At 47.2% G+C, this 57,671-nt stretch carries 46 protein-coding genes, 1 pseudogene and 1 riboswitch (2 of these 48 running past the window's edge); of the genes and pseudogenes, 27 read left to right on the top strand and 20 right to left on the bottom strand.

Features of this window, described 5'->3' with window-relative positions:
• The 11 genes from H9J30_RS11005 to H9J30_RS10955 all read left to right on the top strand — a co-directional run.
• On the top strand, positions 1-1,157 hold the 3' portion of the coding sequence (locus H9J30_RS11005; RefSeq protein WP_240131069.1) for a hypothetical protein. Its footprint begins 1 nt before the window's first position; 1,157 of the gene's 1,158 nt are visible here — the last part of the coding sequence; its start codon straddles the left edge of the window (only 2 of its three bases are visible, at positions 1-2); it ends in the stop codon at positions 1,155-1,157.
• 177 nt (positions 1,158-1,334) lie between these two features.
• Positions 1,335-1,937: a SprT family zinc-dependent metalloprotease gene (locus H9J30_RS11000; RefSeq protein ID WP_240131068.1), complete on the top strand. Its 603-nt coding sequence runs from the start codon at positions 1,335-1,337 to the stop codon at positions 1,935-1,937.
• A 137-nt stretch (positions 1,938-2,074) separates the two neighbouring features.
• Positions 2,075-2,851: an endonuclease EndA gene (gene endA / locus H9J30_RS10995; protein WP_240131067.1), complete on the top strand. Its 777-nt coding sequence runs from the start codon at positions 2,075-2,077 to the stop codon at positions 2,849-2,851.
• An 8-nt stretch (positions 2,852-2,859) separates the two neighbouring features.
• Complete coding sequence (gene rsmE / locus H9J30_RS10990; protein ID WP_240131066.1) at positions 2,860-3,591, top strand: 16S rRNA (uracil(1498)-N(3))-methyltransferase; 732 nt, start codon at positions 2,860-2,862, stop codon at positions 3,589-3,591.
• Between the two features lie 93 nt (positions 3,592-3,684).
• Positions 3,685-4,632 (top strand): glutathione synthase, encoded by a 948-nt coding sequence (gshB, locus tag H9J30_RS10985; RefSeq protein WP_240131065.1) that lies wholly within the window; start codon positions 3,685-3,687, stop codon positions 4,630-4,632.
• Between the two features lie 72 nt (positions 4,633-4,704).
• A complete protein-coding gene (locus H9J30_RS10980) occupies positions 4,705-6,087 on the top strand; it encodes an alkaline phosphatase (protein WP_240131064.1) in 1,383 nt (460 codons plus the stop codon).
• A 324-nt stretch (positions 6,088-6,411) separates the two neighbouring features.
• Complete coding sequence (locus H9J30_RS10975) at positions 6,412-7,440, top strand: methyltransferase (protein WP_240131108.1); 1,029 nt, start codon at positions 6,412-6,414, stop codon at positions 7,438-7,440.
• A gap of 823 nt (positions 7,441-8,263) precedes the next feature.
• Positions 8,264-9,901, top strand: a complete 1,638-nt coding sequence (locus H9J30_RS10970) for a lactate permease LctP family transporter (protein WP_240131063.1) — start codon at positions 8,264-8,266, stop codon at positions 9,899-9,901.
• 669 nt (positions 9,902-10,570) lie between these two features.
• Positions 10,571-12,262, top strand: a complete 1,692-nt coding sequence (locus H9J30_RS10965) for a flagellar assembly protein A (protein WP_240131062.1) — start codon at positions 10,571-10,573, stop codon at positions 12,260-12,262.
• Positions 12,263-12,746: 484 nt separating this feature from the next.
• Positions 12,747-13,124, top strand: a complete 378-nt coding sequence (locus H9J30_RS10960; protein ID WP_240131061.1) for a DUF4144 domain-containing protein — start codon at positions 12,747-12,749, stop codon at positions 13,122-13,124.
• A gap of 204 nt (positions 13,125-13,328) precedes the next feature.
• Entirely contained in the window at positions 13,329-14,453 is a 1,125-nt protein-coding gene (locus H9J30_RS10955; protein WP_240131060.1) for a site-2 protease family protein, read from the top strand.
• Between the two features lie 87 nt (positions 14,454-14,540).
• Here the strand turns inward: H9J30_RS10955 and H9J30_RS10950 are convergent, their stop codons facing one another.
• The 6 genes from H9J30_RS10950 to aguA form a co-directional block, all read right to left on the bottom strand.
• The gene (locus tag H9J30_RS10950) at positions 14,541-15,998 is read right to left on the bottom strand and encodes an efflux transporter outer membrane subunit (RefSeq protein WP_240131059.1); all 1,458 of its coding nucleotides are present in this window, start codon (positions 15,996-15,998) and stop codon (positions 14,541-14,543) included.
• A gap of 4 nt (positions 15,999-16,002) precedes the next feature.
• Positions 16,003-17,973, bottom strand: a complete 1,971-nt coding sequence (locus tag H9J30_RS10945) for a MacB family efflux pump subunit (protein ID WP_240131058.1) — start codon at positions 17,971-17,973, stop codon at positions 16,003-16,005.
• Positions 17,974-17,975: 2 nt separating this feature from the next.
• The gene (locus H9J30_RS10940; RefSeq protein ID WP_240131057.1) at positions 17,976-19,193 is read right to left on the bottom strand and encodes an efflux RND transporter periplasmic adaptor subunit; all 1,218 of its coding nucleotides are present in this window, start codon (positions 19,191-19,193) and stop codon (positions 17,976-17,978) included.
• Between the two features lie 381 nt (positions 19,194-19,574).
• Entirely contained in the window at positions 19,575-20,030 is a 456-nt protein-coding gene (locus H9J30_RS10935) for a hypothetical protein (RefSeq protein WP_240131056.1), read from the bottom strand.
• A 126-nt stretch (positions 20,031-20,156) separates the two neighbouring features.
• Positions 20,157-21,863, bottom strand: a complete 1,707-nt coding sequence (locus H9J30_RS10930) for an amidase (RefSeq protein ID WP_240131107.1) — start codon at positions 21,861-21,863, stop codon at positions 20,157-20,159.
• 77 nt (positions 21,864-21,940) lie between these two features.
• Positions 21,941-23,053: an agmatine deiminase gene (gene aguA / locus H9J30_RS10925; protein ID WP_240131055.1), complete on the bottom strand. Its 1,113-nt coding sequence runs from the start codon at positions 23,051-23,053 to the stop codon at positions 21,941-21,943.
• A 362-nt stretch (positions 23,054-23,415) separates the two neighbouring features.
• Between aguA and H9J30_RS10920 the strand changes: the two are divergent.
• Positions 23,416-23,700, top strand: a pseudogene (locus H9J30_RS10920) (CoA-transferase); the annotation flags it as partial.
• Positions 23,701-23,858: 158 nt separating this feature from the next.
• Here the strand turns inward: H9J30_RS10920 and metE are convergent.
• Positions 23,859-26,141, bottom strand: coding sequence for a 5-methyltetrahydropteroyltriglutamate--homocysteine S-methyltransferase (gene metE, locus H9J30_RS10915; protein ID WP_240131054.1), 2,283 nt, complete (start codon positions 26,139-26,141; stop codon positions 23,859-23,861).
• 200 nt (positions 26,142-26,341) lie between these two features.
• Between metE and H9J30_RS10910 the strand changes: the two genes are divergently transcribed.
• Complete coding sequence (locus tag H9J30_RS10910; protein WP_088210175.1) at positions 26,342-27,247, top strand: LysR family transcriptional regulator; 906 nt, start codon at positions 26,342-26,344, stop codon at positions 27,245-27,247.
• Positions 27,248-27,305: 58 nt separating this feature from the next.
• Here the strand turns inward: H9J30_RS10910 and H9J30_RS10905 are convergent, their stop codons facing one another.
• From H9J30_RS10905 to H9J30_RS21625, 4 genes are all read right to left on the bottom strand, one after another.
• The gene (locus tag H9J30_RS10905) at positions 27,306-28,034 is read right to left on the bottom strand and encodes an HDOD domain-containing protein (RefSeq protein WP_037428928.1); all 729 of its coding nucleotides are present in this window, start codon (positions 28,032-28,034) and stop codon (positions 27,306-27,308) included.
• A 260-nt stretch (positions 28,035-28,294) separates the two neighbouring features.
• Positions 28,295-30,256 (bottom strand): TonB-dependent receptor, encoded by a 1,962-nt coding sequence (locus H9J30_RS10900; RefSeq protein WP_240131053.1) that lies wholly within the window; start codon positions 30,254-30,256, stop codon positions 28,295-28,297.
• A gap of 109 nt (positions 30,257-30,365) precedes the next feature.
• A riboswitch (cobalamin riboswitch) is annotated at positions 30,366-30,594 on the bottom strand.
• A gap of 134 nt (positions 30,595-30,728) precedes the next feature.
• Positions 30,729-32,171 carry an RCC1 domain-containing protein gene (locus H9J30_RS10895; protein ID WP_240131052.1) on the bottom strand — a complete coding sequence of 481 codons (1,443 nt, stop codon included), beginning with the start codon at positions 32,169-32,171 and terminating at the stop codon, positions 30,729-30,731.
• Between the two features lie 88 nt (positions 32,172-32,259).
• Positions 32,260-32,382, bottom strand: a complete 123-nt coding sequence (locus tag H9J30_RS21625) for a hypothetical protein (RefSeq protein WP_275679594.1) — start codon at positions 32,380-32,382, stop codon at positions 32,260-32,262.
• A gap of 343 nt (positions 32,383-32,725) precedes the next feature.
• On the opposite strand from H9J30_RS21625, the gene rihA reads away from it, so the two are divergent.
• The 3 genes from rihA (at position 32,726) to azu (ending at position 35,261) form a co-directional block, all read left to right on the top strand.
• Positions 32,726-33,682 (top strand): pyrimidine-specific ribonucleoside hydrolase RihA, encoded by a 957-nt coding sequence (gene rihA / locus H9J30_RS10890; RefSeq protein WP_240131051.1) that lies wholly within the window; start codon positions 32,726-32,728, stop codon positions 33,680-33,682.
• A 20-nt stretch (positions 33,683-33,702) separates the two neighbouring features.
• Positions 33,703-34,614: a ribokinase gene (rbsK, locus tag H9J30_RS10885; protein ID WP_240131050.1), complete on the top strand. Its 912-nt coding sequence runs from the start codon at positions 33,703-33,705 to the stop codon at positions 34,612-34,614.
• 170 nt (positions 34,615-34,784) lie between these two features.
• Positions 34,785-35,261, top strand: a complete 477-nt coding sequence (azu, locus tag H9J30_RS10880) for an azurin (RefSeq protein ID WP_240131049.1) — start codon at positions 34,785-34,787, stop codon at positions 35,259-35,261.
• Between the two features lie 100 nt (positions 35,262-35,361).
• Here azu and H9J30_RS10875 read toward each other — a convergent pair whose 3' ends face one another.
• From H9J30_RS10875 to H9J30_RS10865, 3 genes are all read right to left on the bottom strand, one after another.
• Positions 35,362-35,667, bottom strand: coding sequence for a DUF3622 domain-containing protein (locus H9J30_RS10875; protein ID WP_011624044.1), 306 nt, complete (start codon positions 35,665-35,667; stop codon positions 35,362-35,364).
• Between the two features lie 474 nt (positions 35,668-36,141).
• Positions 36,142-36,708, bottom strand: a complete 567-nt coding sequence (locus H9J30_RS10870; protein WP_011071102.1) for a phosphoribosyltransferase — start codon at positions 36,706-36,708, stop codon at positions 36,142-36,144.
• A 310-nt stretch (positions 36,709-37,018) separates the two neighbouring features.
• Positions 37,019-38,785 (bottom strand): alkaline phosphatase D family protein, encoded by a 1,767-nt coding sequence (locus H9J30_RS10865; protein ID WP_240131048.1) that lies wholly within the window; start codon positions 38,783-38,785, stop codon positions 37,019-37,021.
• A 269-nt stretch (positions 38,786-39,054) separates the two neighbouring features.
• Between H9J30_RS10865 and H9J30_RS10860 the strand changes: the two genes are divergently transcribed.
• Positions 39,055-39,480: a CBS domain-containing protein gene (locus H9J30_RS10860; protein WP_037414382.1), complete on the top strand. Its 426-nt coding sequence runs from the start codon at positions 39,055-39,057 to the stop codon at positions 39,478-39,480.
• 81 nt (positions 39,481-39,561) lie between these two features.
• Positions 39,562-40,167 (top strand): DUF4274 domain-containing protein, encoded by a 606-nt coding sequence (locus tag H9J30_RS10855; protein ID WP_240131047.1) that lies wholly within the window; start codon positions 39,562-39,564, stop codon positions 40,165-40,167.
• A gap of 17 nt (positions 40,168-40,184) precedes the next feature.
• On the opposite strand, the gene H9J30_RS10850 is transcribed toward H9J30_RS10855, so the two are convergent.
• A complete protein-coding gene (locus H9J30_RS10850) occupies positions 40,185-41,546 on the bottom strand; it encodes an MATE family efflux transporter (protein WP_240131046.1) in 1,362 nt (453 codons plus the stop codon).
• Between the two features lie 582 nt (positions 41,547-42,128).
• Between H9J30_RS10850 and H9J30_RS10845 the strand changes: the two genes are divergently transcribed.
• On the top strand, positions 42,129-43,043 hold the full coding sequence (locus H9J30_RS10845) for an alpha/beta hydrolase (RefSeq protein ID WP_240131045.1): 915 nt from the start codon (positions 42,129-42,131) through the stop codon (positions 43,041-43,043).
• 95 nt (positions 43,044-43,138) lie between these two features.
• On the opposite strand, the gene H9J30_RS10840 is transcribed toward H9J30_RS10845, so the two are convergent.
• Positions 43,139-43,621 carry a cupin domain-containing protein gene (locus H9J30_RS10840; RefSeq protein ID WP_240131044.1) on the bottom strand — a complete coding sequence of 161 codons (483 nt, stop codon included), beginning with the start codon at positions 43,619-43,621 and terminating at the stop codon, positions 43,139-43,141.
• Between the two features lie 149 nt (positions 43,622-43,770).
• Between H9J30_RS10840 and H9J30_RS10835 the strand changes: the two genes are divergently transcribed.
• The 3 genes from H9J30_RS10835 (at position 43,771) to pdgB (ending at position 47,562) form a co-directional block, all read left to right on the top strand.
• On the top strand, positions 43,771-45,933 hold the full coding sequence (locus H9J30_RS10835) for a TonB-dependent receptor plug domain-containing protein (RefSeq protein WP_240131043.1): 2,163 nt from the start codon (positions 43,771-43,773) through the stop codon (positions 45,931-45,933).
• Positions 45,933-46,394, top strand: a complete 462-nt coding sequence (locus H9J30_RS10830) for a TlpA family protein disulfide reductase (RefSeq protein ID WP_240131042.1) — start codon at positions 45,933-45,935, stop codon at positions 46,392-46,394. Before H9J30_RS10835 ends, H9J30_RS10830 begins: the two co-directional genes overlap by 1 nt.
• Positions 46,395-46,653: 259 nt before the next feature.
• Positions 46,654-47,562 carry a diguanylate cyclase PdgB gene (pdgB, locus tag H9J30_RS10825; protein WP_240131106.1) on the top strand — a complete coding sequence of 303 codons (909 nt, stop codon included), beginning with the start codon at positions 46,654-46,656 and terminating at the stop codon, positions 47,560-47,562.
• Between the two features lie 82 nt (positions 47,563-47,644).
• Here pdgB and H9J30_RS10820 read toward each other — a convergent pair whose 3' ends face one another.
• From H9J30_RS10820 to H9J30_RS10810, 3 genes are all read right to left on the bottom strand, one after another.
• Positions 47,645-49,831, bottom strand: a complete 2,187-nt coding sequence (locus H9J30_RS10820) for an OsmC domain/YcaO domain-containing protein (protein WP_240131041.1) — start codon at positions 49,829-49,831, stop codon at positions 47,645-47,647.
• Positions 49,832-50,046: 215 nt separating this feature from the next.
• Positions 50,047-50,241: a hypothetical protein gene (locus H9J30_RS10815; protein ID WP_240131040.1), complete on the bottom strand. Its 195-nt coding sequence runs from the start codon at positions 50,239-50,241 to the stop codon at positions 50,047-50,049.
• Positions 50,242-50,653: 412 nt separating this feature from the next.
• On the bottom strand, positions 50,654-51,043 hold the full coding sequence (locus H9J30_RS10810; RefSeq protein WP_240131039.1) for a ribosome recycling factor family protein: 390 nt from the start codon (positions 51,041-51,043) through the stop codon (positions 50,654-50,656).
• A 271-nt stretch (positions 51,044-51,314) separates the two neighbouring features.
• Here H9J30_RS10810 and H9J30_RS10805 point away from each other — a divergent pair, with 271 nt between their 5' ends.
• From H9J30_RS10805 to H9J30_RS10785, 5 genes are all read left to right on the top strand, one after another.
• Positions 51,315-51,560 (top strand): DUF3297 family protein, encoded by a 246-nt coding sequence (locus tag H9J30_RS10805; RefSeq protein ID WP_069453553.1) that lies wholly within the window; start codon positions 51,315-51,317, stop codon positions 51,558-51,560.
• Positions 51,561-51,919: 359 nt separating this feature from the next.
• Complete coding sequence (locus H9J30_RS10800; RefSeq protein ID WP_240131038.1) at positions 51,920-52,840, top strand: nuclease-related domain-containing protein; 921 nt, start codon at positions 51,920-51,922, stop codon at positions 52,838-52,840.
• A 78-nt stretch (positions 52,841-52,918) separates the two neighbouring features.
• Complete coding sequence (locus H9J30_RS10795; RefSeq protein WP_133179754.1) at positions 52,919-53,632, top strand: hypothetical protein; 714 nt, start codon at positions 52,919-52,921, stop codon at positions 53,630-53,632.
• Entirely contained in the window at positions 53,626-55,902 is a 2,277-nt protein-coding gene (locus H9J30_RS10790; RefSeq protein ID WP_240131037.1) for a DEAD/DEAH box helicase, read from the top strand. Before H9J30_RS10795 ends, H9J30_RS10790 begins: the two co-directional genes overlap by 7 nt.
• Positions 55,903-55,988: 86 nt before the next feature.
• Positions 55,989-56,192: a hypothetical protein gene (locus H9J30_RS10785; protein ID WP_240131036.1), complete on the top strand. Its 204-nt coding sequence runs from the start codon at positions 55,989-55,991 to the stop codon at positions 56,190-56,192.
• Positions 56,193-56,241: 49 nt separating this feature from the next.
• Here the strand turns inward: H9J30_RS10785 and gcvP are convergent, their stop codons facing one another.
• On the bottom strand, positions 56,242-57,671 hold the 3' portion of the coding sequence (gene gcvP / locus H9J30_RS10780) for an aminomethyl-transferring glycine dehydrogenase (protein WP_240131035.1). It continues 1,459 nt past the right edge of the window; the window shows 1,430 of its 2,889 coding nt (coding positions 1,460-2,889); its start codon lies beyond the right edge, outside the window; the stop codon is at positions 56,242-56,244.

Raw genomic sequence — 57,671 nt, 5'->3', positions numbered from 1 at the left:
TGTTAAAGCCCTGCCTCGCTTTTATTCTCGCTAGCACAGTGGCGCAAACCGCTGGTGCCGTACAACTTCTCGGCGATGTGGAAGTGTCTCGCATTCCTACCGCTGAAAAAGTCATGGCTGAAGTGGTAAACCGCTATCAAGCCTTGGACGAAGGCTTAGCGAATCAATTATCTGCACAAAATAATGAGCGCGATGCGACCCAACTTGCCGCTCGCCAAGGGCACAGACTGTGGCAACAGGCGGTGCGTGATGTGCAGTCTGGGCACTTTGACGACAGATCCCTCTATTGGGCACGACTTTCAATGTTAAATAGCCTGAAAAACAACAGTGCTAGTTTTAAAATGGCTGATTGGCAACAGCAGATTTTAGCCAGCGCCGTCGAAAAGGCATCTCGCGGTTTTAGCGATATCCAATACGATGACGATGTACAGATAAAAATCTTCCTGACGGGATTCGACCCCTTCTTTCTCGACAAAGATATCAGCCAGAGCAATCCTTCAGGCTTAGTCGCCCTCGCCCTCGATGGTTTTCGATTTGATATCAATGGCAAAAAGGCCCAAATCGAAACCGCCATGATCCCAGTGCGTTTCGCGGATTTTGACCAAGGTATTATCGAATCCTTACTCAGCCCCATTTATCGCGACCCTAAAACCCAGTTTGTCTTTACCGTCAGCATGGGGCGCAGCGACTTTGATATTGAACGCTTCCCAGGCCGTAACCGCAGTGCAGCAGCGCCCGATAACCAAAATCTATACACAGGCGCAAGCAAAACCGCGCCTGTCGCCCCCAAACTCAATGGTAAAGATTTTATCGGCCCAGAGTTTGTTGAATTTTCACTGCCCGTAGCCGTCATGCAGGTCAAAGACGGCCAATGGAAAGTCAATGATAACCACACAGTGACCACCCTAGGTCGCGGTGAGTTTAATGCCAGCTCCCTAAGCGAGCTGCAAAATGAAACCTCGGTCGAAGGCTCTGGTGGTGGGTATCTCTCAAACGAGATTTCTTATCGTGCTATCGTGTTACAGCAAAAATTCAATAGCCGAGCACAGGTTGGCCATATACACACTCCAAGGGTAAAAGGCCATGACAGCGATACCGAGCACGCCATCGTCGAGCAAGTACGTGTTATGGTGATGCAGGCCGCAGCGAGCCTGTAACAGGCACATTACTGGCATTGTCGGCAAGCGTTGGTTATGATGCGGACGCTTGCCCAAACGCTTGTCGAGCCACCTTGAATGAGTGCTTTAGGCTCGTGAAATCCTAATAGATGCCTTGCGATAGCTAGAGATATGTTTACTTGATGCTTTGCAAAACAAGAGTTAACGCCTAAGTCTATGTTTAACCCAAGATCCCTACTCAATAGCCTGCGCCGTAAAGCCATCTCACCCGCGAGAATCACCACATCGACTGCGGCCAATACAGCCAAAACCAACACGCCACAACGCCAGCCAAAGCCACTGACACCAGTGCAGCAGCAAATCCTTGAGCGCATAGAAGAGTGTTATCAACAGGCTGAAGGCTATTTCAAACGTGCTTTCCCGCGGCCAATCACTCAATTTACCCTAAGGGGACGAAGTGCAGGCACAGCGCATTTGCAGCAAAATCGCCTGCGCTTTAATCCCGTATTACTCAGGGAAAACAGCGAAGCCTTCTTAGCCGAAGTGGTGCCCCACGAAATCAGCCATTTACTCTGCTTCCAACTCTTTGGCAAAACCAAACCCCATGGCCGTGAATGGCAATCCATTATGCTCAAGCTATTTAAAGTCAGCCCTAACACGACCCACAGTTTCGACACTCAGTCAGTTAAAGGGAAAGACTTTGAGTACCGCTGCGCCTGCGGCCCGGTTCGGCTGAGCATCCGTCGCCACAATAAAGTACTGCGTGGTGAAACTCGCTATTTGTGTAAACGCTGCCATACCCATCTCACCCAAGCCTAATCGGGTAATTGATGAGAGATTAAGTTAAATCTCCACTTAAAGTACGAGCGATTTGCATAAGGCGCGGTATTTCCCTTACCATTCAGACATAAAAGACGAGCCATAGGCTCGCGTAGTACTGATTATTTTTGGGATAAATGTTGAACAACACCTCAATCGCCTTAAGGTCTCGGCAAGTATTGCTGTGCCTATTTAGTTGGCTGGCGTTTTTTGCCTCAGCCAATGCATCCCCTTCGCATCCAAACAGCTTTAGCCAAGCTAAGGTATTGTCTCAATCCTTATACCAAGGTACTCGCCAAGGCACGTTGCCCGCAGTGAGTTTTTACTGTGGCTGCAATATCGAAATTAAAGGCAAATCATGGAAGCCGGATTTAACGAGCTGTGGTTACCAAGTCCGCAAGCAAGAAACCCGTGCTAACCGTATCGAATGGGAACATATCGTCCCAGCGTGGGAATTTGGCCATCAACTGCAATGCTGGCAACAGGGCGGTCGTAAAAACTGCGCCGATAGCAGCAAGGAATTTAATAAGATGGAAGCGGATATGCACAACCTGGTGCCCGCTATTGGAGAGGTAAACGGCGATCGCAGCAACTTTCGTTTTAGTCAGTGGAACGGTAAAACTGGCCAATATGGTCAATGCGAAATGGTCATTGATTTTAAGAATCGCCAAGCCCAACCGCCCGCCAATGCCCGCGGAAAGATTGCTCGCACTTACTTATATATGCAGCAAACCTATGGCCTTAAAATCGCCTCGCAGCAATTAAAATTGTTCAAAGCATGGGATAAAAGCTATCCAGTTGATACTATTGAATGCAAACGCGATAACGCCATAGCGCAGATCCAAGGTAATCATAATCCTTTTGTACAACATGCCTGTAATGCGCCGCCACTACGCCAACAATTAGCCGAATAAGGTCGACAATGAGAGTTCCAAGAATTTATCAACCTCAGCCATTAGCCGTAAACCAACAGCTGAATTTAGACGAAGATGGTGCAGCCCATATTGGCAAAGTGCTGCGCATGGGCAGTGGCGAACACATTAGCCTGTTTAATGGCGATGGTAATGATTATCTTGCCGAAATTGTCGATGCGGGTAAAAAGTCTGTCACGGTAAAAGTGCTGTCCTGCGAGGCTAATACCTCGGAGTCGCCCCTCAACCTGCATTTAGGCCAAGTGATTTCCCGCGGCGATCGGATGGAATTCACCATTCAAAAATCCGTTGAGCTAGGGGTGAATACTATTACGCCATTGTTTTCCGACCGCTGCGGCGTCAAACTCAGTGGTGAGCGTCTAGACAAAAAAATCCAGCAATGGCAAAAGATAGTCATCAGTGCCTGCGAGCAATCCGGTCGCAGCCAAGTGCCCGTGGTTCGCCCAGCGATGGACTTGCACGATTGGTGCAGTGAGCCAACCTCGGCGCTAAAGCTCAACTTGCACCCAAGGGCGGCGCACGGTATCAATGGCTTAGACTTATCCCATACCCGTGTACGACTGTTGATTGGCCCCGAGGGTGGATTATCGGCAGAAGAAATCGCTATGACGGAAACCCATCAGTTTACCGATGTGTTACTTGGCCCCCGAGTGCTACGGACCGAAACCGCCTCACTCACCGCGATTACCGCGCTGCAACTCAGATTCGGTGACATAGGTTAATCGCTATCTGATTAATCGTTAGCAGGCTAACTGGTTACAGGCTAATCCCTAAATGCTTCTTGCCAGCAATGGCAACCAATAAGGAACAGATTAATGATAAAACTCGGCATAGTGATGGACCCCATCAATGAGATCAACATTAAGAAAGACTCCAGTTTTGCCATGCTAATGGCCGCGCAGGAAAGGGGTTATCAACTGTTTTATATGGAAATGGCCGACCTCGCCATCGTAAACGGTGTAGCCATGGGCAATATGCGGCCATTAAAAGTCATGAATGATGTCAATCACTGGTTTGAACTGGGCGAAGCCAAAGATACGCCGCTAAGCGAACTTAATATCGTGTTAATGCGTAAAGACCCACCCTTCGATACCGAATATATCTACGCCACTTACATGCTAGAGCGTGCCGAAGAACAAGGCGTGTTAATCGTTAACAAGCCTCAAAGCCTGCGTGATGCCAACGAAAAATTGTTCACCGCTTGGTTTAGTGAATTTACTCCTGAGACCATAGTGACTCGTGATGCCAATCGTATCCGCGCGTTTCACCAAGCTAAGGGCGATATTATCCTCAAGCCGTTAGACGGCATGGGTGGCACCTCGATTTTTCGCGTCAAGCAGGACGACCCAAACCTTGGGGTGATCATCGAAACCTTGACCCAATACGGCAACCAATATGCGATGGCGCAGGCATTTATTCCTGAAATCACCAAGGGCGATAAGCGCATTCTGGTGGTGGATGGCGAGCCCGTGCCCTACGCCTTAGCCCGTATTCCCAAAAAAGGCGAAACCCGCGGAAACTTAGCGGCTGGCGGCAGCGGTGTTGCCCAACCATTATCGGATTCCGATTGGAAAATCGCCCGCGCCATTGGCCCAGAGCTGAAAAAACGCGGCCTGATTTTTGTGGGTCTTGATGTGATTGGTGACAAGCTGACCGAGATTAACGTCACTAGCCCAACCTGTATCCGTGAAATCCAAGCGGCATTCGATGTGGACATTACAGGCATGCTGTTCGATGCGATCGAAGCTCGTCTTGACCAGTAATCTTGTACGCCTAAGCGATTAATTATTAATAAAAGGCGCCTTAAGAGCGCCTGCGACTTCTAGGGATCTGATATGAGTATCACCAAAGCGCCACTGTTACTGCTTGGTATGAGTTTATGGCTATCCTCACCCACATTTGCAGCAGAAGCCGGCGCCAATGAGACCGGCCCAGTCAAAGCGCCATCGCGCCCCAAAAATATTGTCATTATGATTGGTGACGGCATGGGGCCTTCCTACACCAGCGCCTACCGCTATTACAAAGACAATCGAGATACCGAAGAAGTCGAACAAACTGTCTTCGACCGTTTACTGGTTGGGATGGCGAGCACATATCCCGCCAGTATCAGTGGTTATGTGACCGATTCGGCCGCCGCAGCGACAGCCCTTGCTACTGGAGTCAAATCCTATAACGGTGCCATCTCGGTCGATACTCAAAAACAACCACTACCCACCATTTTAGAAAAGGCCAAAACTTTGGGCATGAGCACGGGTGTGGCGGTCACGTCGCAAATCAACCATGCAACCCCTGCGGCGTTTTTATCCCACAACGAGAGCCGTAAAAACTACGATGCACTGGCATTAAGTTATCTTGAAACCAACGCCGACGTGTTTTTAGGTGGTGGACAAAAATACTTCTCCCCAGAGTTGCTAGCTCAATTTACCGCCAAGGGATATCAACATATTACGCGCTTTGAAGAACTTGCCAGCATTAACCAACCTAAAGTGATAGGCCTGTTTGCCGAGGTGCAGCTTCCATGGGCTATCGATGAGAAAGATGCCAAAAAACTCAGTACCTTGACTCAAAAAGCCCTCAATTTACTGTCACAAAATGAACAAGGCTTTGTGCTGCTGGTCGAGGGTAGCCTTATCGACTGGGCGGGACATAATAATGATATTGCCGCCGCAATGGGCGAAATGGATGAGTTTGCCAACGCAATAGAGGTCGTAGAGCAATTTGTGCGACAGAATTCCGATACCTTAATGGTGATCACCGCTGACCATAATACTGGTGGCCTGTCGATTGGTGCCGATGGCAACTACAACTGGAATCCTGAGATCCTGCGTAATATCTCAGCAAGCGCCGATACCCTTGCGCAAGCAGCCATAGCTAGTGACACTTGGCAAGCCGACTTATCTCGCGGTTTAGGCTTTGAATTGACCGAAGAAGAAACCACTAAGTTAACTGCTGCCAGAACCCAAGGCGCAGAACCCTTGGCGATAGAGATTCGCCATGTAATTGATAAACGTACCGATACGGGCTGGACAACGGGCGGGCACACGGGTATGGACGTGCAAGTGTTTGCCGCTGGCCCTGCTTCAGAGCTATTTAACGGTCATCAAGACAACACAGATATTGCCAATAAAATTTTTAGCCTGTTACCTAAGCCTAAAAAGCCAAAAGCCCCTGCACAGGTATCTACTACAGCACCAGCGCCAGTGCAGCCACAGGGCTAATTTGCTGCTATTGGCTAGGGCGTGTTGACGTTTCGAGATTAGATTTTGTTCGCTCTGGCAAGTACGAGCTCGCGAAACGAGGAATAATGTGTCGTTATTCGACTCAAATGTCGAGCGGCTCTTATGACAGAAAGTAATAGCAAGAGCTTGTCAGCTACTAGATGAAAGGCAACCGTGTTTACACAGTTGCCTTTTTTATTGGCTTTCATTCCGTCATGTGCAAATGCACACTGTTTTGCAGCATCCCTTAAGTCGGCTTGCAGGCTGGCTCGCAGCCGAATAAGGGGTATAATGCCCGCACTTATTTTTTACGGTAGCCATGCAGTGTTAACGAATCCATCGCAAGTCATCATCCGCAACCAGGAAACCCTGAGCCAACATAAAGTCTTAGTGCTAAACCATGAGGCAGACTCTCTGCCCAAAGCACTACTCGATGTCGCCCAGTCCGTCGATGCCCTCGCCTTGGATTACCACCATTACCTGCAGTTAGCGCCGCAGGCCAATGCAAAATTGCGTTGTTATTTTGGCCATCAACTGCCGCATCAAGATAAGTACGATACTGTTATCGTGTACTTCCCTAAGGCTAAGCTCTTAGCACCCTATTTGTTTAATCTGGCCGCCCAGCATTTAGTGCCTAATGGTCAATTACTGGTGGTGGGTGAAAACAAAGGCGGGGTTAAATCCTTAGTCAAACTGCTGCCCAAATACTTTGCAACTGGCGTCAAACTCGATAACGCCCGCCATTGCCTACTCTTTGGCAGCAGCCTGATCGATACCGCGCCAGAGACTAAACTCGGCGATTGGACTAGCCAGTATCAACTCGCCACCCCACAAGGCAACATCACCATCTGCAATTTGGTCGGTGTTTTCAGTGAAAAGCATTTAGACCAAGGCACTGAGCTTTTGTTGTCACATCTGCCAACGCTTTCTGGCCGAGTACTGGATTTTGGCTGCGGTGCCGGTGTGATTGCCGCTGCACTACTAAAAGCACAGCCGACACTGTCGCTAGAATGTATTGATATTAATGCCATGGCGCTGGCATCCTGCGAACTTACGCTAGCAGCAAATGGCATGAGGGCCAAGGTCTATCCGTCCGATGGACTGGCGCAAACCAGTGGCAAATTTGATGGCATTATCTCTAATCCCCCGTTCCACGATGGGCTTGCTAGCACCACTCATATCGCCCAGCGCTTTGTGGCTGATAGCGCTAAGCAATTACAGTCAAAAGGCATTTGGCAAATCGTGGCTAATCGCCATCTGCCCTACTCGGATACAATCGCCGCCGAGTTTGGCCAATTAACCGTGCCTGCTGAAAATAACAAATACAAACTCTATTATTTCCAACAGTCTTGATATAGCAGCTAAGCCTAACTTAATTCTGTTATTGAGCGGGAAAATGTCATTCTCCGCTCGATAATAGGAAGATTACTCCGCATAACGAGAATATCGGTGTTCTAATCTAGCGTTACCACTTTAGCCTAAATAACCATGACAAATAACGGGTAATATTTTGAAGGCATCAACTGTTATTAGCCCAAATCATTTAACTATTTTTAAAAGCCTCTTAATAACTTAACAAAACACCCGACCCTTAAAAACAACTAAGCACTAATATAAACGCCCTCACAAATTTTAACCCAAGTAAAAACCACTTAACCAATCAGAGTGACCTAATTTTATCTATACTCAGAAACATTTACACCCAACACAAAATCAAATAACCAAAAAACATACACACACCAATTCAAACCCTATTAAAAACCCATTCAACATAAAACCAACCCACTTAATATGAGTTAATATTTACAAATAACAAACCAAAAGATGAAATCACTTTAAAATAACCATTTAATTATAAAATTAGTGAACCCATTTCACTTTTAACACGTTAAAAAATAACCAAGCACATTTAAAAAATTAGAAATTAATTAACCAGAAAAACAAAAACTGACAACCCCAACATCAAAAACGACTAATTTAGCCACACCGTAAACACATACTTTAAACCTTACTTCCTTACTATTTGCGTCTTAAAACCTCTCACCACCATCAGATTCCGTGACCAACATCACCTATTGAAAAATTAAATATTACTCCAACATCACTAAACATTAGTATCTGTAATGTTGCATACGCAATACTGTTTATTACTATAAAATAACCATATGGACCCCCTATGACTTGGACCCAAACATATACGCCACTCGGTAGCTTGTGGCTGACCGCAATCGTGGCTTTGCTGCCTATTGTGTTTTTCTTTCTTGCTTTAACGGTGTTAAAACTTAAAGGTCATATTGCCGGAGCATTAACCTTATTAATTGCCTTAGCAGTAGCGATCATTACTTACAAAATGCCTGTAAGTATAGCGTTAGCGTCTGCTGTCTATGGTTTTAGCTATGGTCTATGGCCTATTGCTTGGATTATTATCACCGCAGTATTTTTGTATAAAATCACTGTTAAAACAGGACAATTTGAGATTATTCGTTCTTCGGTAATCTCTGTCACCGAAGATCAACGGTTGCAAATGCTATTGGTCGGTTTCTCATTTGGTGCCTTCCTTGAGGGCGCTGCAGGTTTTGGCGCTCCAGTTGCGATTACGGCTGCGTTACTCGTAGGACTTGGGTTTAATCCATTGTATGCAGCTGGACTTTGCTTAATCGCAAATACGGCGCCAGTAGCCTTTGGAGCCATGGGTATCCCTATTATCGTAGCGGGTCAAGTATCATCACTAGATCCATTCCATATTGGACAACTCGCAGGCCGTCAGTTACCGATATTATCAATTATTGTTCCCTTCTGGCTTATCGCTATGATGGATGGTATCAGGGGAATACGTCAAACTTGGCCAGCAACGTTAGTGGCAGGTGTTTCATTTGCGATTACCCAATTTTTGACCTCAAACTTTATCGGACCAGAATTACCCGATATTACTTCGGCGTTAGTTAGTTTAATTTGTTTAACGTTATTTTTAAAAGTTTGGCAGCCAAAAGAAATTTTCACCTTCTCAGGGATGAAACAAAGAGCTGTCACGCCAAAATCCACTTTCTCAAATGGCCAAATATTTAAAGCTTGGTCTCCATTTATTATTCTCACAGCGATTGTGACATTATGGAGTATCAAAGATGTGCAGCTGGCATTAAGTTTTGCCACTATCAGTATTGAAGTGCCATACTTACATAACTTAGTTATCAAAACTGCCCCTATTGTTGCTAAGGAAACACCTTATGCTGCAATATATAAGCTTAATTTATTGGGTGCGGTAGGAACAGCCATTCTATTATCCGCAATGATTTCAATTGTGATACTTAAGATGTCAATAAGTAACGCACTGACATCATTTAAAGAAACGTTAATTGAATTAAAATTCCCAATATTGTCGATTGGATTAGTATTAGCTTTTGCCTTTGTCGCAAACTATTCAGGTCTATCTTCAACCTTGGCACTGGTACTGGCTGGCACAGGCGTAGCATTCCCCTTCTTCTCACCATTCTTAGGTTGGTTAGGTGTGTTTTTAACAGGTTCAGACACCTCATCAAATGCCTTATTTGGGGCGCTACAAGCCAATACCGCCAATCAAATCGGTGTAACACCCGAGTTATTAGTCGCAGCAAACACTACAGGTGGTGTAACAGGCAAAATGATTTCACCTCAATCAATTGCCGTTGCCTGCGCAGCTACGGGATTGGCAGGCAAAGAATCTGACCTTTTCCGTTTTACCCTAAAGCACAGTTTATTTTTCTGTACTTTTATTGGTGTACTGACAGTTTTACAAGCATACATAGTCCCTTGGACACTGGCATTTTTCACAAAGTAACTTGATATCATTTGTTACAAGCCGAGTGATAAGTCACTCGGCTTTTTTATGCATATCTCTTGCAAAGAAAGGTGAGCATTCCCCCACATTAACTTTTCACCTCAGTGGCTAGTTCAGAAAAATAGAGAAATGCTGCAAAGTGCGGCAATCTTTAATTAAAAAATTAAATTCAATACGTTAAAAAGATAGAGAGTTAAACTCCCTAGCTATTTTTAGACTCAATAATACCAGATAGAAAACTTGCCCCTTTGCAAAAACGAGTAATGAATAAGGTTAGCTACTCTTACAGGTACAGTCTGCAAACAACAACTTAATGATTTTGTGAACTGAATCAATAGCAGTAACTCATTAATTACCCCAAATTAATGACTAATTGGCAGCCCCTATCATAAGCGCTTGCGTTGTAAAGTTTAGTTTTTGTTAACAGCAAAAAACTAACTAAATCAACGTTCATGCTAAAAACATGGCCAAAAACCGATGATAACACTGACTAACAGAGAATTAATCAAATTAAAATCTATTTAAAAATAAACACATAGGCCATCACCAACAAAATAACTACATTTACCTTGTTTCGCTTCAAAAAGGCTTCTTTGAGCAAAGTTTCTACTGTTATACTCGCGTTAGCCGATAAAACAAAAATAAAACAAACGAGTAGGAAGCGCTCATATGTTGGCCCCTGAACTCCTCGAGTTAAGCAGTGACAAAAGCCAGGCGGAATTACGTCTGATCCCTAAAGACCATGGTCCGATCAACCGTGATGATGTGATGCGCCTTTTGTATCTCCCTGAGTTTTGTTCACTGTATCCGCTTGATCAGGCAATTGATAAAGTGGTCGCGCAAACCAACTCCTTATGCAATCAAGATGAGGGTAAATTTGAGCTGTTTGCCGTACTAGCCGAGCGCCGAGATGGTAGCGTTAAGATCGAAATCAGCCCTGATAAAATGCTTGCGACAATGACCTTAACCGCCCCTTGTGGAGGCAAAGCTGTAGACTTACCAGAAATTCTCACTGAACTTAAAAAAAACAATGTTTGCATGGGGTTAAGCAAACTTAAAATCCAAACCTTGCTGCAAAAAATTACCAAACTCAAACCTGGTGATAGCTGTAAAAGTGAAATAGCCCAAGGCAAACACGCCGTAAACGGTCAAAATGCTGTACTAGAGCGTAAGGTGTCGCTGGCCCGTGAACGCTTACTCCAACCGCAGGAGCGGGAGGATGGCACAGTCGATATGCGTAATCTTGGCTCTATGATTATGGTCAAGCCCAACGATATTTTGATGATAAAACATCCCGCGACTGAAGGCTCCCCCGGTTATAACATTAAGGGCGAAGTAATTAAGCAAAAGCCAGGAAAAGATCTGCCACTTCAAGCAGGTACAGGTACTGACTTCCATCCCAAGGATCCCAATAAACTCATTGCAACTGTCGCGGGTCAACCCGTAGAGACCCGTACGGGCATGAATGTCGATGATGTGTTACAGCTTAAGGATGTGGACATCAGTACTGGCCATGTCACCTTTAAAGGCAGTATTTTAATCACCGGAGATGTTCATGAGGGCATGATAGTTAAAAGCTCGGGTGATATTACCGTTATGGGCTTTGTCGATTCAGCAACCCTTGAGGCAGAGGGAGACATCACCGTCAGTAAAGGAGTGATTGGTAGACAAGTCAGAGTGAATGAGTTTTCCACTAACCTTACGGCCCAAGGCCAAATCAGCGCCCAGTTTGTGCAATATTCCCAGTTAAATGCCAAGGGTAATATTCTGATCACCAAGCAACTGCTGCACAGTAATACCAAAACTGCGGGCACTTTAACGGTTAGCGATACCAGCGGACGGCGCGGAGACTTAATTGGTGGCGTGGCCCATGCAGAAAAGGGACTCATTGCTGTTGGTATTGGCGCCACTGCGGGTACAAAAACTGAAGTGTTTGTCGCTATGGAACAGGGCGAACTCAAACAAAATCTAAAGCAACTTGAAGAAAGCGTCCAAACTATGGTTGTCGCAACTCTGGATATTGAAGCGCGGCTGAGAAAGCTTCCCCCTAAATCCGAGTGGCAAAACGATCCCGTGATGATTGAACAAATCAAGATGATGATCGATGAAAAAAATCGTATCTTAAATGAGCGCAGTCGCGAAGAATTAGAATTCGACGGCCTAAAGCAAGAAGTCGAAAGCTACTATGATAAGTACCGAATCGATGTGATTAAGCATGTGTTCCTCAACGTCGAGTTCCATATTGGTCAAGCAAATCATAGAACGACCCGAGAACATGGCACTTGTTCGATAACCAATCTTAATCAAGAGATTAACTTTGATTATAATGCCAAACCTAAGGCCCAAGGAGCCGCGAATTAGCAGTGTGTTGACGCTTCAAGGGGAGTGCGAGCGGTGATGTTGCCACCGTTTACACAAAAAGCCCGAGCAATGTTGTTAGGGCGTGTTGACGTTTCAGGGTTATTTTTGCAGCAATTTGGCTGGCGTTTATGCAAGGCAAAGCCCGTGCTTTGTAGTTATTCTACATAAACGGACGATAACGCAGCCAAAAGGCCTGCAAACCTCGCCAGAAGGGGCACCTAATAAGCTCGCGCCCTTATGCGTCATCGGTTCTGCGCGTCATTTAATCGGAATAACAACACGTCTCCCCTGTTTTCGCGCGCACAAACTTGCCTGAACGAACAACATTTCATCTCAAAACGTCAACATACCCTAGAAAATCTCGAGATACCTTTCTTCTTCTATCACGTCGGTGGCATACTGCCCTAACGATTTCCCCACGCCAATGCGCCAACGTTGGGTGAAATGTCGTAGGTTGAATCAAAACATGGTCACGGGAATACAGATGACTCAAGTAAGAATGGCTGACATTGAATGGCCAGCAGTCGTTAAGCTGACTCAAAATGATGAACTCCTTTACCTTGCCCATCAACGTGATTGGTTAGAACTCGCCTGCCTATATCAGCATCAGTTTATCGATACGGATCTGTTACTCGACAGCCTAGGTTACCAATATTTGATCCGTGCAACTCCAACCACCATTTACGAAGATCCCATTGGCGAGCTGCCTAATCTCCTAAAAAAAGAGCAAAAACTATCTCTCACCGATTTCATTAAGTGGGTGCAAAAACATGCCAATGCCATTGGCCAATGTTGTGTGGCCAAATTAGCTTTCACAACCTTTGCCCAAGGAATGGAAATCGTCCAAAGCTTGGATGACTAAGTTTAGCCTGAGTAAAATCTGATAAGATTCACAGTGTTCAAGGAGATGATCCAAAAAGCTAATATCCTCAACCACATTTAGCAGGCATAATTTGTCACACACGGGTCAGCCCGTTATGCCCAAGCGATTGATACTCATACTTTGCCTTAAAGTGCCAAATCAACGCAGGGCATCATTCGGATACACCAACAAACGGAACCTAAATTGGAACTACTTAAGATTGACTGCTTAGGCAAATCACTGCGTTTGGAAGGCTCCCTCGCAGGTTGGCAACAACTCTTTTGGGACAATAACTTAGTCTCACAAAAAGCCGCTTCGGTGGACAATGGCGGCCTTAAAGTCCATGAATTTGAACTCACTCAACAGCGCAGCCAATTGGCCAGCGATACCGGCGAAACACAGGTGTTAGAACACAAAATCCTTGTTCGGCTCGAAACCGATGTCGTTTGGCAGCCCTTTCGATTTGATTATCGACTATTAGTGGATGAGGAAGTGATTGCTCAGGGCACACGTACCGAGAAAGATATCGAGCGCCAAACCCCTGAAGTCCCAGTGACTAACCCACAAAAATTCAGTTTTGTGGGTTTAGCCTCCCTCGGTTTTAAGCTACTAAAAAGCGCCAAAGTGATTAAAGTGGTGCTCGCGGGCGCGAGTGTGGCGGCCTATTCTTGGCTGTTTTCCTTCCAATTTGCCTTGGCGCTTATCGCCTGTTTGGTCTTCCACGAATATGGCCATATCCGCGCGATGAAGTATTTTGGGATGAAAACCAAAGGGATATATCTCATCCCCTTTATGGGCGGACTCGCGCTGAGCGATGAAAAGATTAACACCCGCTGGCAGGATGTGGTCATCTCGATTATGGGGCCGACCTTTGGCCTTTTAATGTCGGTAGGCTCGCTAATCGCTTACCACCTGACGGACAATGTCTTCTTTGCGGGGCTAGCGGCCTTTAACGCGCTACTTAACCTGTTTAATTTATTGCCGATTTTACCCCTCGATGGCGGCCATATTTTAAAGAGCATTAGCTTCTCGATGAACAGCATCATGGGCTTAATCGCCTGTGTAATTGGCGCCGCCTTTGGTGTCTATATCAGCTACACCCTAGGCTTAGCCTTGCTCGGTTTCTTGCTCCTTATCGGCAGTTTAGAAATAGTGTTCGAGTGGCGTACCCGCCATCAAAGCCACTTGTTACCGCTAGACAGATATGGGCAGATATTCTCAACCATTTGGTACTTAGTGACCGTTGCCGCCCTTGTTGGCATTATCTGGCACTTAGCGGGTACGGGCGATGATATGTTAAGCCTGCCACTGCATATTCTGCGCAGCTAATTACGACGCGCATTAAGATAAAAGCGAGATAATAAAAACCGCGATAGCCTTAGGCATCGCGGTTTTTTTATTTTCTACCGGCGCTAATCAAATCGAGGGCGAGTTCTCCGTCAATGGCGGCGCGATATCACTCCCCCCAAGTGCTTGATAAAGTGTCGCTTGGGTAATCAATTGGTTATAGCGGTTTTCCAGCAATGCAGCCTCGGCGCTGCGGCGATTCTCCTGCGCATCGATCCAATTTTGAATGCCGATAGCGCCGTGGCGATATTGGCTCTCATAAATGGCTTCGGCCTGGGCGGCGGCGCTAAATTGCTGCTCAAGCTTCTCACCTTGGTAGGCGTATTGCTGCTTGGCCGAGATAGCGTTATCCACATCTTCAAAAGCGCTGTAAAGGGTTTTACGGTAATTCACTATCGCCGTTTGGTAGTCGATATCGGCAAGATCATTGTTGATTTGCATTTGATTCCATTGCAAAAAGGGCAGCACTAAGCCAGCACCTAAACTTCCCATGGGATTGCGCAATAGCTCTTTTAGCTCTGAGGTCGACTCCCCTACGCTGCCAGTCAAACTCAAGCTTGGGAAGTAACTGGCGTAGGTTGCATCCTTACTGGCCAGCGCCGAGCGCAATTGATACAAAGCCGCCTTCACATCGGGACGACGGCCGACCAAGTCGGCGGGAATGCCGACGCCAATCTCAGGTACAGCGCTATCCGGCAATTGCTTAATCTCAACCGCAACTTGCCCCGGAGCGCGATTGAGTAAGATCGCAAGCGCATTTTCGGCTTCAACCAACTGTTGCAGCAATTGACTATGGGAGGCCTCTTGCCCCGCTAAACTGCGTTGGGATTCGAGCACATTCAGCTCGGTAACAGCGCCAGAAGCATATTGGCGCTGGGTTAACGCCAGCGTTTGCCGACTGTGTTCAATACTCTTATTGCTTAGTTCAATCCGTTGATGCAGATAGCCAATCCGCCAATAGAGTGAAGCCGTCGTCGCGACTAAACTCTGCGCCGTGCTCTCCCTATCTTCGAGACTTGCCAGCGCTGTCCATTGAGCTTGGTCGATATTGGCCGATACTTTGCCCCACAAATCCACCTCATAGCTTACCGATAGGTTTGCCTTGAACGCCTTGCTCGAACTGCCCCCCTCCAGCGGTTTATTCACCGACGCCGTATTATTGGAGCTGAGCTGCGGATACAAATCGTCCCGCGCTAACCCCGCCTGTAAGCGCGCCTTTTGCAAGGTTAAGGTTGCAATAGTCAGATCATTATTGCTGCTGAGCACTTGGCTAATCAGCTGATTTAATTCGGGTTGATTAAACTTCTGCCACCAAGGGTCGAGACTCACTTGGCCATTCACAGGGTCATTCACTTGGGTATGCTGCCACTGCTCTGGCACTTGCAGTGCGGGCGGCTCAAAGTCGGAGCGCATCAGCGCGCCACAGCCTGACAGCAGTGCGATGCTGATGACAATCACGCTGACCTTGAGCGATAAACCGACACGGCAGTTTAATTTGTTTTGATGCGTTAAAACTTGATCATTCATTGCGTTACTCTCTTGCTAGTGCATCAACTGGGTCTAAACGCGCCGCATTACGGGCAGGGAGGAAACCAAACAACACCCCAATTAAGGTGGAACAGGCGAAGGCGGCAATAATCGAAGTCGTCGAGTAAATCATCTGGAAACTCCCGCCCGCTTGCGCAAATACCACTCCAATAAAATAGGCCAAGGCCACCCCAAGCGCGCCGCCGCACAGACAAACCAACACGGCCTCAATTAAAAACTGCCGCAGAATATCACTCTGGCGCGCTCCGACCGCCATGCGCACACCAATCTCGCGGGTACGCTCAGTCACCGACACCAACATGATATTCATTACCCCAATGCCGCCCACTACGAGGGAAATCACCGCAATGGCCGAGATTAATAGCGTCATAGTCGCGGTGGTTTTCTCGATATTCTGGCGAATGGTATCCGTGTTAATGGTGAAGAAATCCTGCGTGCCGTGGCGCATCTTTAGTAGGCTAATAATGCCCTGCTCCGCCGCATTGCTCGGCACCGACTCATCGAGCCTGACAGTAATGCCATCTAAGTATTTCTTGCCCACCATCCGGCCAGAAACCGTGGTATAAGGCACCCACACATTGAGGGCATCACTGTTACCAAAGGCGCTTTCCTTAGGCTTAGTCACACCGATAATCCGCACCGGTAAATCCCCTAAGAAGATCACTTGGCCGATGACAGAACCCATAGCCCCGGTGCTGTCGGGGAATAGCTGTTTGCGAGTGTTATCATCGATTACCGCATCCTGCGCTAAGGCATCAACGCTGTCATCGTCCCAAAACTGCCCTTGGGCAAGCTCATAGCCTCGAACTCGGAAAAACTCAGGCCCCACACCATTAACTGATGCGGTAACGGCTTTATTACCTAAACGCACCGTCGCGCTCGAGCTAATACTTGGAGTAACACTATCCACATAGGGTAAATTTTTCAGTGCATTGGCATCGCTTGCAGTCAAAGTTCGCACCCTTGCCGAGCGCCTATCACCAAAGCCTGAGCCAGGGCGAATGTCTATGGTATTGGTGCCCATTGAGCTAATACTCTTTAAGATTTCCCGTTGCGAGCCTTCCCCCAGCGCCACAACCGACACCACCGAGGCGATACCGATAATAATCCCGAGCATAGTTAAAAAGGTGCGCAATCTATGGGTCGACATTGCCAGCAGCGCCATTTTCAGGGCTTCAGCATATCTGTCCCATACTGCCACGCGAGCACGCGCCTTAGTCTTGGCGGGGATCACTTCGGTCTTTGGCGCAGCCGTAATATTTGAGGCGGGATTTGGCTCATCGCTGATAATCACCCCGTCCTTAATCTCGATAATTCGATCGGCATGCTGGGCTACATGCATATCGTGGGTGACTATGATGATGGTCTGGCCTTCACGGTGCAGTTCCTGCAACAGTCGCATCATTTCTTCGCCGCTGTGGCTATCTAGAGCGCCCGTTGGTTCATCGGCGAGGATCACATCGCCGCCATTCATCAGCGCCCGCGCCACACTCACCCTTTGCTGCTGGCCGCCACTGAGCTGATTGGGCTTATGGTCGAGGCGCTCACCTAAACCCAAACGCGACAATAAGCTTTCCGCCCGCTCCCGACGCTCTAAGCGATCTTTACCCGCATACACGGCGGGCACTTCGACATTACCCACGGCATTAAGATCGCCAAGCAAATGATACCGCTGGAAAATAAAACCAAAATGCTCACGCCTCAGCTTTGCCAGTTCATCCACATCCATCTGTGAGGTATCTTGACCATCGATAAAGTACGAGCCCTTTGAGGGTTTATCTAAACAGCCCAAGATATTCATCAGGGTCGACTTACCCGACCCCGAGGCGCCGACAATCGCCACCATCTCACCACGGGCGATAGAAAGATTAATATCTTTGAGTACAGTCAGTTGTTGCTCACCCGCCAGAAAACTGCGGTAGCAAGCTGAGACTTCCAGTAATGGCTTAGTCACGCTTAAAACCTCACGCTAGGCGGGCGACGCATGCGCGCGCTACCATCATCTGACGAAGGCATACCTAGCACTACTTGGTCGCCTTCCTTTAAACCAGAAAGAATTTCAGCATTGATTTTATTATTAATCCCAACGGTCACATCCACATATTGCATTTGGTTGTCCACCAGCACTGGCACTTGATACTGCGGCCCACGGGACTTACGTTCCGCTGGCGAGGCTGCTTTATCCCTTGGTTTCACCTTGAGCACTTGCGATGGCACTAACAGCGCATCATCAGACTTGGCGAGTACAATCGAGATCTGCGCCGTCATCCCAATGCGTAGGGTACGGTCGGGGTTTTCGACATCGAACAGGCCATGGTAATAAATGGCGTCTGAATCGCTGGAACTCATATTGCTATCGTCCCCATCCATTGACGTCGGGCCAGGCTCAATCGCCCTTAAGGTGCCGCGATAGGGATGGTTAGGTCTGCCAAGAATGGTGAAATACACTGGCTGTCCGGGGCGCACATTGACGATATCGGCTTCGGAGATCTGTGCCTTAACCGTCATGGTATCGAGCTGCGCCATCTCGACTATGGTTGGCGTGGTTTGATTAGCGTTAACGGTTTGGCCTACTTCAACCGCCGAATAAACGACGGTGCCATCCATAGGCGCAGTGATCTTGGTATAACCTAAATCGATTCTGGCACTGTCGACATTAATCTCAGCCTGTTGTTTTTGCGCTTCTAACTGCTCAAGTTCGGCTTGATAAACCGTGAGCGTGGCTTCAGCGGCTTCAAAGTCTGCGCGGGAGCTGGCTTTATCGGCGAGCATTTGCTGCTGACGGGTATATTCAAGTTTTGCCTGACGTATCTGTGCCTGCTTAGCACGATACTGGGCATTGATGTTTTTAAGCGATGCCAGCGCATTTTGCAGGTTGTTTTGCTGGGCAAGGCTGTCGATTTGCGCGATAAGATCGCCCTTTTTCACCTCTTGGCCAAGCTCCACAGGCAAACTCAGAATTTGCCCTGAGACTTGCGCGCCCACACTCACCAGCTTGGAGGCCTGCAACATGCCGTTGGCGAGCACCGAGTTTTCAATATCGCCGCGCCTAACGGGCTCCGTCACATAACTTGGGGCCACCTCGGGTTTGTGCAGCAGAAAATAAGCGCCGCCCCCGAGGAGAACTAAACCGCTTAAGATCAATATCAGTTTACGCTTTGAGGATTTTTTCATCTGAATCTGAGTGTCCATCAATACCAATGGGCGCAAGCGCGAATCTTGCGGGTGGAAAAATAGTGCTGTCAGTATATAGAGTTAGCTCAGCGCAGTAGACGAAGGAAATGTCGATATCAGGTAAAGATTTGCAAATATCTGTGTAGAAGTTTGAAACATAGAACACGGCCGTAACAATTCCCGCAAACGAGATTAAGTCGTTTGTGATGGGTTATAGATCCAATCTTATTGGCATTCGCCACAGCGCGCCTACGAGCGCAGGGCATCATGCTCTGGAACTAAAGTGCCATTGTCAGGCGCCGCAAAATCGCCTCGTAGATGCTTATTTTTTAAGTAATCATCAGCGGGAGGACATCATTAAAAAAACAGCCATACCCCAAATTACTCGCTATAAATCACGCCAATTTTCCTATTTAAGAATGGCACTTGGATTAATTGTTCATTCGTCCAAGGTGTAAGGTAACCAATTGATATAGCATTAGTTCCCAATTCACCCTCACCATAGGCGTACTCGTGACTAGTGTGAACCTCAATCAGCTCAGGAGTGAGCAATGACCATACAGTGACAACATCAACCTTGAACTCAACAGGCACGATATTACAAACATGAATAAACTCGACCACTTTAGTCGCTATTTCATCGCGCAACGTCTCGCTTGGCTCGATAAGTAATGTAAGGGCCGTGCGTTGACTGGCCGAAGGCCCATTAACATCACCATGAATGACCAGCTGAAAGTCTCCCCCGAGGTAGGGAATCGACAATGAAGTTTGCCAAACTTTAGACTTTCCCTTAGCTCTGAGTACACCAAGAGGCATGAGGTCGATAGTGCGGTACATGGTTAAAGTAGAATCCTAACGCTGGTATAGGTTTGATAAATAACGCATGAGAGATTAACGCGAAAAAAACGGGATGGATATTGTTACCCATCCCGTTTTTTATTTCTCAGTCTTACGGCTTAAAGCTTATTGACTCAGCGGCGGTGTACGCGGCGGAATCATACGCTTATTGCCCGTCGACTCGAACGCGCCAGCAAACTTCAGCAGATTGTTATCATCGTAGGCACGGCCCGCGAAGGTTAATCCTACTGGCATGCCAATATCGGCCATTACACCCATAGGCACAGTCACAGTCGGCACGCCTAAATGGCGAATCGCAAGGTTGCCGTTTGCCACCCAAACCCCGTTGCTCCAAGCGATATCGGCTGAGGCCGGATTCACATGGGCATCGGCGGGGCCGACATCGGCCACAGTCGGGAACAGCACGGCATCCAGCTTAAGTCCGTCCATCCAGTCTTCAAGATCTAGCTTACGGGTCTTTTCTAAACCACGCAGACCATCGGGAATACTGTCGATCTGGTCGAAGGATTTAAGGCCACGCTTAGCCATGTTGACATACTCTTCCATGCCCGCCGCTAAATCACCTTCACGGTTTGGCAAGGTGCCGAGGTCATGGGGGAATATCAAATAACCGTTAACATCTTCAAGCTTGTTGAGTTTAGGGTCGTTGTTCGCCCGCAGGAACTCATCGAACGCCCAACCCGAGAGTTCCCATAATTCATCATGGAGGAATTGGGGCGTCACTATGCCACGGTTAAACACGGTCGGCGCACCTGGGCGGTCGCCTTCGCAGTTAGACACCAGCGGAAAATCGACTTCAATCACTTCCGCACCAGCGGCTTCTAGGGCTTTACGCGCCGCTTCCCACAAATCGATCACCGATTGGCGAGTATGGATACGTTGGCCCGTTGGCCCACCAATGCCCGGATTTTCGCTGGTTCCCGCGAGTTCATCTTTATTGATGTACATGCGCGGTACGCCAAAACGCTTACCCTTAAGGGTGTCGGCGCTGGTGGCGAGTGCCAGATAGGATTCTGGACGAACGCTAGACGCTTTAGGAATTTGAACCCAAGGTTGTAGGCGCCAGAGATCGCCACGGGTGATAGGGTCATCGGCCACAATCACATCGAGCACTTCGAGCATATCCGCCATAGTGCGGGTATAAGGCACGACCACGTCCATGGTTGGGGTTAATGGCCAGTTGCCACGCACCGAAATCACCCCGCGAGACGGCGTATAGGCGCACAAACCGTTGTTGGATGCAGGGCCACGGCCACTCGACCAAGTCTCTTCGGCAAGACCGAACGCCGAGTAGCTTGCCGCTGTTCCTGTGCCCGCTCCGTTGGAAGAACCCGAGGCAAAGGGCGCCGTCAGATAGTTCGCATTGTAGGGGCTTTCGGCGCGGCCATAGTGACCACGCTGCATGCCGCCATTCGCCATCGGTGGCATATTGGTTTTGCCTAAGCAAATAGCACCCGCGGCACGTAGGCGCTCGACGGCAAAGGCATCGTACTGGGCCACTAAATCTTTAAAGGCTGGGCTGCCAGACGCCGCCGTCAGTCCCTTCACTAAATAGCTGTCCTTAGCGGTGTAAGGAATACCATCGAGTGGACTTAAGGTTTCGCCACGGGCACGGCGCGCATCGGAAGCCTCGGCTTCTTTGAGCGCATCGGGATTGTGCACCACTAACGCATTCAGCTTTGTCTCAGTGGCAGGACCATCGTAAGCCGCCACTCGAGCCAAATAGGATTTCACCAACTCAACCGCAGTCGTGCGGCCGGATTCGAGCGCTTCACGCAGCTCGGCAATGGAAACTTCAGTCACTTCAAACATTTTACGCCCTCCCGCAGAAAGCCAATTGTGGTGCAATAACAGTGACATCAAGCGTCATACTGTTCTCCTTGGTGTACTTACTTTCCAGAAGGGATCTGCTGGGTAATACAGTGGATATTGCCGCCACCTAATAAAATCTCCCGTGCAGGCACACCCACAATCTTGTGCTCAGGGAAAATCTCCTGCAGTTTTTGCGCGGCGATATCGTCGGTGGCAGGGTCAAGCAGTGGGAATACGATACGATCGTTGGTGATTAAAAAGTTCACGTAAGAACCCGCTAAGCGCTCGCCCGCAGTGCGCGGTACGCCAGTGCCTTCTGTTACGCCTTTTGATTCTTCTTCGGTGCAATATAGTGGACCCGGTTGTGGCAGCAGGTGAATTTTTAACTTGCGACCTTGGGCGTCAACAGTGTTTTGCAACACGTCCAGCGCGGCTTTCGAGCGTGGATATTGTGGATCGGTTTCATCGTCGGCCCAGTGCAGGATCACTTCACCTGGGCGCGCGAAACAGCACATGTTATCGATATGGCCGTCGGTTTCGTCCATATAAACGCCCTCTTCCAACCAGATAAACTGCTTAACATTCAAATAGTCGCACAGTAAGGCTTCGATCTGCTCTTTCGTCAGGTCTGGGTTACGGTTGGCGTTCAGTAAACATTCGGCCGTGGTCATACAGGTCCCTTCACCATCGACATGGATAGAGCCACCTTCGAGGATCAACGGCGCACTGTAACGGGCAAAACCATGTTGCTTGAGCATTTGTGCGGCAACCTGTTCGTCTTTATCCCATGGGAAATACAGACCACCGTTGTGCCCACCCCAAGCATTGAAACCCCAATCAACACCACGGCATTCGCCCTCGGCATTAACCACTACAGTAGGTCCTGTATCGCGAGCCCAGCAGTCGTTGCTGTCGATTTCGACCAGAGTCACGTGTGAAGGCATCACTTTTTGAGCTTCTGCTAAAAAGGCCTGAGGTACACCCATATAAACGGGAGTTGCCCCACCAATGGCATCGGCCACCTTAGCAAAGGTCGCTTGAGCATAAGCACCTGCAGAGCGCCAGTTATCAGGACGATATGGCCAAATCATCCATACGGCTTGCTGCGCAGCCCATTCGGCGGGCATATAAAAACCATCTTGTGATGGCTTAGTCGTTAACTGCGTGGCATCCACATTCGCGTTTGTCATGAGTTTTGTCTCCAGTAATGCTCAAATCTATAAGGGTGTACGCCCCATTTAGGCGACAGAATAGAAATACACCTAACATAATCAAATAAATACATCGAATAACCGCATTCATCACGCGGCGCGTTAGGTCAAAATTGCCACGTCTTCACTAGGTGAGTTTTCACCTCATAAAAATTCTGGCGCCTATCTTATCATTTAAGACGGCTTTCGCTGAATAGTGCTATGCAGGGCATTGCTGAGAATTTACAGGATAATGCGCTATTTGCTGTCAGTAGCCGCTCCCACCATCCACCCAAGCCAATGCGAAAAAGAGAACAGTAGGGTTAATGCCGACTTAATCAATGCCCGTGACTGTGGTAAGGGGCGACACCATGGATCTTGTCGCCGGCGCCGACAATATTATTGTGACCATGACCCACGCCTCAAAACACGGTGAATCTAAATTATTAACCGAGTGTAGCCTGCCGCTAACGGGTAAGGGCTGCATCAAAAAAGTACTGACAGATCTAGCTTTTATCGAAATCAAAGAAGGCAAATTTCATTTACTCGAACGTGCGCCCGGTGTGAGTGTCGAAGAGATTATCAAACTCACCGCAGGCGAATTGGTGGTACCTGAGCATGTCCCCGAGATGATGTTTAGCGAATAAACGCAATTCAGTGAATAAGCGCTGTTTAACGAATAAGCAGGTTCAAGTGCGCATTCAACTATACCTTTTCAAATCGCCAATAAAAAACAGGGATACCTAAGATATCCCTGTTTTTTTACGCTATGCCACAGAGGCATTCATTGCAGATATTACAGCGCTTAGCCAAGGCGGCGACGCAGTTCGCGGGTCGCATCCACCATATTCTTCAGCGCGGGTTCTACCTCAGCCCACGTACGGGTCTTAAGGCCGCAATCGGGGTTAACCCACAGTTGGCGCACTGGCACTTTTTGCGCCGCTTTTTCAATAAGATGCACCATGGCCTCAACACTTGGGGTATTGGGCGAGTGAATATCATAAACGCCTGGGCCAATTTCATTTGGATATTCAAAATCCTCAAAGGCGTTGAGCAGTTCCATGCGTGAACGCGAGGTCTCGATGGTGATGACGTCCGCATCCATGGCGGCAATTGCGGCAATCGTGTCGTTAAACTCGCTGTAGCACATATGGGTATGAATTTGGGTTTCATCCACCACACCCGCCGCACTCAGTTTAAAGGCATTCACCGCCCAATCTAAGTAAGCCTGCCACTCGCTTTGCTTTAATGGCAATCCTTCACGGAAGGCTGGCTCATCAATTTGAATAATGCCAATACCTGCATTTTGTAAATCCACCACTTCATCACGAATTGCCAGCGCCAATTGGGTGGCAATGGTATCGCGGCTGATATCTTCACGGGCAAATGACCAATGCAAAATCGTCACCGGACCCGTTAGCATGCCTTTGACGGGTTTGTCCGTCAGGCTTTGGGCAAATACCGCCCAATCAACCGTCATGGCTTTCGGGCGACTCACATCGCCATAAATTAATGGCGGCTTCACGCAGCGAGAACCATAACTCTGCACCCACCCATTTTTGGTAAAGCCCACACCTTCGAGTTGCTCGCCGAAATATTCCACCATGTCATTGCGCTCAGCTTCACCGTGCACCAGCACATCGATACCGAGTTTGAGTTGCCGGTCGATGGTATCGCGGGTCACTTGCTGCAACTGCTCGTTATATTGGGCATCGCTTAGCTCCCCTTTACGCCAGCGGCTGCGTAAACCACGGATTGCTGGTGTTTGTGGGAAGGAGCCAATGGTGGTGGTCGGCAACAGAGGTAAACGGTATTTCTGCTGCTGCACTGCTTGGCGCACGTTAAATTCACTCACGCGTTCATAATCGGCTTGAGTGAGTGCAGCCACACGGGCGATCACTGTAGCATCCGCCGCCTGTGCTTTAGCCTCACGGCGTGCCAAACAGGTGTTAACTATCGCTTTGGCCGCCACAGACTCAGGGGCCTGCAACAATTGGCGCACATTAGCCAGTTCCAACAGCTTTTGCTTAGCGAACGCAAGCTGCTGACGCAGCGTCGGCGCGAGCGTTGTCTCTACCTCTAAATCCACAGGGCTGTGAAGCAGTGAACATGAAGTGCCAATCCAAAGACGCGATCCGTCTTGTGAGCATAAGTCTCTGGCAACACTGCCGATACGCTCGACAATTTGATCAACTTCTGCCGCCCACACATTACGACCATTAACTACGCCTGCTGACAGAATTTGATCTGGCCTTAAGGCATTGGCAAACAAGGCTAATTGCTCAGGGGCGGTCACTAAATCTAGGTGCAGACCCGCCACTGGCAGCGCAGAAACCAGCGCCTGATGATGGCTAATACTGCCATAGTAAGTCGTGAGTAAAATCTTCACTTGAGCCGTTTTAAGCACTTGATAAGCATCGCTAAGCGCCGCTTGCCATTCGTGAGTTAATTCGAGTGCCAGAATCGGCTCTTCAAGTTGCACCCAAGTCACGCCCTGCGCAGCAAAACGCGCAAGAATCTCGGCATAAGCTTTTAAAAGATTTGGCAATAAACTGAGTTTATCAAAATCCTGACCCACGTTTTTTGCCAGATACAAGTAACTCACAGGGCCTAATAACACGGGTTTGGCTTGATAACCCAGCGCCTGCGCCTCGGCGACTTCATCAAAAAACTGCTCATAAGCGATAGTGAATACTTGATCTTGCTTAAGCTCTGGCACTAAGTAGTGATAGTTAGTGTTGAAATACTTAGTCATTTCCGAGGCTGGCGCATCGGTCCCGGTTGGTGCACGGCCACGGGCAACGCGGAATAAGGTATCAAGGTCGATAGCACCTTCGCCGCGGTGACGATCTGGAATAGCGTTTAAGGTCGCACTCAGGGTTAATACTTGATCGTAAAAGGCAAAATCCCCTACTGGCACTTGCTCAATCCCCGCGGCCACTTGCCATTGCCAATGGGTGCGACGCAACTCCTTAGCCACCTCATGCAGTTCAGCTTGAGTGCTCTCTCCACGCCAGTATTTTTCAAGGGCAAACTTTAATTCACGACGACGCCCGATACGGGGAAAACCAAGACTGTTTAATTGCATACCATATCTTCCTTTATTTGAGATAAGCCATATTCGGCACTTGCACCCACCGGATTGTGTTTCCTGAAGATTTTTTCGCATTTAAGCTTGGATAAATCACAATGGGCGTCTGGACGTCTAGAAGTTTATTGTGATAGTCTCTACGCCAGCAACCGAATTGATTTCAAGCACAACATGAGCGAAATTCACTTGGAGTGATCATGATCGAACTAAGACATCTGCGAACCTTAATGGCACTGAAGGAAAGTGGCAGCTTGGCGGGCGCAGCCAAAAAACGTTTTGTCACTCAATCGGCTCTCTCCCATCAAATTAAGGAGTTAGAGCAACGAATTAACTCGCCTATTTTTGTGCGTAAAAGCAAACCGCTCTCCTTTACCCAGGAAGGCGCAAGGCTTTTGCACCTCGCTGAAGAGATTCTGCCTAAGGTGTTAGAGACGGAAACCGATCTGAAAAATGGCTTGGAGACAGAAACCAATCAGCTCAGAGTGGGGATTGAATGCCACAGCTGTTTTCGCTGGTTAATGCCAGTGATGGAGCAATTTAGGCAAGATCATCCGCAGGCCGAGTTAGATCTCTCAAGCCGTCATCTATTCGACTCGCTCAATGCCCTAGAAATGGGCGAACTGGATATAGTGCTGACCTCTGATCCTGTGCCGGGACACTCGCTCGCCTATCAACATTTATTTGATTTTGAAGTGAAGTTAGTGGTTGCCAAGGATCATCCCTTAGCGAAAGAAGCCTATGTTACGCCCAAGCAATTGGCGCGCTTGCCGATAATCAGTTATCCGGTGCCACTGGCGCGTTTAGATATTTATCGCCACTTTTTAGAACCCGCAGGTGTTGAGGCAGGCGAGCAAAAGACCTGCGATTTGACCATGATGTTATTACAGCGGATTGCCTGTAAGGATGGTATCGCCGCCTTACCGAATTGGTCTATCAATGAGGGACATGGATTAAGCCTAGCCGCCGTAAAACTCGGTCAAGAAGGCTTAAAGCGCCCGCTATTTGGCGCCTATCGCCGCCACAGCGCGAACTCGGCCTTAGTGCAAAACTGGCTGCAACTGGTGGCAAGCGAAGGCTTAGCTCGCCAACAAAAATCCAATTAAGCGTTGAAACTGATAACAAAAAAGCCTGCAATCGCAGGCTTTTTTTTATGAGCGGTTCTTAGAGCGGATTAAGCAATAAACCACGCATTGACAATACTCGGCGCAGAACTAACCCTGATGAGTTCGGGTTGCGGGTCTGGCGCAGATTATGGGCGATCATAAACTCTTGGCGCAGATCTTGGTCGAGATCTAAGGCTTCAAAGGCCTCGATGGTTAAGGTCTGCTGCTGATTATCAATCAATGACTTAATCACGCTTAACGGGAAAGATTGCTCAGAGCTAGCATTTAAGTAAGCAAAGGCCGTTAAGGCAATAATTTGCCCGAACACGCTAAACAACGCCAAGGTTTGCACTTCATCGGGATCAACCTCAACATCCGGCATATCGACTAGGCTGTCGACCGCATCGGTAGCGATATTTTCCGTAAGTTTCCAATAACCTTGCACCAACTTCTTATAGGGTTGGGGTAATTCATCGAGGCGTTCTTTCAAATAGAAGGTAAAGGCATAGCGATAAATATTCACTTGACCTAAACGGATTAGGGCGTCTTTTAAGGAACGAGACTTGGGGCTGACCACGCCAGAAGCCTGCGCTGAATTACTGCGCATCAACATATGGGCCGCTAACGCGGGATCGCTCGAAATAATATCGATCACATTACGAATATCGCCTTCAGCAAGAATGGCCTTTTTAAGTGGAATTAAGATCCCACGGCGGCCAATTACTTGCTCTTCATTCGCTATGATGGCTCTCACTTGAGTAAAAACCTGTTGCTCAAGATCTGTCATAGGACACTTTACACCTGTTATTAGCTATAAGATGATTCGAATACCGCTCACATCATACCCAAACCACAAAGAATTTCAGCAGTAAGTCGTATAATAATTGTATCAACCGTATAGGTTATCTGCTCTGCAGCATAAGCAACGACTTAGCCTATCTTACACCCGTAGAGAGGATTTTTCTCTGCATCAAACAACAGAAATAACAAAGCCAGACTGAGTCTGGCTTTAAAATACGCTAAATCACTTAATTGTTAGAATTCAGCTTAGAAGCGGTAACCCACAGTCAAGCGAATATCACGGCCTCGGCCAGCGTAATAGCCATCACCCCAGTTACCACCGTAGTAACCTGAGCTGACATACTCTTTATCAAACAGGTTATCGATACGCAGGCTCGCTAACCAAGCGTCACGGCTATAGTTCAGGGCAACATTACCAAGCACATAGCTAGCGAGTTTTTCGCCTTGGTTAGCATTATCGCCCTCGACGAAACGATCGCCCGTGTAAATCGCCTCTGCAAACAGTTGAATATGCTCAGCAACATCCATACTGACATAACCGCGCCCGGAGTGCTTAGCCACCCAAGACAATTGCTTGCCATCATTCAATCCATCGGTAAATTCGGCATCGATATAGTTGTACTCAAGCCCTAATTGCAGTGCTTGAGTCACCTGCCAATCCCAGTCGGTACTCGCGCCATAACGGCGTGAGGCATCGGCATTAACGTTAGCGCCTTGGAAGCTGCCACCAACAGGTTTTTCCGCACTTGGGTCGAAGACAATTTCATCTTCTAAATCGAGGCGATATAGGCTCACTCGTAAAGTTTGGCTGGAAACAGTCCAATCCCAACCCGCCTCATAGGAGCGACCTGTCTGCGGCTTTAAGCCAAACACATCTTTCGGGGTGTAAGCTTGCTCATCGACCTTGGCGAAACGGAAGTTCTCATCGCCACGCAGGTAGAATCTGTGCTCGGCGCTCGGACGATAATTTAAACCGAACTCAAATGCAGTAGCATCTTCATCTAAATCGATACCATTTGGATAGACATTGCCATCGACTAGATCGTCGGTCACCCGCGCATAACGTCCGCCTACCACATAACTTAAGGTATGGCTTAATGGCACAGTGGCTTGCAGGTAAGCACTTTGCATGTCTTGCACGTTGCTTCGCGCCATAGAGTCGTAATCAGCCTTACCACGGCTGATATCTAAGCCTGTCACTAGGTTTAGCTCGCCTTGGCGTGTACTGTAGTTGGCTAAAGCTTTGGGGCTAAACATCAACAGCGAGCGGGTGTTATGGCTACCCGCACCCCAATTGACGGAGCTGACTAAGGTATCGCTGTAATCTAAATCCGCCGCTAACGCCCAGTTTTGGTTAAGCTGATGCTGATAACCGCTGCGCGCCGCTGTGGTCATCTCATGGACATATTCGGTTTTATTGGAAGACTGACTCGGATCGAACTTGAATTGATCGACCGTCAGTGAGCCAGGGTTTTCACGGTCATCATCGTAATAGCTGGTTTCAACAAAAAACGAGTCCGTTGCCGTTTTATATTGAATACGTCCAAGGATCGATCCTGTTTCATTGGCATTATGCTGACGATAGTTATCGCCTTGGTTGTAGCTACCAGTCAAGAAATAGCGCCAATCCTTGTTGATTGCACCAGACACATCGCCGCGACCTTCGTAGGTATTAAAACTGCCGCCGGATAATTGCACGCTGCCGCCCGTATTCTCAGGCGACTTAGTTACAATGTTAATCACCCCGCCTACCGCTTGGTCGCCATAGAGCACGCCCGCGCTGCCCGATAAAATCTCGACCCGCTCAATCAAATTGAGTGGAATCGCATTCAGGCTCGGTGCCGCGATATCGATGTTATTTAGGCGGCGACCATCGAGCAAAATCAGCGTGTTGTTAACCGCAGAGCTGGCGCTAAAGCCGCGCATCGCAAAGCTAGTGCCAATGTTATTGTCGGACAGTTGAATACCACTTTGACCACGTAACACTTCGGTCAAACTGGTTGCGCCACTCATTTCAATCGCCGCGGCATCAATCACATTCACATTAGCGGCAATATTTAACGGGGTCTTATCAGAGCGGCCGATCACGACGATATGCTCATCGACTTTGGCGGTATTGGTTGCATCGGCTGCCACAGCGGGCGCGATAACAGAAAGACTGCAAAGGCTGCCAATCAGCAGCGCGATTTTAGTTGGATGTGTTCCCATTTTACCTTTAACTCCTGCAAGGAAAACGGGGCATTAGCGCCACGATATCGTTGATTCAGTAGAAAATACTGATAGTCACTATCGCATTTTGAGATCTGCCCACCGAAATCTCAAAAACACCTTTAGGGCCGGTCTCCGGACTTAGGCTATATCCATCTCAACTGGAGACGAACGCGAAACTGACCTTTGCACACTCGATTACAGGGTTCATCGTGAACACCTATCGAATGCGGCCGTCTCTCACCTTTTACCGTTGCGGGGGCAGTGCCAGAATTTCACTGGCTTCCCGATTATCTCGCGACGCTATCATCGCAAGCACCACAGAAGGTTGACTCAAAATTAGGTTCAAAGGGCGTAAAACCTATTAACGCCCAACAAGGCTCAGGGCATATCTGACCTGAGCGCGCGCATTATAGACGTCTATACGGATGAAAGTCCATTAATCTCAAGTGAGCGAGAAAACTCACATAAGCTAGAAAACGCCATCCCAGTTTTTTGCCGCAGGTTTTGGTCTGTCTTTGCTCAAAATCGCCTGACGCTGCTCAGGGGTTTCGCATTGGGCAGCGGGGGTCAAATCCAGCGGTTTAATCACTAACGAGTCAGCAGGTTGCACTGGCGACTTGTCGAACATGGGCAAATTCATCGACCAAGAGACCAACTCCCCCTTTTCGCTGATGCCAACATAACCGTCATTTGCGCCATTTAACCAAGTGAGGCGCGGAATACGTGCCATTAACTTTTCCACATTATCACGGTTGGCGCGATAACCAACGGGCACCACTTTGCCATCGGGACGCGTAAACACAAATGAGGCTGGCCCTCGAGTAATAACACTCCCTTCCTGCCAATATTTATCAAGAATCTCTTGGGCATCGTGAAACCCAAACAGATGAGCGTAATCAGTATCGTCGGCCACAATTTGCGGCACCGCCTTATCCCGCAGTAATAAAAACCCTGAGCCGACACTGATAATCTCTTTTACCCCTGTGATATCAGTTTTTTGAATCCAATCGACACCACAGTTAATCCCATCGCCCCAAAAATGCACATCCCCCGTAGGACTTAAAATCGCAAAGGCACAATTGTTTGCCGTCATACTCGCCACATCCTTTAAGGCGCTGCGGATCGAGTAAGCATCACTGCGCCAGCCCCAACTCACCACAGTACCGTCCTTTTTCAAGGCGGCATAGGTGTGTTGAAAATATTCGATCTTCGCCACATCCGTAAGCTGCGGGAGTAACTTTTTCATATTGGTCGACTCTTCAACCTGCCCCCAAATCACAGCACTGCCCTCTTTTTTAAGGGCGACAAAACTGCGTCCTCTGGCAAAGATATCGACGACATCAACTAATTGATCCTGCACATGCAAACTATTGCCGCCGTAGGGGCCATAACCCCAAGTATGTACCTTGCCATTGGCATCTAGCGCGGCAATGGCCTCTTGATTGGCGAACAACTTGGTAATATTGGTCATGCGGTTTTGTAGGGCTTTGTCGAGGCTATATTTCCCCGCATTGCCCCAGTACACCACAGTGCCATCTTGACGTAGCGCGGCAAACCCGTCCTTAACTGGGACGATTTGCTTAACTTGCTTAAGCTGCTCCGTCACCTCGCGGCTATCACCGCCAGCATAACTGTCGCCCCAAGTGATCACTTCACCGGATTTTGTTAACGCCGCAAAGGCCGAACTGTTGCTAACCACTGTCTCTACTGCGGGTAAATCACAGGGAATATGGCGATACTGTGGACTCGGATTTTCCTTAAGTTGGAGCAGTTTGCCGTTATCAAACTGCAATAAGGCTTCCTTATCATTTTCGAATACAGTTAAGGGTTTCGGCTGACTACAAGCCGTTAATTGCAGGGCGATTAAGGCTGCTACCAATGCCAAAGGGCGAGGAATTGAATAAGACTGCATAACTTATTTCCTTGTCGTTGCTGAAAACGTGAGTTGTTGAATATGTTGCGCTATTTTATCCGATAATGACTCGATTATCGGCTGTGGGTTATTCCACCAAGCAAACCAATCTTTGGCGAGAAATGTCGTTCGAACCTTGTTCACTCTGATACTCAGTGTCAATCACTCGGCCAATGGCAACATCGCCACGCACTTCAAGCTGATTGACCAAATGCCACTTTTGCCATCCTTCAGTGATAAAAAGGCGGCAAGACTCAAAATAAAAAAGGGGGTAAGGTAAACAGGAGTATTTCTCCCCCTCCAACCTCGCGCGGGGGCGCTAGAGGTTAACTTACTGCGATTAATCAACACGCCAAAACGTCCTTATCATTCCATAACGCTTAAGTATTAAATGCATTTTGTTTGTGCCTACAGCGGGGCGCAATTGTAGCAGCTTATTGATAGAAATCAGAAAAAGCTCACAGATTACGGTAAAGACATCATCACACTCATCGCCCATCCGCTTGAACATGCTATTCTAAGCCCCCATCACCACTGTTTAAAGGAGTAACAGTATGACTCGCCCTATTATTCTGGATTGCGATCCCGGCCATGACGACGCTATTGCGCTTATTTTAGCTCTCGCCCATCCAGAGCTGGTTCCACTGGCCGTCACCACTAGCGCCGGCAACCAAACGCCAGATAAAACGCTCAATAATGCCCTGCGGATCTTAACCTTATTAAATCGCAGTGATATTCCTGTCGCTGGCGGCGCCGCCAAGCCATTAGCCCGCGAATTAATCATTGCCGACAATGTCCATGGTGAAACCGGACTCGATGGCCCTGCATTGCCTAATCCAAGTTTTAGCCCTCAAGCTATTACCGCAGTTGAATTAATGGCGCAGCAAATTCGCCAAAGTCATCAGCCAGTAACCTTAATTCCCACAGGGCCGCTGACTAACATCGCCCTGTTACTAGCGAGTCATAGCGAGTTACACGATAAAATTGAACGCATTGTGCTGATGGGCGGCGCAGCCGGCGTCGGCAATTGGACACCTGCCGCCGAGTTTAATATTTTTGTCGACCCCGAAGCCGCCGATATCGTGTTTAAATCCGGTATTCCCATTACCATGTGCGGCCTCGATGTAACCCATCAAGCGCAGATCATGGACGAAGATATCGAACGTATTCGCGCAATTCCCAACCCTGTGGCTAAATGCGTCGCCGAATTACTGGATTTCTTTATGATTTACCATAGGGATCCCAAATGGGGATTTGTTGGCGCGCCGCTGCACGATCCATGCACTATTGCTTGGTTACTCAAACCTGAACTGTTTGATGCCCAAGACTGCTGGGTAGGAATCGAAACCCAAAGCGAGTTAACGCTAGGGATGACGGTCGTCGATCGCTATCAGCTTACGGGTAAGCCCGCCAATGCCACAGTGCTGTTTGGACTCGATAGACAAGGCTTTGTTGACTTGTTAGTTCACAGCTTAGCAGCCTACACTCCAACGTATCTCAACCGCAGATGACACATAAGGGTGAACCTTCTATGAGCCATATTCTCGTTATCGGCAGTGCCAACGCCGATCATGTTATGAACTTTGAGTATTTGCCTGTTCCCGGACAAACCTTAAAAAGCCGAAGCTATCGGTTAGAACATGGTGGCAAGGGCGCCAATCAGGCGGTTGCTTGCGCCCGGCTGTGCCTTCCCGATTCTCGCGTAGATTTTATCTGCCATTTAGGCCAAGACAGTATTGGGAATGAAATGCGCAACAGTTGGCTCAAGGATGGCATACAAGCCGAGGGCATCACCCTAGTCGACAATGTGAGCACTGGCACGGCGATGATTTTTGTCGCCGATAATGGCGAAAACTCCATCGGGATCGCCGCTGGGGCCAATGCCCATCTCACCCCCCTTGAATTAGAAAAACATTACGCCCTGTTTGCCAATGCGCAATACCTGCTTATCCAGCTAGAAACACCCACCGAAACAGTTAGCAATGCGCTGCAAATGGCTAAACGTCTTGGTATCACCACAGTGCTCAATCCAGCGCCAGCGGCTACTCAGGAGCTGGACTACCTCAAATGGGTCGACATTATTACCCCCAATGAAACCGAGGCCGAAGCATTAACGGGCATTGAGGTCAAGCATGAAGAAGATGCCAAACTCGCCGCCCAATGGCTTCATCAACAGGGAATTACCACTGTGGTCATTACCTTAGGCAGCAAAGGTGCATTTATTAGCAGCCCAGGTTTTACCGGGCTCATCCCCGCCCTCACAGTACAAGCCATTGATACGGTCGCCGCCGGCGATACCTTCAACGGCGCGCTCGTAGTCGGCTTAAGTGAAGGTATGTCGATTGCCGCCGCTGTCGGCTTTGCCAACGCAGCATCGGCGATTACCGTGACCCGTGAAGGCGCACAACGCGCCATCCCCTACCGCAGCGAAGTATCGCGTTAATCCCATGGGTGCGGCAGATTGCCGCACTCATCCTATTTCATTCTAAAGTTGTATATACATAATTTACATACCAAATTCATTCCCATTTAATGAATTCTGCCTATGCTGGTTAGCGTATGTTCGAGCCAAAACGGTTCGAACCGCCTTGTTCAAAAATAAGGAAGTACCAGATGAAAGCGACAAGCACCATTTTCCGTAATATGACTAGCGCAACCCTACTCGGCCTAGGATTATTCGTCGCCAGCCAAGCGAGTGCGAATGAATGTGAGCTAAAGATTGCTGCGACTGACGCAATGCAATTTGACACAAAAGAGCTGTCTGTTCCTGCAACCTGTAAAGAAGTCACCCTCACGCTAACCCACACAGGCACCCTGCCAAAAGCCGCCATGGGACATAACTGGGTATTAACCAAAGCCGCTGATATGTCAGCCGTTGCAACCGATGGTATGGGCGCGGGAGCCGAGGCAGCCTATGTTAAAGCGGGTGATAGCCGTGTGATTGCACATACTGGTCTAGTCGGTGGTGGTGAATCAACCTCAGTCACCTTCAGCACCGCGGGCATGAGCCCAACTGAAGCTTACCAATTCTTCTGTAGCTTCCCTGGCCACTGGGCGATTATGCAAGGTAGCTTTAAGTTAAAAAGCTAATGCCAACGCGAAGCCTTTAATTCAAATAACAAAAAGCGGATCTAAAGATCCGCTTTTTGTGGAGTGCAAATAGGCTTATAAACCATTTTGCCTTGGCGACTTACTCTTCGTCGAATTCGTCTTCATCATCAAAATCATCGGCATCCGTTGCCGCTTCAGCCGCTAATGCCGCCGCTAATTTGGCCTTAGCTTGTTTTTCTGAGCGACGCTTGTTGCGCTCAGCCAAAGTGCCTAAAAACACTTGCAGTTCAGCTTGGCCCCAAGCCTGTGCTTCTGCTTCGGTCGCAAAACCATCGTGGCTTTTCGACACTACCGTCTTAGTCGACGTCATACGACGGGTGATTTCCGTCTTCCAACCATTTTCAGCTTGAGTTACGCGAAAATCGTATTTTTTACCCTTGCTCATTCTGCTCTATTTCCTAAATGATGCTTGCCACGTTTGTCTTATCAAGCGATACAAACGCCATCATAAAACAAAAGGAGCGCAGTTTACTTGATTTCGGCACAGAAAGATCGCTTACGAGAAAATTTTCATGTGTAGCACTTTCAATGCACCGCGAGAATCCCAAAGTAACACGGCATGCTAGATGATTTTTCGTCCTAATCTTAGTCCTAAGCTCAGTATCAAGCTAGCGTAAAAATAGCGATTAATGCAGGTATGGATATCGTCGAGTGCGATATGACCTTTACAGCTATTAATACCTATCACATTAAATATCTAATCAGTTCAGAGCACCACTATGCCTTCAAGCTTTCGCCTTGTCTAAAGCGCGTTTAACTCCCGCTGAATGAACAGATATTTAATACGCTGTCAAAGCAAAAAAGCGCTAGCGATTGAACCCTAGCGCTTTCTTATAGCAATCGTATTAAGTCTTTATTGTTACTTAAAAAGATGCTGAATATTTTTTAAATCGCCCTTACCTTCGGCAATTTCTTCCGGCGTTAAACCCGTCACTTCGTGTGGGAACACCAACCAGTCTTCAGAGGCATGGATATAGTAATCAGGCTTTAAAGGCACAGCGGTATTCTTTGGCTTGTAATACGGGCAGGCGATGCGAATATCCTTAGGCATATTTAAACGCATCAATTGGCCTAACTTTTCCTTGAGCGCATGGATACTGCGACCTGAGTCAAATACATCATCAACAATCAATAAACTGTCGCTAGCATTCGCATTTTCAACAATGTAATGCAGGCCATGTACTTTGATTTCTTTGCTTTGCTTGTCGGTACCAATCCCGTAGTAAGAAGAGGTTCGAACTGCAATATGGTCGGTTTCAACTTGTTTAAAGTCGAAAAACTCTTGCACCGCGATCCCGATAGGAGCACCACCACGCCAAATACCCACGATAAACTGCGGACGGAATCCACTCTCATAAACCTGTGAAGCTAATAGAAATGAATCTTCGAGCAGTTGCTGTGCGGTAACGAAATACTTCTCTGACATGACACCGATCCCCATCTTAGTTATTGATTTTAGGCGGTAAAGCGTAGCTTTTTACCTAGTAAGGTCTGTTCGGCGTCCAAAACACAAGAACAGCATTCTCTTCACAAGAGCCTAGCAAGTGTAGGTGGCCGCCGAATTTTGGGAGCGAATTTTATACCAAAAAAAACCACTGTGCTGCAGTAATAGTAATAAGTTATAGGCTAACAGCCGTTTATTTTGCATTTTTAGGACGGAACTAACAAAACGCGCAAAAAAAGGCCACCAAGAGGTGGCCAACAAGGAACGAGCTAAGCAAAAAATGGAGCTTGGGTTAGCTCACAGGGTTGATACTAGGTTTACCAACCTTGGTTACGGCACTGAAGCGGCGAGAGCTGGCTTCTTCAAACTCCTTCGCCAGAATCGTGCTGACATAATGCCAGTCACTACGTACAGCGTCTTTGGTGAAGGTTAAGGTCATAAAACCGCGGTCTTTTAGGTTGGTGTATTTAAGATCCGGCACCAGATCGACAATCGCCGCCTCGGTCGCGGGGATCTGCTCCGCAGGCAGATTTAAGTAATATTCCAAACCAGGTGATGATACCGAGCTTGTGGCAAACTCGACCCCAACGGTATTGCCATTAACGTCTTTTAACTCATTCGCCCAGGCGTTATGGGTGTCACCCGCAATCACCACTAGGTTGTGATTCTTCGATTTAGCCGTGCCTAAAATAACTTCTCTTTCATAGGCATAACCATCCCATGCATCTAAGTTATAGGGGATGGATGGTAGTTGCAGCAGCGCAATCACCTCAGGTGTTAACAAGGCTTGATTGGCCTGTAAGTACTGTAATTCCGCTGCCGTTAATGTCGGATCATTTGCTGCCGCACGGGCCGCTAACTTCGCCAGCGCCCCAAGCATGGCAAATTGGGGAATACTCATCTGCTGGGTTGCGATTGCAGCGGGTAGAGACATCTTACCCATCAAAATTTGCTGACCTAACACCTGCCATGTGCCCGTGGCTTGCAATAAGGTGCCCTGTAACCAGAGCAACTGCGTTAATCCCAACAGAGTTCTAGAAGTGGATGTCACATCAGCGCGGAAACGTTCACCATCGAAGGCGCCCGTGGTGGCATCCATATAATCGGCATAGTCGAGCTGTTTATCGCGGGCCAAAACGCGCGTATCCAACATGTGCAAATCGACCAGATTGCCGTAACTGAAGCTGCGGTAAATTTCCTCATGGTTACCCTCACGCCATGGGCGAATCGGCAGCCATTCAAAATAAGCCTGCAACGCCGCTTCTTTACGTGCAGCAAAAGCCCCTTCGCCTTCGTTATGATTCTCAGCGCCATCACGCCAAGTATCGTTTGCCACTTCATGGTCGTCCCATACCGTAATAAAAGGCACTTTCGCGTGCAGTTTTTGCAGGCTAGCATCTGAACGGTATTGGCCATAACGGGTACGGTAATCGCTTAATGACAGCAGCTCATTGGCCGGTAACACTTCACGCCCCAGCTTAACCGCATTTTCACTGGCATAACCACCACGGGCATATTCGTAAATGTAGTCACCCAGATGCACCACAGCATCCAGATCATTCTGCGCTGCAGCCAATTCATATACGTTAAAATAGCCGGCGGGGAAGTTAGCGCAGGACATAACGGCTAATTTGACTGAACTCACCTCACCCTCGGGTAACGTGCGGGTCTTACCCACAACGGAGGTTTTGTCAGCCGTCATAAAGCGGTAGAAATAGTTTTGCCCTGCACGTAAACCGCGGGCATCAACTTTAACGGTGTAATCACGATTAGCATTAGTGACCATCTCCCCAGTCGTCACTAATTGGGAGAACGCCGCATCACTGGCCACTTGCCAGCTCACTTTAACATCGCCAGCAGAATCAGGCGTCACACGGGTCCAAAGGATCACCGCATCCTGCATGGGGTCACCACTGGCGACACCATGTAAAAACTGTGCAGGAACAGAGTTATCATCATCACTGTTGCTACACCCCATTAGGCCGTAGGAGATCACTGCAGCGCCAATACCTTTAGCCGATATTGCTAAAAAATCACGACGAGTCACGGTTCGTTTCATTATTATTATTCCTTTCTAAGATGAGGGTTCACTGGTATGAGGTCTAATGAGGCCCCGATTGTGAGATATCACTGTTACACATTTGTGACATCTTTGTCAGCATTTTATGATTTCTTTTAATTCATAGCCTTATACTGGATAGCGTACTTTATTTGTACAATGCTGGCACAAGGCACAATGAAGCTGCTAACATCGAATAAGAGGCAAATCGCTCACCGTTTAGCCTAGTCACGGCTAAATTCAGGGCATTGTTAAAAAAGGAATTTAGGATGAAAGTCAGCGATATTATGAGCACTGAGGTCATCTGCATCAGCGATGGTGCAAGCCTTAAAGATGCTCACCATTTAATGCAAACCCGTGGCGTACGCCATTTGCCAGTGATTTCTGAAACCGACGGCACCCTAGTCGGTATTCTTACCCACAAAAAGATGATCGCCAGCGTATTATCTATGTTGAATAAATACGGCCAAGGCGCGCTCGATCGCAAGGAACGCTATACCCCCATAGCGACTGTTATGGACAAAGACTGCCAGCAGTTAACTGCGGATGAACCCTTAACCGTGGTGGTAGAATACTTTATCGATAATAAACTCGGTTGCTTACCCGTAGTCGATAACGATAAGAAAGTATTAGGGATTGTGACTTCTTCTGACTTTATCAAGCTGTGTCGTACCCTACTGCAACAGCAAGCTTAACGCCTAAGATTTTCCCAATTTCTCGCTAGCCCAGTTATCAAGGCTGGCGAGAGCCATTATTTAAAAATCCCAAGGACGCCCGTGGCCAAGTTATTAACCCAAGAACAATTTATTCGCGCCTATGAATGCGCAGAATTAGGCTGTATTGCCAATCAGCAACAACTCGCCAAATTGCTCGCCGATCCCGATTATGACGCTTTACATGAATACAGCGCCTACTTTGGCAAAGCGGCGGCGCAAATCACCTGTATCAGTGACTTACAAAGTATGGAGGAATTGCATTTTGTCGCGGGCAACTTGAATTGGGATGACCATGATCCCGATATGGTCAGAGCGATTATCGAACATCCACTCTGCGATGCAGGTACCGCCTTATTACTCTACTGGTACGGACAAGGCTTTTATTACTCCACGCCACAGACACTCGACACACCTTTTGGACAGCTATTTACCGACATTACCGAACGGTTTGTTGAGCGCGGCTATGCCAGTTATAAAATCCATTTTGACCCGATTAAAGAATGTGTTATGCCCTCATTAGAGGATGTATTGACGCGAGGATACCAAATTCCCGGTGCGCTTTTTGCCCCCTACAGCACGATGGAAATCGAAACCGATGCAGGGCACCCAAGGTATCTACAATTTAAAAATGAACTGCTTAAAATGGGTAAATGGGGCAACCAATAAGGGGTGACCTTTTAGGTTTAAGCTGAGGTTGCTGGCGGAATACGGGTAAAACGCTGCCAGCGACTCGAGCGCCAACGTTGCACCATAATCAATCCTCGCACCCACTCGTCGGCCGCAACGGCAAGCCAAGCAGCAAGCACGCCATAACCTAAGTACAAGCCAAAAAACCAAGCTAACAGTACGCCAATTCCCCACATGCTAAAAAGGCCAACGCGCACCGGAAACGCCACATCCCCCGCGCCTTTTAATGCAGAAATAATCACCAAATTAAACACTCGGCCGGTTTCCAGCGCGATAGAGCCTAATAGCAGGAGTGCGGTAAGTTGAATCACTTCAGGATTTTCACTTAACCAACCCACAATGGTAAAACGCTGCCAAAAAAAGATTAGCACTATGGCAAGGGAGACGATAAAGCCTACGAGGCAATACTTTTGCACCCGCAGCGTGATCTCATCAAACCATTGTTTGCCCACGTAGTAACCAGTTTGGATCTGTGCCGCCTGCCCCAATGCCACCGCAAAACAGTAAATAAAGCGGCTGATATTCAAGCCATAGGTATAGGCCGTTAAAGAGAGCGTGCCCATCTGGCTGATAAAATAAATGATGGTCATCTGCGCAACATTGTAAGACAGCATTTCGCCCGCATTGAGCAGGCCAATGCGCATCACACTCCAATAGGTGCTGCGCGGCAGTGAGTTAAGCCGCTGCATCGGTAGCGGAATACGCTTACTGCGGATCACGGCCAGCATAATCAAGGCCCCAATCATCTGGCTGGTCACAGTCGAAATCGCCACCCCAGTTACCCCATAAACCGGCAAACCAAAGGGAGAATAGAGGGCAATATAGTTACCAAGCACATTCATCAATCCCGTGCTTAATGTGACTAGCATAGCCGAGCGAGTAAAACCGTAGCTGCGTAAGATGGCGGCAAAGGCGATGTTCATCACCAGCCCGATACTCAAACTGCCACAGATCAGCAGATAATCGTAACCATAGCCCGCAACCTTAGGCTCTAAGTCAAATAAACCGATAATGCCGTGGGCACCAAAAAACATCGCAGCGCCCATCATCACCGCTAAACCTAAACTTAAGGCCACGCTGGCGACACCAATATCGGTTGCCTGCTGCGTTCGCCCTGCACCGTTATTTTGGCTGATCAGAATGCTGGCGCCCGTGCTCACCATCATCGACATCACCATCATAAAAAACATCAATTGGGTGGTGAGTCCGACTGCGGCAACGGCATTATCGGAATAATGGCTCAGCATAAAAATATCGCTGATCCCGAGTAAAGATTGCAGCAAAGTTTCGATAAAAATCGGCCAAGTGAGGGCGACAATGCCCATGCGTTGTTGCAGGGTTTTAGCTGGTGTGGCCACGTCCGATCCTTACCGCTGGAAGACAAGTTAGAGTGCAATAACACGCCAGACTGATGAAGATGTTATCTTGAGTATGGCGAGGTGTAATTTTCTGACATTTTTAGCCTGTGCTCAATCCATCATCAACGTTAAAGCCATACTCTGCAACCGTATTCATTGGCCAATGTTCAATTCATCGGGAGTCGCAATATATCCGCGACAACTCAACAAAAAATATAATAAACCTGAGCTCGGGATAAGTAGGGCCGCTGAATAGGCATCTTTTCGGGCCTCTCTGCGTTGCTCTGTCTAACCATAGCTCGCTATGGCATACGACAGAGCGCCTTGATATGCGCAAAAATCTGCGTATTCAGTCAGAAAAAAGATTCTTCTTTTCAAAAAAATCATTTATAGCATTGATTTTGATTGTTAAATTTAGATTTTCCGACACTCGTTATCCCGAGTTCAGGTTAATCAACTGAAATAGATGGAGTTAATAGCAAATCACCCAATACACACTACCCTTTTCGAGAGTGAGTCGATACACTTTGCCGACCACAAGGGGCGATAACTGCTCGCCCAATACACTCAGGGAAACTGCACATGAGCGAACGCTATTTAGAAAACGGAATTAGACAATTGGTGAGCGAGTTTATCGCCGCAGGTTGCCCTTCGGTACGCGAAAAAAGCCTTGAGGAACGCCGCCAAGGTTATATCGCCAGCACAGTATTGGCAGGCGAGCCGGAAACCGTATTTGAGGTCAAAACCTTATCCCTTGAGGGCATAGAATTAACCCTGTTTAAGCCCTCGGCGGACAACAATTTACCCGTGGTCATTTACTATCACGGCGGCTGTTTCGTCAGTGGCGGCATCGCCACCCATAATCAGCAACTGCGTAAAATCGCCAATGACTCCGGTGCATTAGTGGTGGCGGTCAGCTATCGCCTTGCACCCGAGCATGTTTATCCCGCCGCCCATGATGATGCCTTCAATGCTGCCAATCTTGTGCAGCAGCATTGCCAGCAATGGGGCGGTGACAACACTAATATCACCTTGATGGGCGACAGCGCCGGCGGCCATTTAGCCTTAGTCACTTGCCTGCGGTTAAAGGCCAAGGGGGAATGGTTACCTAAAAAACAAGTGCTTATCTATCCGATGTTGGATGCGACCGCCAAAAGCCAGAGTTATATCGACAATGGCGACAAGTACATTATCACCCGCGATACGCTACTCACGGGCTTTGATATGTACCTCGACTGGCACCCCAGAACCGACGTCGAAGCCAGCCCTCTGCGCAGCCACGACCTAGCAGGTTTACCCGAAACTCATATTATTACTGCCGAATTTGATCCGCTGCTAGATGAGGGCGAACAGCTATTCCGTAACCTGTTAGATGCTGGCGTCGATGCCCATTGCCGCCGCTATTTAGGGGTGATCCACGGCTTCTTTCAACTCGCGGGCGTCAGCCAATCAGCTCGGGATGCCATGGTGCAAGTGACTCATATTATTCGCGCTTAATCCTCGCTAAGCCGCATGTCTAGATAAAAGGCATGCGGCAATTGAATCCATTCAACGAATAACCTATTGCATGATAACGCAATGATCTCACAACGTTATTTTGACTCTGGTCGACTCAATTTTTGGATCACTGCTTTATGCTGCGGATACATGGCCAGTAAGGCTTCTTGGCTAAACAACTCAAAGTCATCGAAGGTAAAACCGGGTGATACCATGCAACCCACCAGTGAAAATCCATCTTGATTCATCGCCGAGCCAAAAATGCAGCCCTTAGGCACTAAAAACTGCGGCCTTTCACCCGCGGCTAAATCCAATCCTAATTGCGCCGTTGTTAGCTCGCCCTCGGGGGAAATCATGTAAATCGTCAGTGATTGACCTGCGTGGAAATACCACATCTCATCCGCCGTGAGTCGATGAAAATGCGACACTTCGCCTGTCCGTAATAAGAAATAAATGCTGCTCCATAGCTGTCGACTGGGGTCAAAGGCGGTTTCCGAGCGGTAGGAGGATCGGTAAAATCCTCCTTCCACATGCTGTTCCAGTTCTAAAAACTTAATAAAATCATCAGCATTTTGCATTTTTACGACTCCATTTAATACATGTTTATCGCTTTCAACGAGGGTTAATACATTTTTTAAAAAGATGTTAGAACCATGACTAAAGTCAAATAATAACAATTCTCATTTACATATAATCCTGCCACAAATTATTTTACGGAGAAATGAGAGTGAAGCCCACTTACCTTGCCATCCTTTTAGCCGCAGTGCTCCATCCCCAGTTGGCCAGCGCAGAAGAAGTCACAAAACCTGAGCTGGAAAAAATCGAACGCATGAGCGTTGTTGGTGTAAGACAAAGGTTAGAGCAAGCGGGAACCTTAGCTAACACTATCATGAAGACCGAAGTTATCGACGCCAGCATTATTGAAAACAAAAATGCCGTAAATCTCTCTGAAGCGATTGATAATTCTCCCGGTGTCAAAGTCTCCAACGAATGCTCAATGTGTGGTGTTAAGCGCATTATGCTCAACGGCATGAAAGGCGAGCAAACCACCATTCTGGTGGATGGTTTGCCCGTACATACCATGATCTCTGGCTACTATGCGGTCGATGCGATTCCAACAACTGGGGTTGAGCGGATTGAAGTCGCCCGTGGGGCTGGCGCCTCCTTAATCGCCCCCGAAGCGATTGGTGGCACCATTAATATCGTCAGTTATGAACCTACGGAAAACGGCGCTGAACTGGATATATCCGCCGGCGAAAATGGCTACCGTAAACTGGGTTTCCTCGGTAAAGGGGTCACCGAAGATGGCCGCACCCGCGCCACGCTTGTCGCTCAATATGATGATAGAGATCAAGCCGATGCGGACAATAACCAAGTCAATGAAGCACCAATGCAGGAAAACCGCAGCTTGACTGGCCGAGTTTCCCACGATTTGACCGATGCCGATAACCTTGTATTACGCGTTGCCAATATCCAATCGGAAATTTTTGGTGGCCCTATGTTAGGTAGCACCTTTGCCGATGGCACGGCCTCCAGCATAGGTAATGTGTTATCCGGTTATGATGGCCAACCGAGCGACGCACAAAATCTGTTTGAAGATGGTGACGTGCGTAAACGTTATACCGGTAAAGCTTGGGAAACCACGGAATGGATTAACACTGAGCGCAATGAAGCCTCATTAACCTGGCTCAGGGAATTTAGTGACGAGTGGAACATGCATCTTGCTGCCAGTTACGCTGACCATAAGCAAGATTCATTTTATGAAGGCTTCGATTACAGCGCCGACGACAAAATGTGGTTCTTTGATGCGCGCTTCAACTATTTACTGAGCGAGAACCAATTACTCACCTTCGGCGCCGACTTACGCACCGAAGAAATGCGTTCCCATTCCCGCTCTGGTAGTGCCAACCCAGATTACGTTTCAGACTCCTTTGACTATGATGTTAAAGGTATTTATCTGCAGGATACTTGGCAGGCGACAGAGTCTTTAGAAGTCGCTATGGCGCTGCGTTACGATACCATTACGGCCGATTTTACCGATCCCAATAAACCCGGCACAGAGTTAGATGAATCAATCCTATCCCCAAGGGTGGATATTCGCTTACGCCATAATGATGAGTGGACCTCACGCCTATCCGCAGGCCGCGGTTATCGCGCTCCCTTATCCTTCTTTGAAACCGACCACGGCATTCTGGACGGCTCACTCGGCTTTGATATTGATATCGACGAGCTAGAACGCTCCAACTCCGCCAACTATGCCCTCAGTTACGAAGGTGAACGTCTCACCTCGACCGCCTCGATCGCTTGGACCGAAGTCGAACATTTAGCGGCGTTAACCACTAACGACCATGGCATTCCATTACTGACTCAACTGGATGAAAAAGCGCGGGTCATCACTAGCGATATCGCCGTTGGTTATCGCTTAACCGATGATATGAGCCTAAGCCTTACTGCTGAGCATTTTGATTATGACTCGGTATTCAAATCCTCCTATGCCATTGCGCCAGTTGAAAAACGCGTCACACTCAGCATGGATTGGGATGTGAATGACTGGGAAATTTTTGCCAACCTCGTGTGGATTGGTAGCCGCGATCTCGCTGAATTTGGCTACGAAGGCTATAACCGTTTAGACGCCAATGGCCAAGTGGACCCAAGCTCGAAAAAGACCACAGACGCACCCGCTTATGTGACTGTCGATCTTAAGGTCAGCTATCAAGTTAACGATACCCTCTCAGTCTACTCAGGTGTCAGCAATCTATTTGACTACACCCAAGCAGGAGATGAAGAGACACCGCTATTTTTTGATGCGGAAGGTGCCTTCGACGTCGGTTATATCTATGGCCCACTGCGTGGCCGAGAAATCTACGCTGGCGTCAAGTTTAGCTTCTAATGCAAAGGGTTATTCTTTTACTGCTGCTGTGCTGCGCCCTGCCGTTATCGGCGGCGCAGCTCACCCGCGATTATCAGTTTCAAGCACTGAGAAGCCAAACGATCACGGATCTGTCGCATCTAGAAGGACAATCCACAGCGTTGATGTTCTTTGAACCTGAATGTCCATGGTGTATTAAGCAGGCAAACGTACTCAAGCAACTGCATAAAAGCTGCAATCAACCGATTCAGCCAGTGGCGCTGGGGGTTAATGGGGATAATTTGGCCCTAAAACGCGCCCTGTTTAGGCTTAATTTTCCCTTTGAGGCTTACCGTGCACCGCCAGCCTTGCTAAAGGAGATGGGCGGCATTCCCGCCACGCCAATACTACTGCTATTAAATACCAAGGGAGAATTAATCAAAGGCTACCGCGGTTTTACCGATGAACAAGAACTCAAAACCCAACTCTGTCACTCTAGCTAACACAAACCTCTTTAGAGTACAGAACAACTAATAATCATTTTTGATAGTTCCAAGGTTTGACTTCACAAATTACCATCGCCAAATGTAAAAATTCCGTCCCATCTAATTCATTTTTGCCAACATCAGATACACTTATCTCTGTAGTAAGCAGTGTCAAAACTCGTTGCAGAAATGACATACACGCAGCGTTAATCGTAGAAAATTGGGGGAGAAAAGCCAATGAGACAACAAAATCCCCTAACCATGGAGACTTAGTTTGATGCTCAATATTGCACAAATGGCCTTGGTTCTGCACTCCTTGCCGGATCCTGCTTTTGTGATCACCCAAAGTGGGCGCTATGTTGCCGTTTTTGGCGGTAAAGATGATCGCTATTACCACGATGGCAACGGATTAGTCGGCCTATACATTAGCGATGTATTAAGTGAAGATAAGGCCACCTACTTCCTTAACAATATTGAAAAAGCATTAAATAATCGTAACTTACTGATTGAAGAATATGAACTCAGTAATAAGGATGTCAAAGGCTTACCCGATCAAGGTCCCATCGAACCTATTTGGTTTGAGGGACGTATTCAGGCACTCGATTTTCTTGTCGATAACGAACCCGTAGTGCTTTGGGTTGCTAGTAATATTTCCAAAAGACATGACCTTGAAGTGCAACTACGTCAATTGAGTGATACCGACCAGCTTACAGGGTTGTATAACCGCCGCAGACTGGAACGTGACTTAAACTACCTCTTCGATACCTATTGCCGCTACCATATTCCCGCTTCCATATTAATGCTGGATCTCGATCATCTAAAATTGATCAATGATCAGCTTGGCCACCATGCGGGTGACAATATCATCATGACTGTAGCCGACACCTGCAAGCAGCAATTTCGTAAAACCGATAGCGCCTACCGGTTTGGTGGTGATGAGTTTGTCATCGCCTTGCCCGGAGTTGAATACGCTCAAGCCATAGTGTTTGCAGAATTTCTCTGTGATTGTTGCTTCAAAGAATTACAAAAGCATGCTGTCAATGGACTCTCTGCCACAGTCAGTATTGGTGTTGCCACCTTTGAGGCAAACGATAGATCCTACGAAGACACTTTAAAACGCGCCGACGCCGCGCTCTATCAAGCAAAACGGGATGGTAAGAATCGTGTTATCGCCAATAGTGCCTGATGCTATAGGCCCGAAAAATCACCCATAAAAAAGCGAACCTAAGTTCGCTTTTTTATGGGTATCAACTTGTTAAAACTGACTATTATTTTGCCGCTTTGGCCTTGCGGGCTGCGTGCAGTTTTTTATAGCTTTCGATAAGCCTTAAGTGCGGCTCAATCCCTTCGAGCTGCATGCTGGTCTTAGTTAACCCGCTGAAACGGATTTTACCAGTAACGCTGCCGACCACTTGTTCCATCACTTCCGCGCCAAACATGCGAGTAAAGTTATGGCTAAAGTCTTCAAGTTCAAGGTCTTCATCCAGCGTCACTTCCAGTACCGCGCTCATTGCTTGGTAAAACAGATTGCGCTTCACTGTGTTGTCGTTAAATTGCAAAAACTCGCCGACTAATTCGAGCGCCTCTTCATGCGCGCCGAGTGCGAGATAAATCAGGATCTTAAGCTCGATAATCGTTAACTTGCCCCAGACGGTATTTTCATCAAAGACAATACCAATCAGGGTACGAATATCGGTGTAGTTATCCAGCTGACTTTCCTCTAAGCGATTGACTAGGTTGACCAATTGCTTAGTACTTAAGGAATGCAGATTCAGAATATCTTCACGGTAATCCAGCGCCTTGTTGGTGTTGTCCCAAATCAGGTCTTCAACTGGATAAACCTCAGAGTAATCAGGCACTAAAATACGGCAAGCCGATGCGCCTAATTCGGTAAATTCGGCAACATACACCTCTTTACCCAGCTCTTCTAAAATGCCGAATAAGCGGTCCGCTTCCTCTTCGTTGGTGCCAGAGAAATCCCATTCGCAGAACTCATAGTCATGCTTGCTGCTAAAGAAGCGCCAGGAGATCACCCCCGTTGAGTCAATAAAGTGCTCGACAAAGTTTTCAGGCTCGCTTACCGCCATACTGTTAAAGGTCGGTTTTGGCACATCGTTTAGGCCTTCGAAGCTACGACCTTGGAGTAATTCGGTCAGGCTGCGCTCCAATGCCACTTCAAAGCTTGGGTGGGCACCGAATGAAGCAAATACCCCGCCGGTTTTCGGGTTCATCAGCGTCACGCACATTACAGGGAACTGGCCGCCTAAGGAGGCATCTTTCACCACCACGGGGAAGCCCTGCTCTTCTAAGCCCTTAATGCCCGCAAGAATGCTTGGGTATTTTTCTAACACCGGCATTGGCACATCCGGCAGAACGATTTCTTGCTCGATAATTTGGCGTTTCACCGCGCGCTCGAAGATCTCAGACAGACACTGAACTTCGGCTTCTTTGAGGTTGTTCCCCGCGCTCATGCCATTGCTTAGGAACAGGTTTTCAATCAGATTCGATGGGAAATACACAGTCTCGCCATCGGATTTACGGGTATAAGGAATCGCACAAATACCGCGTTCACGATTACCCGAGTTGGTGTCGATAAGATGCGAGCCGCAAAGCTCCTCATCGGGATTGTAAATCTCGAGGCAATAATCATCTAACAATCCCGCTGGCAGCGAATCGTCCTCTTCTAAAGCAAACCATTTTTCATTGGGGTAATGCACAAACTCGCTGTTAGCGATTTCAACCCCAAAGAATTGATCGTTATAGAAGAAGTTATTGTTTAACCGCTCAATAAATTCACCGAGGGCCGAGCACAGCGCACTCTCTTTGGTCGCGCCTTTACCATTGGTAAAACACATGGGCGATGCGGCATCACGGATATGCAGTGACCATACATTAGGCACAATATTACGCCATGAGGAGATCTCAATCTTCATCCCCAGCTCAGCCAAAATGCCCGTCATATTGGCAATGGTCTGCTCTAGCGGTAAGTCCTTACCCAAAATATAGGTACTGCTCTCACCGCCAGGGTGGCCCATCAACATGGCATTGGCGTCGGCATCGAGGTTTTCAACGGTTTCGATTCTAAACTCTGGGCCAGTCTGCACTACTTTTTTCACTGTGCAGCGGTCGATAGAGCGCAAAATACCTTCGCGATCTTTATCCGAAATATCATCGGGCAATTCGACATTGATCTGGAAAATTTGGTTGTAGCGATCTTCTGGGTCGACAATATTGTTTTGCGACAGGCGGATATTGTCCGTCGGAATATCGCGGGATTTACAATACACCTTCACAAAGTAGGCCGCACACAGCGCCGAAGAAGCTAAGAAATAATCGAAGGGGCTCGGCGCCGAGCCATCGCCCTTATAACGGATTGGCTGATCGGCCGTGACCGTAAAATCGTCAAACTTGGCTTCGAGTCTCAGGTTGTCGAGAAAATTAACTTTGATTTCCATTAGAATTTTTCCACTCAATATGCTCAAACGCGGTAATCGTATTCGTTACCACACAGCATTGCCCTTAGGCGCTATCGTCTGGGGAGAATTATCGGTGTTTTTCGCCCATTAGTCTTGGGTTAATTATGTTAAAAAAACACCAGCGGGCGTTTATGCCTTGAGCAACAAGCAAAAAGTGGGATTTATTGCGGCATTGACTGTGGTTTGGCTAATGGTTACTCAGAACTGCCTTGCTTATCCGCTTCGCGTTTCACCAGTAAAAAAGTCAGATACATCTTGGTCGGCAGGGATAATGCCATGCCAACGGCAACGCATACGGCGCTGATAATAATCCCCTTAACACCCATGGCTTCGACGGTTTCATTAGGGCGTGTTGACGTTTCGAGATTAAATTTTGTTCGTTCTGGCAAGCTCGTGCTCGCGAAACGAGGAATGATGTGTAGTTATTCTACTCAAATGACGAGTGACAAAGAGCAAGGGCTTGCCAGACGAACCCTTCGGGCAGCATTTGGCTGGCGTTTCTGCTGCGTTATCGTCCGTTTATGTAGAATAACTACACTGCACGGACTTTGCCTTGCATAAAAGCCAGCCAAATTGCTGCAAAAATAACCCTGAAACGTCAACACGCCCTACATTATGCAGATAAATGCCAAGCGCAATCAGGCATAGCCCTATGCTAATACAGATTTTTAACAGGGTGATTAGCCTAGCATCCGTCATGGTTTACGCCGCCATTCATAAAATTTGGCTAATATAGTGACCACTTTAACAGGCGCCTGTGTTGATGCAAATCAAAGGCGGCTCACTCCCACAAGCAAAGCGCTAGAGTTCGGCCTCAAAGCGTGCAAGACGCGCCTCACTGATGCTGCATTGGGTCTGCTGCATCAGCTCGCCTAGGGTGATGGCAGGGTTTTGGTTGATCAGGCGAACCAGTTTTGCGCTGAGTGGTTCAAGCTTATCGGCGTGTTGTAATAAGGCGATGTCGATCTTTTTGATCATAAAGGAAAATTCAGCAGCATCACTCAGGGCTGTTAACTCGGCGCAGCAGCTTTGAATGGCGATAGCCTGCCCTGTGATGCTCCAATTGCGGGAGCGGCGAATCCGCTTAAGTTCGCAGCCGTGCTTTAGCGCCATTGCCTGCGCCCGCTTTGCCGCCTCGCGGCCGATGCGGTGGATAAGTGATGGCAAGGGAATACTAATATCATCATGCATGGCAAGTTAACTATCGGGCCTTGGGTCGAATATGGGTAAATAACGGGGCGCGGCTACAAGTTGTAAGCGTGATGCCTTAAGCCAACGCCGCCAGAGTTTACCTTGCAGGACGTGCGAACAAAAGACGATACAAGCTTATGCAACAACTCACGCTAAGTGCCACTCGCCCAAGATAGCGGCTTAGGCGTCACAGACTGACAACAACAGTCCTTGAGCAAGGCGGCGGGATTGCCTACAATAACGCACTTTTTGTTCACTACAGATAATGACCATGACTGACACAACTTCACAACCCGCATTACCGGATCGTCTTTCGGTTAACCCACGCAGCCCACACCATGTGGCCGCGATTTTCGAACACGATGTAGGTATTCGCGTAAACGGTAAAGAACGTTTCGATGTTGAAGAATACTGCATCAGCGAAGGCTGGGTTAAAGTACCAAGCAAATCCTTAGACCGTCGCGGTCAACCTCTGCTGTTAACCATCAAAGGCACAGTAGAAGCATTTTACCGTTAAGCACCCACGGCTTAATGGATAATAACAACGGCCAATTCGATTGGCCGTTTTTATTTGCCCTGTATATCCCCAAAACGCCCACCAATTCATCTCCCAAAATATTCACAAGTTGTTATTTAAAAAAAGTTTTTGTGATAAAACGCATTGATTAAACCGTATCGTGCAGGTTAAAGTGTGGCCACTTAGGGAAATGCAGAGCCACACTCGACATCGATTATCGAGCACGCTATTTAGGGATGAAGCAGCAACTCAGTTATCCGCCTCACCCCTCTTAAAGCCACCTCTGTCACCAAGGTATCAAGCACATTCGTTATATGTGCGTGTAGAACAAAGAAAACCTTTTTATTTCAAGGATGTAAATGGCAGATTTCGGCAGCAACCTATTATCCGTGGTAATTATTCTATCCAGCCTGTTTGTCGGTGCAGGAGTGTTGCATGTGTTTCTTCGCTACCGCGATGCAACGCTAACCCTACCCGTTGATCGTGAGCAGTTAACCCGCATTCCAGCCTATGGCTTACAAAAGCAAATCCATGATCTGCAACTAGATTTAATGGGCTGTGTGATGCTGGGAATACTGGTGGTATGCCTTCCATTTGCGGCCAACAGTGTCCATGCCTATATCACTGTCGGAAAATTCCCTTGGGCTTACGCGCTAATGGGTTCAGTAGGCGCCTCTTACTTTGGATTTAAAACCTGGAAACTCTTCTCCAAACTTACCAAATTACGCCTCGGGCATACGGCAGAGATCGCCACTGCTAATGAACTTATCGGCCTTCAAGCCTTGGGTTATCAAGTGTTTCACGATGTGCAAGCCGACGGCTTTAATATCGACCACCTCGTTATCGGCAAAAATGGCGTATTCGCGATAGAAACCAAAGGCCGCCATAAGCGCAATAAAGACCTACGCCAAACCAATGGCGGAGGCTCTGGCCCTAGTTCTGGTAAGAAAGGCTATGAAGTATTTTACAAAGACGGGCGCTTAAACTTCCCCTCGTGGACAGAAACCAAACCAATCGAACAAGCGCAGCGCCAAGCCCAATGGGTCAGCCAATGGTTAACCAAAGCCACAGGCTCCCCCGTCGCCGCCACCCCAGCCCTAGTATTCCCCGGCTGGTATGTCACCAGTCAGTCAAAACCCCCGTTCCCGATCCTCAACCACAAACAATTAGTCGGAACGATCCCGAAACTGAAAACCCAAGATCTTACCCAGCAACAAGTCGACACCATCATCTACCAAGTCGCCCAAAGATGCCTAAGCAAAAGCGAGGTAGGGAAATAAGGATTAATCTAGACTCACTCTATTTTGTAAAAAGAATGTCTCAATTTTTACTTAAATTTCATCTTTATAATTAATTAGGTGCATAATTTGGATCAACTTGATAATGATTGGGGTTGCAGCCATCAAAACTATTGCAACACAAGCGACATAAAAGCATGTATTGTCAAAATTACAGATTTAGAAAAAATCTCGGAAAAATTAACTGAGTCAGTACTAAACACTTCTTGGATGCTAAATTTGGATTCAGCAACTCAACGGAGTTATACATATACCGCAAGAGATACGGCTAATGCTTTAGTTGAAATATTTAAGAAATTTTCAGATGATCATCAACTAGGTGCTGAATTTGGAGAAATTATGGTATCGATCAGTTCTGCTCGATCACTATCAGTTATTTTTAAACATATAGCATTACCTATTGCAGAAATTTGGAAACCGCAAGTAAAACAAAATGAAGGATTTGATTTCCATACTGTATGTACAGGTAGTTTAATAAATTTTGGCGAGGCAAAATTTTCAGGCTCTATAAACCCGCATGGAAAAGCAATACCACAAGCAGAAGGTTTCATTAATGAAGACAAACACTTTAGAGATCGAGTTCATTTAATCAATCTGGTTTCAAAAGAATCTATAAATAATCTGGATGATGATAAGTTTGGTGCTATAGCTGCTTTTTCAATAAATTCTGAAGATTACACGTCGATAATGGATAATGCTTTAGAAAGCATTAAAAAATCTGATTTATTGAATAAAGTAGAATGCGCTTACCTTGTCGGAGTAATTGTATGTTAGTAATTAAAAATATAATTAGTGATGAGACTCCAGAATCTAGCATTGGCAAATTAATAGAAAACCTTCACAATAATGGCCCCATAGACAATAAAGTTATACAAGCACTAACTTATTACAAATTATTTCACAACGATACATTCAATAAATTTGAAGCCAAAATTTTATCTGTCCTTGGTTTATTCTATAAAGATATATCCCCATCAAACCTATATTCATTCGTTTTATCAGGCATAGGTAGGGAAAATAAAAAAGTATTTGGTGAATGGCTTACTCCTGTTCAGGCCAGTGTTCGTTTAGCTGTTGAAAAAAACCAATATATTTCCATATCCGCACCTACAAGTGCTGGTAAATCCTTCTCTCTGAAGGATTATATTTTTGAACAAACTGAAGATTGTGTAATTATTGTTCCATCGAGAGCTCTTATTGCTGAGTATATATCCAACTTAAAAGATCACTTTAAGAAGGATAAAAAAGTAATGATCAGTTCGTTCGTGGATTGTGTCTTTACAAGCAGGAATCTAAGACGAATTTTTGTTCTAACTCCCGAGAGAGCCAGAGATATTTTTTCGCATAAAGATAAATTAAATATTGCATTGTTCTTTTTCGATGAAGCTCAAATATCTGAAGAAGCAGAAAGAGGAGTGATTTTTGATGTTATAGTTAGAAGGGTTCATGCTACATACCCCAATGCAAAACTTGTTTTTGCACACCCCTTCGTCGACAATCCTGAAGCGCAAATGAAAAAACACTCTCTAGATGTGAATCAATCTTACTCTAGAGCATATCCGCATAATACTGTAGGAAAAGTATTTATATTCGGTCATAGCAATAAGAAAGATTACTATTTTTCACCATATGAAGATAAAGGTCATCTCGTAAAAAATAGTATTCAATTAGATGGAAAATTCGAAAAATTTGCATTTAATGGAAATCATACAGTTATGGTTTTTGTTTCAAAGGCCTCACTCTATAGAGGAGACTTTGTAAATGAATTTCAGAAATACATCGATAGATTCAAGGTGATAAATAATGACTCTGCAAATAAAATCATTCAAGATGTTGAGTTGCTTATTGGTGCAAATGATCATAACCATCGTTCCAACTTAGTAAATTTATTAAGAAAAGGAGTAGTAATTCATCATGGTTCTGTACCTCTTGAAGTAAGATTTTTAATTGAAGAGTTTATTCGACAAGGACATGCAAAAATCTGTTTCGCAACAAGTACATTAGCTCAAGGCATAAATATGCCATTTGATATTGTTTGGTTAGATAATATGAGAATACAAGGTGACTCTGGTGAAGACAAAGCATTAGCATTTAAGAATTTAATTGGTCGTAGTGGTCGACTCTCTAAAGATGCAATATTTGACTATGGATATGTGTATACTAAGAATCCTATTTTACTAGCTTCTAGAATTAATACTCCTTTTACTTTATCTGAAGAATCTCTGCTTGAAAAAGATATAGCTGCCTTAGATGATGAACGTGAATTAATATCCTCGATTATTGAAGGAACATTTAATGAAGAGATAAACCTTCCTCAATCAAAAGTGGATAGACTAACAACAAAACTAGCTGTTGAGCTGATGAAATCAATTTTATATCTTGTGTACGAAAATGGTTTTGGGACTAATTTATTTGGTCAAAGAAACAAAGAGAATAGACTTTTAGCCAAAAACCTTTTAAGAGAAATATTTGAAATTTCATTAGGAAGAAAATTGTACCTCGGAGAGATAAATGTTTTTGATACTGCAATAACAATTTTCTTTCATTTAATACAAGGAAGAAGTTTTAAAGAGATTGTAGGAATCAGGTATAATCAAATCTCAAATAGAGATGAAAACCAGAATATTTATGCAAAATTTTCTCAACCAGCAAACAAATTACCTGACAGCAATTTAAAAAATGAATACTCTCTATTTAAAGGCGTAAAATCTAAAGATGTGAGTTATGATGCTATTGTATTCGATACTTACGACTATTTAGATACGGTAATTTCTTTTTCATTATCAGATGTACTTATTGGGGCTTTTAACATCTATCATAATCATACTAAAGATAATAATGCATTAAAAATGGTAGAACTATTAAAGTATGGGACTAATGACACTGTCCACACTCTTTTATTACGTTATGGTTTTCCACCTGAAGATATTAAAGAAATTTCATTGTATGTTGAATCAATTTCAGAAAAAAACATTCTTTTCAAGCCAGATTTAATAAATAGCTCCGAAAATGTAAGAGAACTTGTAGATTGGTATTTACCGTAGATTTATTAATTATTAGTAACAAATCCTACTCGTTTCTTAAAGGTTGCACCCAATACTGCATTGTTGCACCAGTGACCTTCTAAAACATGGATGTTTTAGTAGAGCCTACAGGGAAGTATCCACGGCGAGTCGCTGGTGTAACAGTGCTAAAGCCTGCGGCAAGCAATTGGGAAGTACAGTTGCCAGAAGCCATGCAAATGCAACTTCGCACCACTCAACTCAGCAGAAACTACTTCAACAAAAACACAACTAACCCCCAAATTGCAGGCAATAAAAAAGCGAACCGCTAAGGGTTCGCTTTCATCAAACGTTAGACCTGAATAACGTACTATTCAGCCCCTACTCGTAGTCTGATAACGGCACACAAGCACAGAACAAATTCCGGTCGCCGTAAACGTCATCAATACGATTCACGGTTGGCCAGAACTTGTTAGTACGCACTGCGGCACTTGGGAACACGGCCACTTCACGGCTGTATGGGCGTGAATCAAATGCTGGGTCCATAATATCGGCCATAGTGTGTGGCGCGTTGTGCAGCGGGTTGTTGTCCGCTGGCCACTCGCCTGCTTCAACCTTAGCGATTTCGGCGCGGATTGACACCATAGCGTCGATAAAGCGGTCCAGTTCAACCTTAGATTCAGATTCGGTTGGCTCAATCATCAGCGTGCCCGCTACAGGGAAGCTCATGGTTGGCGCGTGGAAACCGTAGTCGTTCAGACGCTTAGCGATATCCATTTCGGTCACGCCAGAGGCTTCTTTGATGGGGCGCAGGTCGATAATACATTCGTGTGCGACGCGATCGTTACGGCCACGGAACAGTACTGGGTAGTGTTCAGACAGCTTCTTCATCACGTAGTTAGCGTTTAACAGCGCGGTTTGAGTCGACTTTTTAAGACCCTTTGAACCGAGCAGCTTAATGTACATCCAGCTGATTGGCAGAATGCCAGCACTGCCGTATGGCGCTGCCGATACTGCACCGTTGTTATCGCTTTCGCGGCCTGGTTTCACCACCACGTGACCCGCGACGAACGGCGCTAAGTGCGCTTTCACGCCGATTGGGCCCATACCTGGACCACCACCGCCGTGTGGAATCGCGAAGGTTTTGTGCAGGTTAAGGTGCGATACGTCGGCACCGATAAAGCCTGGTGAGGTTAAGCCAACTTGGGCGTTCATGTTGGCGCCGTCCAAGTACACTTGACCACCGTGCTGGTGCACAATGTTGCAGATTTCGCGGATAGATTCTTCGTACACACCGTGGGTCGATGGGTAAGTGATCATGATGCAAGACAGGTTTTCTGCCACTTCGGCCGCTTTGGCCTTCAGATCTTCTAAATCCACGTTACCTTGCTTGTCACAGGCAGTCACAACCACTTGCATGCCGGCTAATTGTGCCGATGCGGGGTTAGTACCGTGGGCAGATTGTGGGATTAAGCAGATGTTTCTGTGGGCCTGCCCACGAGACTCGTGGTATTTACGAATCGCCAGCAGACCCGCGTATTCACCCTGTGCGCCAGAGTTAGGTTGGATACACACGGCATCGTAACCTGTGACATTCACTAACCATGAAGACAGTTCTTCAATCAGTTGAGTGTAACCCTTGGCTTGATCCAGTGGGCAGAATGGGTGCATGTTAGCAAATTCTGGCCAGCTCACTGGGATCATTTCAACCGCAGCGTTTAACTTCATGGTGCATGAACCCAATGAAATCATTGAATAGTTCAGTGCTAAGTCTTTGCTTTCGAGACGCTTGATATAACGCATCATCTCGG

The organism is Shewanella cutis (genome assembly GCF_022410515.1).
In the GTDB taxonomy this organism is placed as follows: Bacteria; Pseudomonadota; Gammaproteobacteria; order Enterobacterales; family Shewanellaceae; genus Shewanella; species Shewanella cutis.
The sequence above is the reverse complement of the archived record's forward strand: the minus strand, read 5'-3'. Positions and strand labels throughout refer to the sequence as shown.

Bases quoted from the DNA above. Each gene is read 5' to 3' on its own strand.
- H9J30_RS11000 (WP_240131068.1), top strand. From the start codon at position 1,335: ATGTTTAACCCAAGATCCCTACTCAATAGCCTGCGCCGTAAAGCCATC.
- endA (WP_240131067.1), top strand. From the start codon at position 2,075: ATGTTGAACAACACCTCAATCGCCTTAAGGTCTCGGCAAGTATTGCTG.
- rsmE (WP_240131066.1), top strand. From the start codon at position 2,860: ATGAGAGTTCCAAGAATTTATCAACCTCAGCCATTAGCCGTAAACCAA.
- gshB (WP_240131065.1), top strand. From the start codon at position 3,685: ATGATAAAACTCGGCATAGTGATGGACCCCATCAATGAGATCAACATT.
- H9J30_RS10980 (WP_240131064.1), top strand. From the start codon at position 4,705: ATGAGTATCACCAAAGCGCCACTGTTACTGCTTGGTATGAGTTTATGG.
- H9J30_RS10970 (WP_240131063.1), top strand. From the start codon at position 8,264: ATGACTTGGACCCAAACATATACGCCACTCGGTAGCTTGTGGCTGACC.
- H9J30_RS10965 (WP_240131062.1), top strand. From the start codon at position 10,571: ATGTTGGCCCCTGAACTCCTCGAGTTAAGCAGTGACAAAAGCCAGGCG.
- H9J30_RS10960 (WP_240131061.1), top strand. From the start codon at position 12,747: ATGACTCAAGTAAGAATGGCTGACATTGAATGGCCAGCAGTCGTTAAG.
- H9J30_RS10950 (WP_240131059.1), bottom strand. From the start codon at position 15,998: ATGAATGATCAAGTTTTAACGCATCAAAACAAATTAAACTGCCGTGTC.
- H9J30_RS10940 (WP_240131057.1), bottom strand. From the start codon at position 19,193: ATGAAAAAATCCTCAAAGCGTAAACTGATATTGATCTTAAGCGGTTTA.
- H9J30_RS10935 (WP_240131056.1), bottom strand. From the start codon at position 20,030: ATGTACCGCACTATCGACCTCATGCCTCTTGGTGTACTCAGAGCTAAG.
- H9J30_RS10930 (WP_240131107.1), bottom strand. From the start codon at position 21,863: ATGTTTGAAGTGACTGAAGTTTCCATTGCCGAGCTGCGTGAAGCGCTC.
- aguA (WP_240131055.1), bottom strand. From the start codon at position 23,053: ATGACAAACGCGAATGTGGATGCCACGCAGTTAACGACTAAGCCATCA.
- metE (WP_240131054.1), bottom strand. From the start codon at position 26,141: ATGCAATTAAACAGTCTTGGTTTTCCCCGTATCGGGCGTCGTCGTGAA.
- H9J30_RS10910 (WP_088210175.1), top strand. From the start codon at position 26,342: ATGATCGAACTAAGACATCTGCGAACCTTAATGGCACTGAAGGAAAGT.
- H9J30_RS10905 (WP_037428928.1), bottom strand. From the start codon at position 28,034: ATGACAGATCTTGAGCAACAGGTTTTTACTCAAGTGAGAGCCATCATA.
- H9J30_RS10900 (WP_240131053.1), bottom strand. From the start codon at position 30,256: ATGGGAACACATCCAACTAAAATCGCGCTGCTGATTGGCAGCCTTTGC.
- H9J30_RS10895 (WP_240131052.1), bottom strand. From the start codon at position 32,171: ATGCAGTCTTATTCAATTCCTCGCCCTTTGGCATTGGTAGCAGCCTTA.
- rihA (WP_240131051.1), top strand. From the start codon at position 32,726: ATGACTCGCCCTATTATTCTGGATTGCGATCCCGGCCATGACGACGCT.
- rbsK (WP_240131050.1), top strand. From the start codon at position 33,703: ATGAGCCATATTCTCGTTATCGGCAGTGCCAACGCCGATCATGTTATG.
- azu (WP_240131049.1), top strand. From the start codon at position 34,785: ATGAAAGCGACAAGCACCATTTTCCGTAATATGACTAGCGCAACCCTA.
- H9J30_RS10875 (WP_011624044.1), bottom strand. From the start codon at position 35,667: ATGAGCAAGGGTAAAAAATACGATTTTCGCGTAACTCAAGCTGAAAAT.
- H9J30_RS10870 (WP_011071102.1), bottom strand. From the start codon at position 36,708: ATGTCAGAGAAGTATTTCGTTACCGCACAGCAACTGCTCGAAGATTCA.
- H9J30_RS10865 (WP_240131048.1), bottom strand. From the start codon at position 38,785: ATGAAACGAACCGTGACTCGTCGTGATTTTTTAGCAATATCGGCTAAA.
- H9J30_RS10860 (WP_037414382.1), top strand. From the start codon at position 39,055: ATGAAAGTCAGCGATATTATGAGCACTGAGGTCATCTGCATCAGCGAT.
- H9J30_RS10845 (WP_240131045.1), top strand. From the start codon at position 42,129: ATGAGCGAACGCTATTTAGAAAACGGAATTAGACAATTGGTGAGCGAG.
- H9J30_RS10840 (WP_240131044.1), bottom strand. From the start codon at position 43,621: ATGCAAAATGCTGATGATTTTATTAAGTTTTTAGAACTGGAACAGCAT.
- H9J30_RS10830 (WP_240131042.1), top strand. From the start codon at position 45,933: ATGCAAAGGGTTATTCTTTTACTGCTGCTGTGCTGCGCCCTGCCGTTA.
- pdgB (WP_240131106.1), top strand. From the start codon at position 46,654: ATGCTCAATATTGCACAAATGGCCTTGGTTCTGCACTCCTTGCCGGAT.
- H9J30_RS10820 (WP_240131041.1), bottom strand. From the start codon at position 49,831: ATGGAAATCAAAGTTAATTTTCTCGACAACCTGAGACTCGAAGCCAAG.
- H9J30_RS10810 (WP_240131039.1), bottom strand. From the start codon at position 51,043: ATGCATGATGATATTAGTATTCCCTTGCCATCACTTATCCACCGCATC.
- H9J30_RS10805 (WP_069453553.1), top strand. From the start codon at position 51,315: ATGACTGACACAACTTCACAACCCGCATTACCGGATCGTCTTTCGGTT.
- H9J30_RS10800 (WP_240131038.1), top strand. From the start codon at position 51,920: ATGGCAGATTTCGGCAGCAACCTATTATCCGTGGTAATTATTCTATCC.
- H9J30_RS10790 (WP_240131037.1), top strand. From the start codon at position 53,626: ATGTTAGTAATTAAAAATATAATTAGTGATGAGACTCCAGAATCTAGC.
- H9J30_RS10785 (WP_240131036.1), top strand. From the start codon at position 55,989: ATGGATGTTTTAGTAGAGCCTACAGGGAAGTATCCACGGCGAGTCGCT.